The organism is Streptomyces sp. NPDC028305, assembly GCF_055569495.1.
Window position 1 is genome coordinate 222509 of sequence record NZ_JBVHTN010000007.1, and the last position, 57094, is coordinate 279602.

Genomic DNA, 57094 nt, shown 5'->3' on the forward strand with positions numbered 1-57094 from the left:
AGCGCGCGCTCGCGCAGCAGCCGCAGCTGTAGCGGTTCGCGGCCGTACCGGATGGCGTTGGTGACCAGCTCGCTGACGATCAGCTCGGTGGTGAACGCCGGCTCCTCCAGTCCCCACTCGGTCAGCCGGTCCAGGACCTCCTGGCGCGCCCGGGAGACCTCGGCCGGGTCCGCGGGCAGGTCCCAGACGGCGACCTGGTCGTCGGCCAGGGCCCGGGTGCGGGCCACGAGCAGCACCACATCATCCGCGGGACGGTCCGGCAGCAGGGACTCCAGGGCGTCGCAGGCCTGTTCCGGCGTACGGCCCGCGCGGGCGAGGACGGTCCGCAGCCGCTCGAAGCCGACCTCCGCGTCACGGCCGGTGGCGCCGGTGAGCAGGCCGTCGGTGTAGAGCACCAGCAGGCTGCCCTCGGGGACCGCGAAGTCGGCGGTCTCGAACGGCAGGCCGCCCACGCCGAGCGGCGGCCCCGGGGGCACGTCGGGGAACTCCACGGTGCCGTCGGGCAGGACGAGGGCGGGCGGCGGGTGTCCGGCCCGGGCGGCGGTGCAGCGGCGGGTCACCGGGTCGTAGACGGCGTACAGACACCCGGAGCCGACGATGCCCGGCTCATGCCCCGAGTCCGCTGTATCCGGCCCTGCTGCGGATGCGGTCCCTCCGGTGGACGGTGCGTCCGCGGCAGGCCCCTCCGCGCCCATGCCGTCCCAGCCCATCGCCTCCGGGTCCAACCGGCAGACCAGGTCGTCGAGTTGGGTGAGGACCTCGTCGACGGCCAGATCCAGCGCCGAGAAGTTGTGGACCGCGGTACGCAGCCGCCCCATGGTCGCCGTCGCGTGCAGACCGTGCCCGACCACATCGCCGACCGCCAGGGCCACCCGGGCCCCGGACAGCGGGATCACATCGAACCAGTCGCCCCCGACCCCTGTCGTCGCGGGCCGATAGCGGTGGGCGGCCTCCACCGCGTGCTGCGCGGGCAGGCCGCGGGGGAGCAGGCTGCGCTGGAGCGCCAGGGCGGTCGCGTGCTCGCGGGTGAAGCGCCTCGCGTTGTCGATGCACACGGCGGCGCGGCTGACCAGGTCCTCGGCCAAGGACAGATCGTCTTCCTCGAAGGGCTGCTTGAGCGCGGAGCGGTAGAACCCGGCCACACCCAGGACGACGCCCCGGGCCCGCATCGGCACCGCGATCAGCGAGTGGATCCCGGCCCGCAGCACCCGCCCGCCGCGGTTGGGGTCGTGGGCCAGCCAGCCGTGGGCCTCGTGCAGATAGGGCTCGAGCACGGGGTCGCCGGTGGCGAGCGCGCGGGCCTGCGGCGTCGACGGGGCGTAGCCGACCGCCTCGCCCACCGGATACAGATGGGACGCCACGCCCGCCCCCGCCATCGCCACCCGGCGCAGCGGGCCGTCGGTCCGTACCGGCTCCTCGCCGCGCAGCACACAGTCCGGCAGATCCACGACGACGTAGTCGGCGAACCGCGGCACGGCCACCTCGGTCAGCTCCTCGGCGGTGCGGGTGACGTCCAAGGTGGTGCCGACCGTGACCCCCGCCTCGCACAGCAGCCCCAGCCGCTCCCGGGCCAGCAGCGCCAGCCGGCTGACACCGGGCTCCCCGACGGCCAGCGGCTCGCCCCGGGGCTGCTCGCCGAACGGCGCGGGGGCGTCGGCGGAGCGGGCGGTGGGGACGAGCGTCTCCGGGACCAGAATCTCCGGGCCGGGCATTTCGCGGACGGGCGTGTCGGGGCCGGGGGTGTCGGGGGCGGGTGTTCCCGGGGCGAGCGGTGCGTGGGCGAGGGGGACCGCGCCCGGTCCGCCCGGCGGACCCATGGCGTCGGGGGAGCCCAGGCTGTCCTGCGGGGCGCATCGGTACAGCCCGCCGACGCCGGCAAGCACGGCCTCCACGAGGAAGCCCGTCGCCCCCGACCGGCTCCGCGCCTCGCGGCACCACAGGGTGACGCCCCGGCCCCCGGGGAGCCACGCCTCCGCCACCCCGGCGTGGCCCGCGGCGATCAGCTGCATGGCCAGCTCCTCCAGGACCAGCCGGTCCCGTCGGCCGAGGGCGTCGGCGGCCTCCCGGGGGCGGCCCCGGGGGAAGGCGGCGAGCAGGGCCCGCTCGCGGGCGGTGATCCGGTCGAGCAGCCGCTGCTCCACGTCGACCGCCGCCTGATGGACCAGGCCCAGCATGGACGCGTCGGCATGGCGGTGGTTGCAGGTCAGGTCCAGCGCGCCGAGGACCCGCCCGCTCAGGGGGTCGCGGATGGGGGCGGCGGCGCAGGCGAACTGCCGCATGATGTCGGCGAAGTGCTCCCGGCCGCAGACGAAGGCGGGCTGCCGGGCCGCGAGCGCGGTGCCCATGCCGTTGGTGCCGGTGAGCTCCTCGGAGAAGGCGAAGCCGGGGGCGAGGTTCAGGGAGTCCAGAAAGCGGTTGAGCGAGTGCTCGCCGACCCGGCGCTCCAGTACCCGGGCGTCCTGGTCGCACAGGACCGCGCTCACCCGGATGCCCGAGACCTGGGTCTCGAGCCGGTCCAGCACCGGCCGGGCGGCATCGGCGAGGCTGCCGCCGAGGTCCAGCTCCGTGTGGTACAGCACCTCGACGTGGTCGGCCGCGATGCCCAGCGACCGGCAGCGCTCCCAGGAGCTGAGGATCGGCGGACGCACGGCGCGCCTGACGAGCCTCCCCGCCAGAAAACGGTCATGGGCATCGGTGAGGGCGGCGGTGTCGTCCCAGCTGACGGGCACATCATCACTTCCCCGAGGAAAAACTCCCTCTTTCGAGGTTCAAGTTTCGCCCCAAAGCGTGCTATATGCCAGCATGACGGGCGATATGGCAAAGACCCGGCAAAACCATGCGACGGACCGCCCCCGGGGGCTTCGCCCCTGGGCCCCCGAGGGCTGGGGCGGAGCCCCGGTTCGCGGCTCAGGCCGCCCGGGCGGCGGTCCGGCGGGCGGTGGAGGGGGGTGCCATGGCGCCGCCGCGGCGCAGCACCGCGTAGCCGATGCCGATGCCCACGGCCACCGGCCATTCGAGCGCGTCCGCGGCGCCCAGCAGCCCCAGGCCCACATACAGCGGCAGACCGCCCTTGGCGGGCAGCCACCGGCGGGCCACCGCCACCGGCAGCAGCGCCGCGTCGGCCAGGCCGCCCGCCACGCGCCCCGCCGAGGGGACGGTGATGGTGATGGACCGCTGACCGTCGGCCGCGGCCTTGGTGACCTTCCCGGCCTTCGCCACGGCCTTGGTGCCTTTCGCCGCGGCCGTGGTCTTCGCGGCCGGTGCGGTCTTCCGCTGGGTCGTCGCCTTCCGCTCTGTTGTCGCCTTCCGCCGGGGCGCTGTCTTCGTCTTGTCCGAGGACCCGCGCTTGCGGGAAATGGTGGGAGTACTCACAGATCTCACGTCCACACATGGTTGACGTTTCGGTAATTACTCACTTTTCAGGGTAATCGGGATTCATCTTCCGCCGAATGGGGGCGGCTGCCGGGCGACGTCTAGGGAGGCCGCGTCGATGTCAGCGTCATCACGTTCGGGGCTGTCAGGACTGCCGGGGCTGCCAGGGTTGCGCATCCCGGTGGTCACCCCGCTGCTGACGCCGCTCACCAGCGGCGTGACCGCCGGCGTGCGCGGCGCGGCCGGGCTGGTCGGGCGGCTGGCCAGGCTGCCGCGGCGCGGGGTGTGGTCCCACCCCGGGCGCTGCTATATCGAGGTCCGGGGGGTGCACGGCATCGGGGGCGAGCGCGTGGGCCACCGCGTGGAGAGAGCGCTCGAGTCACACCCCCGCGTCCGGTGGGCGCGGGTCAACGCGCCCTCCGAACGCGTCGTGGTGTCGGTCTCCTCCCCGCCGCCGCGCGAGTCCGAGCTGGTCGCCCTGGTCGAGCAGGCCGAGGAACTGGCAGCCGCCGTCGCGGGGGAGTTCGACGAGTGGCTCCCGGAGCCGCAGCACCCGTCCGAGGGGCCCAACACGCCCGAGTCCGTGTCCGCGCTGACCGCGGACGCCGTGGGTCTGACGCTGGCCACCGCGCTGCGCCTGGCCCCCTGGCTCAAACTGCCCCACGAGGTGGGCGCGCTGGCCTCCCTGCTCCAGCACCACCCCCGGATCCGCCGGCTGGCCGCGGCGATCGGCGGCGCAGAACGGGCCGACTCGGTTCTGACCGCGATGAGCGCCCTGACCCAGGGCGTGGCCACCCGCGGCGGAGGGCTCGCGCTGGACGTGATCGAGCGCCTGGCGCAGTGGCGGGAGGCCGCCGCGGAGAGCGAGGCATGGGAGGCGGCGGAGCCGCGGCTGGTGCACGGGCCGCGGGACGTCGTGGCCGAGCCGATCGTCGTCGAGCGCCCCGGACCGCCCCCGAGGGACGCGACCACGCGTTACGCGGAGCGGTCCCTGCGGGCCGGGGCGGTCGCCGGCGCCCTCGCCGTGCCGTTCGCCGGCCCCCGCCGCGGCCTGGCCGTGGCGCTGGCCTCCATCCCCAAGGCGCCGGGGGCGGGCAGGGAGGGCTTCGCGACCAACCTCGGCCGCTTCCTCGCGCTGCGCGGCGTGGTGGCCATGGACCGCGGCGCGCTGCGGCGGCTCGGCCAGGTCGACACCGTGGTGCTGGACGAGGAGGCGCTGCGCGGCGACCGGTACGAGCCCATCGACATGGAAGTGCTCGGCGGGGCCGAGGCCCCGCAGGTCGCCGAGCGGCTGTTCGAACTCTTCGACTCCGACGGCCCTCTCGAAGTCCGCCGCAACGGCCAGGGCTGGGCGCTGGGGCCGCCGGACCGGCTCGACCTGACGGGCCGTACGGGCGGCCAGGCCGCCGCCAGGCTGCGCGGCAAGGGCAGCGAGCGCGTCCTCGGCCTGGCCAAGGGGAGCCGTCTGCGGGCCGTGGTGGGGCTGGCCGCGCAGACCGCCCCGGGCGCCGAGGCCGTGGCGGCCGCCGCCCGCCGGGCGGGCGCCCGCGTCGTCCTGGCCACCGATCGGCCGCACCCGGCGTTCGCCTTCGCCGACGCGGTGGTGCCCGCCGGAGGGCGCCTCGTGGCCTCGGTGCGCGCATTCCAGGCGGACGGTGCGGTGGTGCTGCTGCTGTCCGGCAACCGCCGGGCGCTGGGCGCCGCCGACTGCGGCATCGGCACCCACCGCGAGGGCGAGCCCCCGGCCTGGGGAGCGCATCTGCTGGTCGGCGCGGACCTGGAGTCGGCCGGGGTGATCGTGGACGCGGTCGGGGTGGCTGCCCGGGTCGACCGGGACAGCGCCATGCTCGCGGCGGGCGGCAGCGGCGTCGGCGCCGTCGCCGCCCTCAAGGCCCCCCGCCGGCAGTCCGCCGCGCGCGCCACTGGCGCCAGCAACGTCGCCGGGACCATCGCCTTCTGCATGGGCAACTGGCGCGCCCAGCAACTGATAGCGCGCCCCCTGGCGCCGCCGGTGACCTCCGTCCCCTGGCATCTGATGCCCGTCCGGCGCGTCCTGGAACGCCTGGGCACCCGGACCGAGGGGCTCACCACCGCCGAGGCCGCCACCCGTGCCCGCGGCGCCCCGAGCGCCGGTGAGCCGACCGGTACCAGCCTGCCCTCGGCGTTCATCGAGGAGCTGGCCAACCCCCTCACCCCGGTGCTCGCCGCCGGGGCCGCGCTCGCCGCGGCCGTGGGATCGCGCACCGACGCCGCGCTGGTGGCCGCGATCACCGGCACCTCCGCGCTGGTCGGCGGGGTCCAGCGGGTCAGGACCGAGCGTGCCCTGGCGGAGCTGTTCTCCCGCTCGGCCATCGGCGCGCGGGTACACCGCGGCGGCACCGAGCGGCTGGTCGCCGCCGGGGACCTGGTGCCCGGCGACATCATCGCGCTGCGCCCCGAGGACGTGGTGCCCGCCGACTGCCGGCTGCTGGAGGCCGAGGGCGTCGAGGTCGACGAGTCCTCGCTGACCGGCGAGTCCCTTCCCGTGCCCAAGGATCCGGCGCCGGTGACCGCCGCGCACATCACCGGGCGCCGCTCGATGCTCTATGAGGGCACCACCGTCTCCGCCGGGCGGGCGGTGGCCGTCGTGGTGGCCACCGGCACCTCCACCGAGGTCGGCCGCAGCCTCGCCACCGCGCGTCAGGCCGCGCCCGTCACCGGCGTGGAGGCCCGGCTGACCAAGCTCACCCGGGCCAGCCTGCCCATCGCCCTCGGCTCCGCGTCCGCGGTGTCCGTGGCCGGGCTGCTGCACGGCCGCAAGTTGACCGACACGCTCGCCCAGTCGGTGAACCTCGCCGTCGCCTCCGTACCCGAAGGGCTGCCGTTCCTGGTCAACGTGGCCCAGCTCGCCGCCGCCCGCCGCCTGGCCGACCTCGGCGCGCTGGTGCGCAACCCCCGCACCATCGAGGCGCTCGGCCGCGCCGATGTCCTGTGCTTCGACAAGACCGGCACCCTCACGGAGGGCAATCTGCAACTCGCGGCCGTCGGCGACGGGGAGGTCGAACTTCCCGCCGACCGGCTGGACAACCCGCGCAAGGCGGTGCTCGCCGCCGCGCTGCGCGCCACCCCGCCCGCCCGGCAGGCGGAACCCATGGCCCACCAGACCGACCGCGCGGTGATGGCCGGAGCCCGCCGCGCGCGCGTCGCCGTACGACACGGCGCCCCCCGCTGGCGGCGCACCGACGCCCTGCCCTTCGAGCCGTCCCGGGCCTATCACGCCACCGCCGGGCGCGACTCGCACGGCCTGGTCCTGAGCGTGAAGGGCGCACCGGAGAACGTGCTGCGCCGCTGCGCCCGCCGGCGGACCCGGGACGCGGAGGCCCCGCTGGACCCCGCCGCCGTCGAGCAGCTCACCGGCCGCGCCGAGGAGCTCGCCGGGGCCGGCCGCCGGGTGCTGGCCGTGGCCGAGCGCCCCATGGCGGACGACGAGGAGCTCACCGACGAGACCGTGCGGGACCTGGTGTTCCTCGGGTTCATCGCGCTGGCCGACCCGGTCCGCACCAGCGCCGCCCCCGCCACCAGGCGGCTCCACGAGGCGGGCGTGCACACGGTGATGCTCACCGGCGACCACCCGGCCACCGCGGACGCCATCGCGGCGACCGTCAGCGACGTCCCGGAGCCGAAGGTGTGCACGGGGCCCGAGCTGGACGAGCTCGACGACGCGGCCCTCGACGAACTGCTGCCCACCGTCGATGTGATCGCCCGGTGCAGCCCGCACCACAAGGTCCGCATCGTCCAGGCCTACCAGCGCCTGGGGCGGGTCGTGGCGATGACCGGCGACGGGGCCAACGACGCGCCCGCCATCCGCCTCGCGGACATCGGGATCGCCCTCGGCCGGCGCGGCACGCCCGCCGCCACCGCCGCGGCCGACCTGGTCGTCGGCGACGACCGCCTGGAGACCATCGTCTCGGCGCTGATGGAGGGGCGGGCCATGTGGGCCTCGGTGCGGGCCGCGCTCGCCATCCTCATCGGCGGCAACCTCGGGGAGGTCACCTTCAGCGTGGTCACCGCCGCGCTCACCGGCGGCACACCGCTGAGCGCCCGGCAGATCATGCTGGTCAACCTGCTCACCGACCTCGCGCCCGCGCTCGCCATCGCGGTGCGCGAGCCGACCGGCCACACCGGCGAGCGGCTGCTGCGCGAAGGGCCGCACCGCTCCCTCGGCACCGCCCTGACCCACGAGATGCTGCTGCGCGGCGTCATCACGGCCCTCGGTGCGGGCATGGCCTGGACCGGCGCGCGGCTCACCGGCCGGGGACGCCGCGCGAGCACGGTCGCGCTCGTCGCCCTGGTCGGCACCCAGCTCGCCCAGACCCTGGCCACCGGCGGCCTGGACCGGCACGTCCTGATCGCGGGGCTCGGCTCCGCCGCCGTCCTCGCGGGCATCGTCCAGACGCCGGGCGTCAGCCAGTTCTTCGGCTCCACCCCGCTGGGGCCCGTGGCATGGGGCATCACCCTCGGCTCGATCGCCACGGCCACCCTGGTCGGCGCGGCGCTGACCCCGCTGATGCGCACGCTGTCGGACTAGAGCGGGGCTGGGCCCGGGCCCAGGTACGAGTGGAAGGCGCCGTCGGGGTCGTACCGCGCCCGTACCTCCCGCAGCCGCCGCCAGTCGGCCGGGGTGTACGACCGCTCGGCGCGGTTGGGGGCGGCGGTGAGGTCGGCCTCGGCGATGTAGTGCCCGGCGCCCAGCGGCTCCACCCGGCGCATCGCCTCCCGCAGCCACCGCGCATTCGCCCCGTCCCGGCCCGGGTCGTCCCACACCGCGTACGGCACGACGTACGACCTGCCGAGGACCGAGAACGCCATGTCGCCCAGCAGCCGCTCGTCCCGGGAGGCGGGCCGGAACGGCGCCAGGACGGACGACTTGCCGGAAGGCGCGGCGGCGATGGCGTCGGCGAGCGGGGCCAGCAGTGCCCCCAGGTCGTCGTCGGACCACAGGGTGTCCGCCGCGAAGCGGTGCTTGGCGGGCCAGGCCGACGAGGCGCCGCCGGACAGCGTGGCGAAGGAGGCCGGCTCGCTCTCGCGGCGAAACAGCGCCCGTGCCACGACGGGGCAGCTCCGCAGGGGCTCGGTGAGGCGGACGGCCTCCTCCCACGAGTCCGCGAACGCCACGGCGGACACGGTGATCACCGGGGGTCTGGGGGCTGCGGGGCAGACGGCCGGGTCGGCCGTGGCGAGCTGGATCGTCAGCTCCACCTCGGCCGGGAGCTCCTCCGAAACCCCGGAGATGTGCCCCGCCACCTCCTCGGTGTCGGCGAGGGGGAAGGCGTAGGAAGTCGTCGCGACGGCCCCGGGCAGCGGGTGCAGGGCGAGGTCGAAGCCGGTGACGACGGCGAAGAAGCCGGGCCCCGCGCCCCGCGCCGCCCAGAACAGATCCGCGTTCTCCCCGGCGTCGCACCCGACCACCTCGCCGTCCGCGGTGACGGCCTCGACGCGCCGGACGCCCGCGCAGGCCGGGCCCCAGGCTCCGGAGTTCCAGCCGAGGCCGCCGCTGAGGAGATAGCCGCCCATCGCCACCGACTCGCAGTGCCCCGTGGCGTACGCGAGGCCGTAGCGGGCCAGCCGGGCGGCGAGTTCCCCGCCCGTGACCCCCGGCTGCACATGGGCCGTCCGGGCCGCCGGGTCGATCACGTACCGGCGCAGCCCGGAGAGGTCGATGAGCATTCCGCCCTCGCGCAGCGACGAGCCGCACCAGCTGTGCCCGCCCGCCCGTACGGCGATCCGCATGCCGCTCGCGCGGGCCAGCAGCACCGCTTCGGGAACGTCCCGCTCGGAGGCGGCGACCACGATGACGTCCGGGGACCGGGACGGTGTCAGCTCGTTCCACACCATGCTCGCGCGGAGCTTCTCGTAGCCGGGGTCGCCCCGCCGGACGACCGCCCCCTCGATGGCTCGAGCCCGGCCCCGGACCTGCGGGTATCTGCTCATACCGCCCTCCTGGGGAGCGGGGGGAGAGGCAGTGGCGTGAGCGCCGGAATGCTGTGTTCCAGCCTATCGGGTCACCAGCGGACGGCGGAGAAGTCGATCGGCTGGGGCCGCAGCGCCCGCACACGGTCCGTCAGCCCCGCCAGGCGGCGGGTCATTTCGTCGGCGGGCAGCCGCCTGCGGTCCCCGTGGCCGGGCAGCAGCCACTCGAAGCGCAGGTGCGGCGCCGAGCGGGCCAGGGACGCGGCGAGCTCCTCGATCGAGTACCAGGTCACGCTCTCCACGACCTCGATGTCCTCCGTGGTGCGCGACCAGTACAGGCTGTCGCCGCTGAAGCAGTACCGGTCGTCCGCGAGGTAGAGCACGCTGCCCTCGGTGTGCCCGGGCAGCGGATGGGCGACCAGGCCGTCGGCGACCTCGACCGGCTCGGTGCCGCGCAGCACCCGGTCGGCGTCCGGGGCGGCGGCGAGGTCGCCCTCGTGGATCCACAGCCGGGCGCCGAGGCGGTCGGCCCAGCGGCGGCCGTGCGCGGCGTGGTCGCGGTGGGTGAGCAGTACCTCGGTCACCGGGCCGAGCGCCGCGTACCGCTCCGCCAGCGCCTCGCTCCAGCGCGGCGTGTCCACCATGACGTTTCCCGACGGGCGGCGCAGTAGATAGGAATTGGCCGCGGCGGTCTGCGTGGAGTTGTGTCCGCACAGGTACACGGAGTCGTCCAGGGCCATCGGAAACGGGTCGAGCTCCGGGTCGAGCCGCCGGGACGGCGGGCGGATCGACCGGACGTGGCAGGCGTACGCGGCGGTGTGCAGCAGCCTGTTCTCGGCCTCGTCGCGCGGCTGGCGCAGCACCCGCGAGCGGCCGTCGGCAGCCTCGCCGATCAGCCCGGGGGCGAGCTGCCGGGCCACATCGCAGTTCGTGCAGCGGTCGTCCACGTACCAGCCGTTCTGTCCGCCGTCCGGCCGCGCTGTGTCGCTCATGGTCGAAGGTCCTCCCGACGTCGCCGATCACGGCCGGTGTCCGGCCGCTCACTTCATGGATATCCCGGTTCGGACGAAAACCGGAAGAGGGGCCGGACCTTGTTGTTTTCCGGGGAGGGGACTCTGAGCAGCCACGGCACGGGCAGGAGATCGGCTATATTTCGCCGCCTTTTGTCGCTCCCTTGTCGCCTGCTTCGCCGCTCAGCGGCTGTCGAGCGCCAGACGGACGGCGAGACCGCCGAAGACCACGGCCGACGCCCGCTCCAGCCGGCGGCGGAACGAGGGCCGGCTGAGGAGCTTGTCGGCCAGGCTCCCGGCGGCCAGCCCGACCGTGGCGTCCACCGGCAGCCCGATCATGATGAACAGCCCGCCCAGGGTCAGCAGCTGTAGCCACACCGGCCACGCCGCATCGCCCACGGTGAGGAACTGCGGCAGAAACGCCAGGTAGAAGAGGATGACCTTGGGATTGGCCACATTGGTCAGCGTCGCCATCAGGTAGAGCTTGCGCAGCGGCCGCCGGGGCGCGGTGGCGGTGGCGTCGGCAGTGTCCTGCTCCCCGCCCGGCGTACGGCGACCTGCCCGCCAGGAGGTGACGGCGAGGTAGATCAGAAACACCGCGCCCGCCAGCCGCACCACCTCCAGCGCCTCAGGGGCGGCCCGGAACAGCGCGCTCAGGCCGAGCGCCGCGGCGAGCGTGTGCACGGCCAGACCGGTCGACATGCCGAGGGCGGCCACCACCCCGGCGCGGCGGCCTCCGGACGTGGCGTTGGCCACGATGAAGAGCATGTCCGGGCCTGGGGCGACGCTGAGCAGGAACGCGGCCGCCACGAAGGCGGCGATCAGGGAGAGGTCCATGGCCGGAGTATCACCACGGCCGCGAGCCGGACGAAAATGATTTCGCGATGCGGGACGGTGCGGGTCGGTTGGTGACAATGGGCGGGTGAAATACCGCTACCGCGTCCTCGGCGCCACCCAGGCCCTCCGTCCGGACGGCACCGAGGTGCCGCTCGGCGGCGCCCGGCTGCGGGCGCTGCTGGGCGCGCTGGCCCTGGGCGGCGGCCGGCCGGCGTCCACGGCGCAGCTGGCCGCCGAGCTGTGGGGCGAGGACGAGGCGCCGCCCGCCGACGAAGTGGCAGCGGTGCAGGCACTGGTGGGACGGCTGCGGCGGGCGCTGGGCAAGGAGGCGGTGGCCTCGGTGCCCGGCGGCTACCGCCTGGTGGCGGACAAGGACGATATCGACCTGTTCCGCTTCGAGCGGCTGGCGGCGGAGGGCTCCGCCGCGTTCGGCGCGGGTGATGCGCGCCTGGCCGCCGCACTGCTCGACGAGGCGCTGGAGCTGTGGCGCGGGCCGCTGCTCGCGGACCTCCCGGGCGCGGGCGGAGGCGTGTCTTCCGCGTCACGCGGCGGACCCGTGGCCATACGGGCCGAACGGCGCCACGCCCAGGCCCGCCGTGACCGCCTGGCGGCGGAGGTGGCACTGGGCGGCGCGGAGGGCGCCCTGGCCGAACTGGCGGCGCTGGCGGGCCAGGAGCCGCTGGACGAGCCGCTTCAGGCCCTGTGGATACGTGCCCTGCGGGCCGCCGGCCGGCGTGCCGAGGCCTTGCAGGCGTACGAGGAGGTCCGGCTCCGCCTCGCCGATCGCCTCGGCGCGGATCCGGGCGGCGAGCTGCGCGCCCTGCACGCCGAACTGCTCGCCGAGGACGCGGCCCCGCTCGCCGCGGAGGGCCCGGCACGGTCCGGCGGGTGGGGCGGTGCGTGGCGACAGGACGCGCGGGACGGCTCGGGTCGGCGCGGGGGGAGCGGCGGGCCGGGAGGTGTGGGGCGGCATCCCGGGAACGGTGCGCAGGGGGGCGCCGGGCAGGACGGCCCGAAACGGCTCGGGGAGCACGACGGTTGGCCACGACCTGAGCAGAGCGGGCGCGGCGGACAGGGACAGGGATACGGCGGGCAGCGCGGCGGGCGCCGTGACAGCGCGCGGGGCGCTTTGGGACAGGGCGCCCGGCAGGGTGGCCTGGAGCGGGATGGCGCGTGCGGTGGGCGGGAGTTCGGCGGGGGCGGCGGCGCGCAGCGGCGCGGCGCGGGCGGCGAGCCGTGGCACGCCGAAGGCGATATGGCGTGGCATGCCGATGGCGGTGCCGGGGAGCGCGGTGGGTCCGACAGCACATGGCAGGACGACCAGCGTGCTGGGCCCGCCGCGGATGGCGGGCAACGCGGGCCGGGAAATCTGCGGCCCCGGCTCACCACCTTCGTGGGGCGCGAGGCAGAACTGGGTGAGCTGGCAAGCGAGTTGCGCACCCGGCGCCTGGTCACCCTGATGGGCACCGGCGGCGTCGGGAAGACCCGGCTGGCCCTGGAGGCCGCCGAGGCGGCGGCCGGGGCCTGGCCCGACGGGGTGTGGCTGGCCGAGCTGGCGCCCGTACGGGACGGGGAGACCGTGCCGGAGGCGGTCCTGACCGCCGTCGGGGCGCGCGACACGGCGCTGCGGGGGCCCGGCGCCCAGGAGCTGCGGGCGGCCGAGGGCGCCGCGCCGGGGCCGCTTGCCGAACTGGTGGAGCACTGCGGTCGGCGTCGGATGCTGCTCGTCCTGGACAACTGCGAGCATGTGATCGGCGCCGCCGCCGAGTTGGCCCGGTCGCTGCTCACCGGCTGCCCGGGCGTGACCGTGCTGGCCACCAGCCGGGAGCCGCTGGGCGTGCCGGGCGAGTGGGCGCGGCCCGTCGAGCCGCTGCCGGGCGAGTGGGCGCTGCGGCTGCTCGCGGAGCGCGGCGCCGCCGTGCGCCCCGGGTTCGGCGTGGCCGACGACCGGCCCGCCTGTGTGGAGATCTGCCGTCGGCTCGACGGCCTCCCGCTGGCCATCGAGCTGGCCGCGGCCCGGCTGCGGGCGCTGACCCCGCGCCAGATCGCCGACCGGCTGGACAGCCGCTTCCGGCTGCTGACCGGCGGCCACCGGACCGCGCTGCCCCGGCAGCGGACGCTGCGGGCGGTGGTGGACTGGTCCTGGGACCTGCTGGACGAGGACGAGCGGACCGTGCTGCGGCGGCTGGCCGTCTTCTCGGGCGGCTGTGCGCTGGAGGAGGCCGAGGCGGTCTGCGCCGGGGACGCCCCGGGCGACTGGGCCGACCCCGCCCCGAAGGACACCCTGGACACCCTGGACACCCTGGACACCCTGAACATCCTGAGCTCCCTCGTCGACAAGTCGCTCGTGCTCGCCGTCCCCGAGGGGCCGGGCGGGATGCGCTACCGGCTGCTGGAGACCGTCGCCGAGTACGCCGCGCGGCGGCTGGCCGAGGCCGGGGAGCGGGAGGCCGTCGAGCGGCGGCATCTGACCGTCTTCCGCGAACTGGTCCGCATCGGCGACCCGCTGCTGCGCGGCCCGGAACAGGCCCGGTGGCTGGGGCGGTTCGAGGCGGAGCACGACAACCTTCGGGCCGCGCTGCGCCGGGCCGTGGCGCTGCGGGAGGAGCAGGAGGGGCTGTGCCTGGCGCTGTCCATGAGCTGGTTCTGGCAGCAGCGCAACCACCTGGGCGACGTACGCTCCTGGGCGCCCGCCGTCGCCGCGCTCGGCCCCGACCCCTTCCTCCCGCCCGTGCGGCCCGCCGTGCCGCTGGCCGAGCCCTGCACCGACCGGCCGCCGCCCTGGTCCGAGGAGCAGCTGTGGGAGGCCCGGCGCGGGGTGCGGCTGCTGATCTTCGCGAGCAGCGGAGAGAGCGGTGGCGCCTCCGCCGACCGGGAGGGCGGCCAGGAGTATCTGCGCGGGATCGTCGACGCGTACCGGCCGGGCCTGCCGCAGACCTTCCGCCAGCCGGGCTTCGTGTGGTTCTCCGCCAAGCTGCTCACCGGCCGGGCCGCGAGCCTCGGCGAGACGCTGGACGACATGGTGCGGGGTTGCCGGGAGCTGGGGCACCCCTGGGAGCTCGGCTTCGCCCTGCTGATGCGCGCCAGGACGCGGTACGGCCGCCCCGGCGGGACCGAGCGGTCGGTGGACGACGCCGACCAGTCGCTGCGGCAGTTCGAACGGGCCGGTGATCCCTGGGGGATCGCGGAGTCGCTGTCCGCGCGCGGCGAGGCGTACGAGTGGCGGGGCCGGTACGAGGAGGCCGCCGCCGACTTCGCCCGCGCCATCGAGGTCTCCGCGCGGGGCGGCGCGCAGCCCCAGGTCCCGGCGCTCGAGGCCAGGCTGGCGTCCGTACGGCTGGAGACCGCCCGGGACGAGGAGGAGCGGGCCGAGGCCGAACGGCTGCTGCGCCAAGCGGTGGTGGAGTCGGGCCGGTATGCCGGGGAGACCCTGGACACGGCGCGGCTGATGCTGGTCCAGCACCTCGGCCGCACCGGCCGCACCGGCGCCGCCCGCGACCAGCTGGAACTGCTGGAGCAGGCGTTTCCGGCCACCACCCCCGCGATTCTCACCGGCATGGTGGCGGGCCTGCACGGCTGGCTGGACTGCGTGGACGGCGCGTACGAGCGCGCCCGGAGCCGGCTGAGGCGGGCCGTGAGCTCGCTGGAGCCCCTGGCGTATCTGGTCGCCCCGCATCTGGTCGCCGAGCAGTTCATCAGCGCCGCCTGGGCCAAGGCGCACCTGGGCGCGGCGGAGGACGGGGCGCGGCTGCTCGGCGCCTACGACCACGGGCCCGTGATGGAGGGCTTCTGCTTCCGTACGCTCTCGGCCGCCGCCGAGGTGCGGCAGCGGGCCGAGGCGGAGCTGCGCCGGGTGCTGGACGCGCGGGCGTACGAGCGCGCCTACGCCGAGGGCGGCGGCCTCGCGGTGCGGGACGCCGCCGCCCTCGTGTGACGCCGGGCCGGGCGGGCCCGGCTCAGCCGTTCTGCTCGGCCTGCGCGTCCGCCACCCGCTCCCGCGCCTCGGCCAGGTCCTCCTCGGTCGGGGCGTCGTCCTGGGTGAGCTTCAGCCGCCAGTAGCCGGTGAAGTCGATCGACCGCCGGTCGATGCCGCGCTCGCCCACCAGATGACGGCGCAGGCTCCGTACCGCCCCCGCCTCACCGGCCAGCCACGCGAACACCGAGCCGGGCGGGAAGGCGGCCGAACGCACCGCGTCGAGCAGCGACCCACCGCCCCCGGTGGGGCGCCCGTTCCGGTGCAGCCAGTGCACCTCCACCTCGCCGGCGGTCGTGAAGCGCTGCTCCTCGGCCGCGTCGGCGACCTCGATGTACGCCACCGCGCGGGCGCCCTCGGGCAGCGCCTCGATCAGCGTGCCGATCGCGGGCAGCGCGGACTCGTCCCCGGCCAGCAGCGTCCAGTCGGCCTCGCCGAGCGGCACGGGGCGGGCGAAGGCCGCCGACGGGCCGAACATGCCGAGCGTGTCGCCGGGCCCGGCCGTCAGCGCCCAGCTGGTCGCAGGGCCCACGCCGCTGTGCCCGCCCCCGACGCCATGCCCGCCCCCGTCGCCGTGCCCGTCCCCGGCTCCGTGCAGCACGAAGTCGATGTCGAGCGTCCGGCTGTGCGCGTGATGCGCCCGGATGGTGTAGCTCCGCATCCACGGCCGCTCGTCCTCGGGGATCGCCTGGTACGCCTCGTACCACCGCATCACGTCGCCGTCCGGGCCGGGCTCCGGAAGGCGGGGCTCCGACTGGCCCGGCCTGGGGAAGTACAACTTGACCTGCTGGTCGGGCGCGTCGCAGACGAAGTCGGCGAGGGCGTCCCCGCCGAAGGTCACGCGCACCATGCGCGGGGTGATCCGCCGCACCTCGGTGACCTGGATGAACCGGACCGGCAACGACTGCTGCACCGAACCTCCTGAAGGCAGTGGGGTGTGAACGGCGGCCACGACATCCGGGCGTGTCCGCCTGTGTCCACGACGCTCCCAGCCGCCCCCTACAGCCGGTCGACAGCTCGCCTACAGCCCGCCGACCACCACACGGCCCGCCCCAGGGGTATCCGTCAAGATCCGCCGGGCGCCTGAGCCCCCGCGTCCGGGAGGCCGTATCCGTCCACCATGGCGCGGGCCGCCCGCGTGGCGCGGGCGGCGACCTCCGCCGCCACCGCATCGGGTTCGCCGAATACTCCGTCGAGCAGGAGGGCGACATAGCCGCGCGCCAGCGCGGAGAGCGCTTCGAGCAGCTCGACGGCGGCCTTCGCCGCCCGGTCCGGCGGCACCACGTCGAACGCGCTCGGCAGCAGCAGGTCGATGAACTCCCTGGTGCTGTCGCGCAGCTCCAGGTGGTGGACGCGCAGGCCGGGGGCGAAGAGCAGGTCGAACGCGCCCCGGTGGACGGCCGCCGCGCGCACATAGCTGCCCGCGACCATGGCGAGGCGCTCCTGGGGCGAGGTGGCCGTGGCCATGCCCTGGAGATGGATCGTCCGCAGCCTGCGCGAGACCTCCAGGGCGGCGGCCGCCAACAGCGTGTCGCGGTCGGCGAAGTGGCGGTACGGCGCCCCGGGGCTCACCCGGGTGCGGCGCGCGGCCTCAGCGACGGAGAAGCCGCGCACCCCCACCTCGTCGACTATGTCGAGTGTCGCCCTGACCAGCGCGGCGGCGAGGTCGCCGTGGTGGTAGGCGCCGCGTTCCCTGCCCCCGCTGTGTGCCATCCGGCTGACCTTATCGGATATCCGTTCGGTTTTCTCCGGCCCCGTCGCGCATGACCCGCAGGGCCTCGCGCGACCGCTCGATGCGGATCGGCAGATCCCGCGCCCGCACGCCGGTGGCGTGGTGGAAGGCGTTCGCGATGGCGGCCGCCGCGCCCACGATGCCCAGCTCGCCGATGCCCTTGCCGCCGACCGGGTTGAGCCGGTCGTCGCGCTCGTCCAGCCAGTGCACCTCCAGCTTCGGGACGTCGGCGTGGGCGGCGATGTGGTAGCCCGCGAAGTCGTGGTTGGCGAAGTCGCCGAACGCCGGGTCCACCTCGCCGACCTCCAGCAGCGCCATCGAGAGCCCCATCGTCATCGCCCCGAGGAACTGCGAGCGGGCCGTGGTGGGGCTGAGGATCCGCCCGGCCGCGAACACCCCCAGCATCCGGTCGACGCGGATCTCGCCGGTGTCGGCGTCCACCCGCACCTGGGCGAACTGCGCGCCGAAGGTGTGGCGTGAGAGGTCCGCCCGTTCCTGGAGGTCCTCGGTGGTGTCGGCCACCACCTCCAGGCCCCCGTCCGGGACGACACCCGCGTAGCCGCGCATCTCCTCCACCAGCGCGCGGCACGCCTTGTGGACGGCCCAGCCCCACGAGGACGTGCCCATCGAACCGCCCGCGAACGTCGCCACGCCCAGCGACGCCCGGCCGATCTCCAGCCGCAGCCGCGTCGGGGACACCCCGAGCGCGTCCGCCGCCACCTGCGTCAGCGCGGTGCGCGCCCCCGTACCGATGTCGACCGCGCCGATCCGGACCAGGAAGGTCCCGTCCGGCTCGGCGCGCGCGGTGGCCGTGGAGGGCGCGGTGTAGTCGGGGTGGTGCGAGGCGGCCATGCCGGTGCCGACCAGCCACCGCCCCTCCCGGCGGACCCCCGGCGCCGGATCGCGCCGCTCCCAGCCGAATCGTTCGGCGCCCTCGCGCAGACACTCGACCAGGCTGCGGCTGCTGAACGGCTTGCCGGTGCCCGGGTCCAGCTCCGGCTCGTTACGGATGCGCAGCTCGATCGGGTCCATGCCCAGCTCGACGGCCAGCTCGTCGATGGCCGACTCCAGCGCGAACATGCCCGGGGTGTGGCCGGGCGCCCGGAACCAGGCGGGCGTCATGATGTCCAGCGGCGCCACCTTCACGGTGGTGCGGACATCCGGCGCCGCGTACATCATCCGCGTCGAGGACACCGTCTGGTCGGCGAACTCCAGCATCCTCGACCGCGGCTGCACCGACTCGTGGTCGATCGCGGTCAGCCGGCCGTCCCGCTCGGCCCCGAGCCGGATCCGCTGGATCGTCGGCGCCCGGTGGGGGACCAGCGCGAACATCTGCTGCCGGGTCAGCGCGATCTTCACCGGCCGCCGTACGACCTGGGCGGCCAGCACCGCCAGAACGGCCGGTGAGCGCGGAATGCCCTTGGACCCGAAGCCGCCGCCGACGTGTTCGGTGACCACCTCCACCGCGTCCAGGTCGAGCCCGAACAGCCCGGCCATCAACTGCGCGGCGAAGCGCGGGCCCTGGTTGGAGTCGTGCAGGGTCAGCCGGCCCTCCTGCCAGGAGGCGATGGTGGCGTGCGGCTCCATCGGGCTCGGATGCTCCACCGGAGTGGAATACGTGGCGTCGGTGCGCACCGGGGCGGCCGCCAGGGCGCGCTCCACATCGCCGCGCTCCTGGAACCCGGGTTCGCCGTCGGTCACGCGCTCGGGGACATACGCCGCCTCGTCGTCCGCGCGCAGCACCACATCGTGCGGCTCGGGCGCGTAGCTCAGCCGCACCGCCGCCGCGGCCTCGCGCGCGGACTCCAGGGAGGTGGCCACCACCGCCGCCACGATCTGCCCGTGGTAGGCCACCTCGGGGGACTGAAGCACGAACAGGTCGGCGCTGACCTCGGCGTCCGCGTTCAGCCGCGGGGCGTTGCCGGAGTCGAGGACCGCGAGCACGCCCGGCAGGGCGAGGGCCGCGGCCGCGTCCACCTCCGTCACCCGGCCGCGGGCGATCGTCGACTGCACCGGCCAGACATAGGTGATGTGGGGGGTCGGGAACTCATAGGAGTACAGCGCCTCCCCGGTGACCTTCTGGGGGCCGTCCACCCGGGTCAGCGGGGCGCCGATCGTCTGCTCGACGGTGGTCATGCGCGGTCCTTCCTCGCGACCAGGTCGCGGATGGCGGCGACGATCAGATCAATGGTCAGGTCGACCTTGAACGCGTTGTCAGGCAGCGGGCGGGCGGCGGCCAGCTCCGCCCGCGCGGCCTCGCGCAGCGTCGCCTCGTCCGGGCGCCGCCCCCGCAGCAGCTCCTCCGCCGTCCTGGCCCGCCAGGGGCGCGGCGCCACGCCGCCGAGCGCGATCCGTACGTCCGCCACCCGGCCCGACTCGTCCACGCTCACCGCCGCGCCCACGCTGACCAGCGCGAAGGCGTACGAGCGGCGGTCGCGCACCTTGCGGTAGGCCATCGCCGCGCCCGGCGGTGGCGCCGGCAGCTCCACGGCGGTGATCAGATCGCCGTGTTCCAGCACGGTCTCGCGCTCCGGCGTGTCGCCGGGCAGCACATACAGCTCCTCCACCGGGACGGTGCGCGCGCCGCCGTCCGCCGACCGCAGCCGCGCCACCGCGTCCAGCGCGACCAGCGCCACCGCCATGTCGGACGGGTGGCCCGCCACGCAGTGTTCGGAGGTGCCGAGGATCGCGAGCTCGCGGTGCGCGCCCTCGATCGCGGGACAGCCCGAGCCCGGCCGGCGCTTGTTGCAGGGCTTGGTCACGTCCTGGAAGTAGCCGCAGCGGGTGCGCTGCATCAGATTGCCCGCCACCGTGGCCACCGTGCGCAGCTGCCCGGACGCGCCCGCCAGCAGCGCCTGCGACAGCAGCGGGAAACGCCGCCGGACCCCCGGGTCGCCGGCCAGCTCGCCATTGCGCACCGCGGCGCCGATCAGCGCCGAGCCGTCGTCGCGGTGCTCGACGCGGTCGTGGTCGAGCCGCGAGACGTCCACGACCAGGCCCGGCCCCGCGACACCCAGCTTCATCAGGTCCACCAGGTTGGTGCCGCCGCCCAGGTACACGGCGTCGGGCCGGTCCGCCACCAGCGCGGCCGCCTCGTCGGCGTCGGCCGCCCGTACGTACGCGAACTCCCTCATCGCGCGCCGCCCCCGTCCGTGCCCGCCGCCTCCAGGACGGCCTCCACGATGCCGCCGTACGCGCCGCAGCGGCACAGATTGCCGCTCATCCGCTCGCGGACCTCCTCGTGGTCCAGCGCGCCGACCCCCGCGGCGGAGGCGATGTCTTCGGTCACCTGGCTCGGCCAGCCGCGCCGGGCCTCGCCGAGCGCCCCGATCGCCGAGCAGATCTGGCCCGGTGTGCAGTAGCCGCACTGGAGCCCGTCATGGTCGAGGAACGCCCGCTGCACCGGGTGCAGCCCGTCGCCGCTTGCCAGATCTGCTACTCCCTCGATCGAGACGATGTCCCGCCCCTCGGCCGCCACCGCGAACATCAGACAGCTGTTCACCCGGTCCCCGTCCATCAGGACGGTGCACGCGCCGCACTGCCCGTGGTCGCACCCCTTCTTCGTGCCGGTCAGGCCCAGCCGCTCGCGGAGCACATCGAGCAGGGTGGTGCGGTTGTCCACGGTCAGAGCGTGTTTCTCGCCGTTGATCCGCAAGGTGATGTCGCTACTCGGAGACGAATGTGAGAGGCTCATACATCCAATGTATCAATCTCTTACATGAGTTGAGGGAACATCAGCGATGCCAGAGCCCGAACTGCCGAGGGCGGGGATGTCGGGGGCGCAGATGACGGGGGGCGACCCGCCGCGCGTGGTCGAGGAGGCGCACCGCTGGTGGCGCGCGGGTGAGCCCTTCGCGCGCGCCACGGTCGTGGACACCTGGCGCTCCTCACCCCTGCCGCCGGGCACGAGCATGCTGGTCGGGCCGGACGGCTCCGCCGTCGGCAGCGTCTCCGGCGGCTGCGTCGAGGGCGCGGTCTACGAACTGGCCCAGGAGGCCATCGCCTCCGGGACACCAGTGCTCCAGCGCTACGGGGTGAGCGACGACGACGCGTTCGCGGTCGGACTGACCTGCGGCGGGATCATCGACGTCTACGTGGAGCGGATCGACCCCACGGGCTTTCCCGAGTTCGGCGAGGTGGCCACGGCGGTCCGGTCCGGGGCGCCGGTGGCCGAAGTCACCTGCGTGGCCGTGGCCGGCCCCGACCCCGCGGCCAGGCTCGGCCGCCGCATGGTCGTCGGCCCCGACACCACCACCGGCACGCTCGGCTCCCGGCGGCTGGACGCGGCCGCCGCCGAGGCCGCGCGCGGCATGCTGGCCGGCGGGCGCACCGGCACCCTGCGCCACGGCTACGACGGCCGGCCCCTCGGCGACGAGCTCACCCTGTTCGTCTCCGCCCACGCCGCGCCGCCCAGGCTGCTGGTCTTCGGCGCCGTCGACTTCGCGGCGGCACTCGCCCGGATCGGCTGCTTCCTCGGCTATCGCGTCACCGTCTGCGACGCCCGCCCCGTCTTCGCCACCCGGCGCCGCTTCCCCGAGGCACACGAGGTCGTGACCGACTGGCCACACCGCTATCTGCGGGCCGAGGCCGAGGCGGGCCGCCTCGACGAACGGACCGCGGTCTGCGTCCTCACCCACGACCCCAAGTTCGACGTGCCCCTGCTGGACTGCGCCCTGCGCCTCCCGCTCGGCTACATCGGCGCCATGGGCTCCCGCCGCACCCACGAGGACCGGCTGCGCCGCCTGCGCGAGCGCGGCCTCGGCGCGGACCGGCTGGCCCGGCTGTCCTCGCCCATCGGCCTCGACCTCGGCGCCCGCACCCCCGAGGAGACCGCGGTCAGCATCGCCGCCGAGATCGTCGCCGACCGCTGGGGCGGCAGCGGCGCCCGGCTGACCTCGCGCACGGGCAGGATCCACCACGTGTAATGCACGTCTACAGAGAGAGCCCGTTACGGGGGCCGTGGAAGACTGGGATCGTGCGCGCCTGGGCCGAGGGCTGGGTCGTCTCGCGCGAGGCGGCCCCTCCCGTGGAAGAGCAGAGCCTTGGGGCCTCACCGCCGACGTCGGACTGACCGGCCGGGTGATCCGGCACGTCCTACCCGAGGCCGACGAACCGCTCGTAACCGCTCGTCCGCAAGCTCGCCGAGACGCTCAAAGCGCTTCGCCCACAGCACCCGGCTCACGACGGACGAGGCAGCCGCCCTGACTCTTGAACCGCATGGCGAACGCTTCCCATCGGTCACCGAATCCCTGCGCGTCCAGACCCAGCACCGCTTCACCTGGACCCGCATCGACCCGTGGGCCCTGTCGACCTTCACGCGCTACTGCCCCAAGTGCCTCGCCGGGGACGGGTCCGTGATCCAGCAGCGGCACGGCGGCCCCTGGAACGCGGCGGAATGGCGTCTGGCGGTCAGCTTCATCTGCCGCGATCACCGCACCTTCCTGCGGCACCTCTGCCCCATCTGCCGACGTCCCGCCCACAAGTTCGACGCCCAGGCGGGCTCCAAGCTCCCGCCGCTCATGCAGTTCAAGGGGTTTCACCGACATAATGGCCAACCAGGAATCGACACAGCCGCCTGACCACTAGACGATCAAGTCTGATGTGTCCGGTCGCATGTGGTGGCCGACTGGATGGCGGGCGTCCCGGTTTCTCAGCGCTGCTGGCGGCTGCGCGCCACGGCAGTGGCATGCTCCTCGCTATGCATGAAGATCCGCAGGACAAGACAACGCCTCGGTGGTGGGGGCGTATCGCGTGTACGTGGGCGGTCACTTTCGCTGTGCTTCATTTCTACTGGGCGCTCGGCGGCAGCTGGGGCCTGAGTGTCTCGGCGGGGCCCTTGGCCGAGGAACGCCCCGGGTGGTTCGTGGTGGTGGGCTTGTGGGGTGTGGGAATGCTGTGCCTTGTCGGCGGCATGCTGGGATGGCTTCTCGCCCGGCCACGGCCTCATGGCCTGGCCGGACGGGCGGTCAAGACCCTGGGCTGGTGCGCCTGCGCTGTGCTGGTGGTGCGCAGCATCGCCGTCGAGGTGCTGGTGCTGAGTGACGCAGTGGGCCGGGAGATAGACGTGAGCCCGGAACAGCGGCTGTGGACGCTGGCGCTCTGGAATCCCTGGTTCCTGGTCGGCGGTCTCGTCTTCGGCCTGGCTGCACGGCAGTTCGGAAGAGCGAGTGGCCCGAGTAGCGGTGGCGCCTGACGGCGCGCCGCGGAACACGAACAGGGTGTCCAAGATCGTGGCGTGAACGACGACCTGGACACCCTTCTGCCGCGGCAATCCGGGTACAGCAAGCGCCTCAAAGCGGCGCTGCCCCTGGTGAGAAGGGCGATACGGATGCTGGCGGCGGACACGGACTTCTGGTTCGACACCCACCGGATCGCCGACTCCGCGCCGGTACCGTGCGGGATGTCCCGCCCGACGGTGAAGCGGTCGGACCTGGCCGGCTGATGGGTGACGCGATCAACGCGGCCACGCAAGGCCGCTTCCTCTTTCCGGCCGGGCCCTTGGCGCTGTTGCTCGCGGACAGATGGGCGTCCTCGTGGCCGGAGGGTGAGATGGATCCGCACCGGAGCTGGGGCGGGGACACAATGGTCCCATTTCCGGAATGGATGTAGGAGGAATCAACCCAGCCGTGGACACTGCGAGGAGCACCGACGACGAAGTCGGCCCGGCGAGCGAAAGCGAGCCCGCCGGGCCGGGCGGGAAGGGGTGGCGGGGGTGGGTCATGGATGTGCGGCCGCTGCGGCACCGGCCGTTCCGACGGCTGTGGGCGTCGACATCCGTCACCACCGTCGGCAGTCAGCTGACCGCGGTGGCCGTGCCCAAGCAGGTCTACGACCTCACCGGCTCCTCGGCCTGGGTCGGCTATGCGAGCTTCGCGGGGCTGCTGCCGCTGGTGGTCTTCGCGCTGTGGGGCGGCGCGGTCGCCGACCGGGTGGACCGGCGGAAGCTGATGCTGTTCACGAATGTGGGCATCGCCGTCATCTCGCTGCTGTTCTGGGCGCAGTCCGCCGCCGGGATCCACTCGGTGGCGCTGCTCATGGTGCTGCTCGCCGCCCAGCAGGGCCTGTTCGGCATCAACTTCCCGGCCCGCAGCGCCTCGATAGCCAGGCTCGTGCCCGCCGAGGAACTGCCCGCCGCGGGCGCCCTTCAGTCCACCGTGGCGCAGACCGGCATGGTCCTCGGGCCGCTGCTGGCGGGGGCGCTGATCCCGCTCATCGGGCTGTCCACGCTGTATGTGATCGACGCCGTCGCGCTGTGCGCCACCCTGTGGGCCGTATGGCGGCTGCCTCCGCTGCCTCCGCTGCCTCCGCTGGACGAGGGCGAGGGGAGCGGGCCCGGCCGGCGGCGGGCCGGCGCGCGGGAGGTAGCCGACGGGTTCCGCTACATCGTGGCCCAACGGGTGCTGCTGCTGTCCTTCCTCGCGGACATCGTGGCGATGGTCTTCGGCATGCCGCGGGCGCTGTTCCCGCAGCTGGCGTCGAGCACGTACGCGCCCTGGGGTGAAGGGTTCGCGCTCGGGCTGCTGTTCGCGGCGATCCCCATCGGGGCGGTGGCCGGCGGGCTGATGTCGGGCACCTTCTCGCGGGCGCGCCGGCACGGGCTGATGGTCAGCGCCGCGGTGGTGGTCTGGGGGCTGGCCATCACCGGGTTCGGGCTGAGCGCCGGACTGTGGTGGGCGGCGGGCTTCCTGGCGGTGGCGGGCGTCGCCGACATGGTCTCCATGGTCTTCCGCGGGGCGATCCTCCAGTCGGCCGCCACCGATGACATGCGCGGCCGGATGCAGGGCGTCTTCACGGTGGTGGTGGCCGGCGGCCCGCGCCTGGCCGATTTGCTGCACGGCACGGCCGGCTCGCTGTTCGGCCCCCGGGTGGCGGTGGCCGCGGGCGGACTGCTGGTGGTCGCCACGATGCTCGCCCTGACCGCCGCGGCGCCCTCCTTCCGGCGCTACACCGGCTGAGGCGGGCGCCCGCGCAGGCTGTTCCCCTACCGCCCCTGCCCGAATGGGCTATCGTGCGCCACTGGGCGCCGGGTTATGGTCCGGCGCATGCTCTGGACGCAGCGAGGCGCCCCGACAGCCGTCAAAGTCAGGCTGTCGGGGGCGCGGCCCGTACCGGCCGGGGGTGCCGGTTCGGGCGCCTATTCCTCCCGCGTCACCCGCGCATGGTCCGTCACCACTCGGCGGAAGAGATCATGACCGGTCCGGCCGGTATGGCGTAGACACCACTGCTGCGCCGCCTCCTGCTCCTCCTGCGGGCCGGATTCCTCACCACAGCCGGACGTGATGCAGAACGCTTCGAATGTGGCTCCGCCGTCTGGCACGTGCCGGATGGTGTGCGGCACGAAACGCATCACTGAGCGGACCATGAAAACACCTTCACGGCGCTCTGGCAGTCCGTCATGGGCAATCGGGCGCCCCTGCTCTCAGCGACCCGTAGAGCGTCGCCCAGGCATTCGGACAGCCGCGCGCCGGCGTAACGCAATTCGGTCGCGGAAGCCTTGGGGTCGCTGAGGATCTTCCGTGCGTGGTTCAGCACCTCGGCTCCCATGGTGAGCTGAACGGCTTCCATCTCGTCAGCGAGCCGCCAGAGAAACCCGCCCTCACTACCTGGAGCGAGGAAACACGGTTTCCCACCTTCGGATGGCCATGGCAGTAGCCGTGCCGGTTCCCGGTCATTCATCGGGGCACCTCCGGCAGAAAGTCGGCGCCCACAGTCGCCAGCACGAGAGCACGCATGCGCTGCGGGTGTCGCTGCCGTTCCTGCCGCCTCTCATGCGCCACCAGGTAGGGGCGCACCATGGCAAGCGCGTGCGCGGCACGCACAGGGGGTGCCACGTGGGCGCGGTTGTGCTTGCCGGGGGTGTGTCGCCCGAACAGGGCCTCTCTCACCCGTTCGGGTAGTCGTGATAGGCATTGCATGTCGGTCTGCTCCATTCAGATCGGCCACGCCCCGGGGCCGTTCGCGCGGTCGCCGGGGGCCTTGCGTCCAGGCAGCCTGCCAACCCCTTAAAGACGTATCCGCCCACGTCTGGGGGACAGTTGGGAGGTTCGGGCGGTAGCGTTGAAGAACGCCCAAACGTCCGAGGGAGAGACCTTGAACACTGCCTTACGATCAGCTATGGCAGACGCCAAACTGTCGGCGCGGCAACTTGCCTCACGCGTCGGGGTCTCCGGAAAGACGGTCGAACGTTGGATCGCGGACGCGGCCCTGATTCCACATGCGCAGAACCGTGAGGACGCCTGCATGGCGTTGGGAGTGAGTGAAGAAATGATCTGGCCGAAGGCAATCAAAGACCGTGTGAAAACGGGTGCCGACCGGGAAATTATCCGCTCTTACCCGTATCGCTCGGCGTGCCCATCGACGGTGTGGGGAGAACTCATTGCGTCATCTTCGGATGAACTCTTTTTCGCCGGTTACACAAACTATTTCCTCTGGCTGGAACAACCAATGTTCGCAAGCACACTGCGACGTAAAGCAGAAAGCGGATGCCGTGTCAGATTCCTGCTGGGCAACCCCGACTGCGAAGTAACGCGTCAGCGCGAACAGATCGAGGATGTCTCACTTACCGTTTCCACGCGCGTTCGCGTCACGCTGGAAAACCTCGCGAAGCTGGGCACTGTTCAGGGGATAGAGGCGCGGTTCTCGGCAACGGCCGATGCCGCTAATCACGTCTCGCTATCAGTTTTTCGGTTCGACAATCAGGCGTTGGTCACTCCGCATCTCGCACGCCTGGTCGGCCACGACTCTCCGCTTCTGCATTTGCGCAAGCATGGCGACGGCGGCATGTTTGACCGGTTCGCCGAGCACGCAGAGGAATTGTGGTCCAGGGGCGCACCGGTAGAACACGCACCCGCTATGCAGTAGTCACAACGCAAAAAGGGCCCCGGTGCCATCCTGCAGACGCGAGAAGTGCTGGGGCCCTTTCTGCTGCCTGTCGCGTAGCCGAGTCGGCAAACCGCTTAATGGCGCCTGCGCGTAACGCGACCAGTCACCGAACGGCACAGACTTTGCGCCCGCGCCCGTGGCGTGCACGAATGGATCGATGAAAGCTGGCTTTCCAATCATTGATCCGGAGGCGCCGGGTGGACCGTCGGTGACGAATTCAGTTCCGGCTGTTTCGCCCGTGGTGGCCTTTGACCCACGTGATCCTTGACGGCACGCTCATCGAGTCGGACCGTCTCACCGGCGTCCGTGAGAACGGCAACGACCTGTGGTTCAGCAAGAAGCACAGGGCGTTCGGCGGCAGCGTGCAGTTCGGGGGTTGAGGAACATCGGAACGAAAACCGGCGCTAAGCCCGTGGAGTGCCTGAGAGTGCTTTGACCTGGGGTTCGGCGGGGGCGGAGCCTTCGGCAGTCGTGTTGATCACTGACTGTGTGGAGGTCCGGGGTGCCGGTCGAGTTTCTGACGGATGCACAAGCCGCCGCGTACGCGGCCTACGGCGGGGCGCCGTCCCGTACGGAGTTGGAGCGTTTCTTCTTCCTGGACGACGCGGACCGGGAGCTGATCGAGGGCAAGCGGCGGTCCCACAACCGGCTGGGCTTCGCGGCCCAGCTCACGACCGCGCGCTACCTCGGGGTGTTCCTGGACGACCCGACCGACGTTCCGCCGGAGGTCGTCGACTACCTCGCCGAGCAGCTCGGCATAGCGGACGCGTCGGCACTGAAGGCGTACGGGGACCGGGAGAACACCCGGCTGGCCCACGTCCGTGAACTGCGGAAGCTCCTGGAGTACACGGAGTTCGCCGAGGCGGAAGCCGAGTTGAGGGTGTGGGTGGACGCGCGGGCGTGGACGACCGGGGAGGGCCCAAAGGCGTTGTTCGACGCGGCGGTGGGGTGGTTGCGTGAGCGGCGGGTGCTGCTGCCCGGCGTGACGACGCTCGCCCGGCTGGTCGCGTCGGTGCGGGAGGCGGCGAACCAGCGACTGTGGGACAGCCTCTACGGGCTGCTGAGCACCGGGCAGCGGGCGGTGCTCGACTCCCTGCTGACCGTGCCGCCCGGCGCGCGGGTGTCGGAGCTGGACCGGCTGCGGCGCGGTCCGGTGCGGATCTCCGGGCCGCAGATGAAGTGGGCGCTTGAGCGGGCGGCGGAGATCGACGCGTTCGGTATGGGTGAGCCGAGAATCTCGCGGTCGCCGGGCCGGGCGCCTTCCTTCTCCAGGGCGGCGCGGACGACGACGGCGTGCGCGTCGTTGAAGATCTCCTCCAGGCGGGTGTCGCTCTGCGGGCCCACGGCGATGCGCAGCTCCGCGTCCACCACGGCGAGCGCCATGGGGAGCAGTGGCCCAGCGGCCGGACTCGAGGGCTCCGGACGGGTCAGTTGGCGGGCACGAGGGCGGTGTCGTACTGCCCGATGGCCCAGGGCAGGACGACGCAGGCCAGCAGGAACCACGGGCTGTACCGGTGCAGGTCCCAGGTGTCGACGGGGAAGCGGAAGTTCTCGTCGATGGCGTAGTGGGGGAACCGCTCGTCGAAGCGGGCCACGGCCTCTCGAAGGCCGTTCTCCGTGCTCAGGTCCGCATCGCCGAAGAACACCTCCTCGACGTCATGGGACAGGCCCGGACGCTCGGCCCCGGCCACGGTCTGGAGGACGTGGGCGGCGGCCCGCTCGGCGGCGTACGCCTTCGCGCTGTCGCGGCCTCCGGGCACCAGCTTCTCCGCCCAGTACGCCGGGTCCATCCGGGCGAGCGTCCTCGGGCTCACGGAAGAAGTCGAACATGTCCTCGACGCGGGAGAAGGACCAGCAGCCCAGGTCACCGCGCAGGACGAGCATGTGCGGCCAGGTGACGACCTCGCTCCAGCTCCAGGACGCCTTGGGGAAGCTGAAGGTCAGGTGCCGGTAGACCCCGTCGTCCTTGAGGACGGTCATCGTCGCGCCCTCGCGGTCGGAGGCGAACCGCTCCCTGGCCTCCCGAAGGTGCTGCATCAGCTCGTCGTACGGGTCGTTCACGCTCATCCCGGCGCCTTCCTCACGGCTTCACCGGCCCTCCAGGACGTCGGGCCTTCCGGAGTACAACGACCCCGCGGACCACCGGTAGCGCGGGAAGCTCAGCAGGTCGGCCGACTCCCGCTGAGCTCCGCCGACGACGAGTGTGGTTTCGTAAGCGGGAGTGAGCAACGTTTGTCGATGGTTCTTGGCAGCACTTCGCGATCAAACAGCTCGGAATTGTCGATGAGAACTGACAACGCTGGAACAGCCGAGTGACTGGCCGCAGGACGTGAAGTGACCCCCCACCCGTTGGGCCTAGCGCCTCGGGTCTTGACCTTGCCCGAAGGTGAAGGCCGACAGTGTGCAGGGCAACCAGACCAGCGATCTCCGTGCCCTTCGCTCGGCCGGAGACGGGATGAGGGGACCATCTATACCCTCGACGGCTCCTCCCCGCCGCCGCCCGAGTCGGGCGCGACGACGGGCGGCGTCCGGATGAAGGCGGCGGACGGGGACGCGGTGTGGAAGTTCGGCACGGCGGGGACGACGGTCGCGGTCGTGAAGTAGCCCCGGGAGAGGTTCCGGAAGGGGTTCCGGGAGAGGTTTTCAGCCCGGTTCGGCGTCGGTCCACGCGTGCAGCTTGTCCGGGTTGACCACGAGCCACAGATCACGGACCCGGCCCGCGTGGATGCCACGCCGACCACGGCGACGGTCGTCCTGGCGATCGGCACCGCGACGCCCTGGGAGCCGTGGAGCCGTTGACGTCGTCTTCCACGACGTCGAGGCCCGGCTCCTTGCGGAGCAGCCCGAGCAGGAACCGGCTTCGGCGTCCTTGGCGAGGTGTTCGTTGCCGGCGCCTGCTCCGGTCCATGAGGACGTGTGATCCGGTTCACGGGAACGCCTCCTGCCCGGCGGACAGTCCAGGACGTGAAGCACACATCCGTGACCCCCCGTACCGATCGGGGCAAGAAGCCGGACGGACAGAATCCGGACCGACGGCAGGCGGGGCCGCCACCGGCCGGCTCGCACAGGGGGCACCCCCCTGATCCCGGCGACCGGCCGGACCCACCTCTCCGGCATGACATCCAGGGACTGCGCGCTCTGGCCGTCGGCCTGGTGGTCGCGGCGCACGTCGGGGTCCCCCACGCCGCCGGGGGATACGCCGGAGTCGACGTCTTCTTCGTCATCTCCGGGTACCTCATCACCTCCGGGCTGTTGCGGGAGGCCGCGCGCACCGGAACGCTGTCCCTTCGCCGCTTCTTCGGCAGACGGGCGATGCGCATCCTCCCGCTCGCGACCCTGGTCTGCCTGGTCACCATCCTGGGCTGCCGGCTGTTCGCCTCGAAGATCCGTTACACCGAGTTCCTGCACGACGCGCTGGCCGCCGCGGCACACTTCATGAACGTCGAGCTGGCGTTCTCCGGGACCGACTACCTCCAGCAGAACGCCACGCCGTCACCGTTCCAGCACTACTGGTCGCTGTCGGCCGAGGAGCAGTTCTACCTGCTGTGGCCCGTGCTCCTCCTGCTGAGCTGGAAGGTGCTGCGGCGCCCGTGGCCGAGCGCGCTGCTGCTCGGCGCGCTGTGCCTGTTCTCCTACATCCTGAGCGCGGAGACGACCGGGACCTCCCCTTCCTGGGCCTACTTCGGCCTTCACACACGATGGTGGGAACTGGGAGCCGGCGGCCTGCTGGCCTTCTGCCCCGGAGCGCTGACCCGGATACCGCGTGTCGTGTCCGGCGCGGGCGCCTGGCTGGGGCTGGCCGCGATCCTCGCGGCGGCGGTGCTGTACGACGACGACACCCCGTTCCCCGGCCATCACGCGCTCCTGCCCGTGCTCGGAGCGGTCCTGGTGATCGCGGGCGGAGGCCGCCCGTCCTCCTCCGGTGCCTCACGGCTGCTCGCCGTCCGCCCCGCGACCTGGGTGGGCGGCCTCTCGTACGGCTGGTACCTGTGGCACTGGCCGGTGCTGATGCTCGGCCCCGCCGCCCTGGACCGTACGGCCACCCCCCGGCTGCTCCTTGCCCTGAGCGCGGTCGCCCTGCTGCTGGCCTGGGCGACCTTGCACCTGGTGGAGAACCCGATCCGGTTCCACGGCGGGCTGCGCCGCCAGCCCGCCACGGCGATCGCCTTCGGCCTCGGCCTGTCGGCGAGCGCCGTGTGCGTCACCCTGGTCGCGGCGTCCTTCCCTCCCGCGCTCAGCTCCGGCGCCCGCGCCCCGGAGCTGAGCGCGACCCTGGCCGCGGCTCGGGACCCGCAGGCCCGGCTGACCGCGCTCCTCGGCACACCCGCGACCGGACTGCCGGCCAACCTGGCCCCGGCCCTGCCGCACGTGAAGGAACAGCGGTCCGCCGTCTACCGCGACCGCTGCCACGTCGACCAGACCGCCACGCGGTCGCCGGCCTGCGTCTACGGGGACCGGTCCTCCGACAAGGTCGTCGTCCTCTTCGGCGACTCCCACGCCGCGCAGTGGTTCCCCGCGCTGGACCGGCTGAGCCGGGAACGGGGATGGAGACTGGTGTCGTTGACCAAGGCCTCCTGCAAGACCGCCGACCTCACCATCGTCGCCGACGGCGCACCGTACACGGCGTGCGACACCTGGCGAAAGAACGCCCTGGAACGGATCGCGCAGCTCCGCCCGATGCTCGTCGTCGCCTCCTCGTCCGAGGCGGGCACACCGGTGGACCGCGTGCACGATCCGCTGCGGGAGTGGACGGGGGGATACGAGCGCGTCGACAGGCGGCTGGTCCGGGACGCCGGCATGCTGATCGTGCTGCTGGACAATCCCTGGCCCCGCGGTGACGCCGTCGAGTGCGCGGCGCGTCATCCCCTGGAGCTGCGGGAGTGCGAGACGGACGCACGCGCCGCGGTCAGTTCCCCGACCGTTCGCACGGCCGCCCGGACGGCGGCCCGCCGCACCGGCGCCGCGGTCATCGACCCCAAGGGCTGGCTGTGCCCGCCCACCGGCAGGTGCCCAGTCACCGTGGGGGACACATTCGTCTACCGCGACGAGAGCCACCTCGCTGAGTCCTACGTCGCGGCCCTGACGCCGGTCCTGCGACAGGAGCTGAGGCGACACATCTGAAAGACCCTCGCCCCACGCCGGGACCGGCACGGCACGGCATGGGGCGAGGGTACGGACAGGCCCTACGGGCGTCGGCCGGGCTCGTCCACGACGGCTCGTTCGAGGATCGCGCTGGACCCGGTGACCTCGCCTTTCTTCTGTCCGCCGGGGAGGTCCTCGACGGCGACGAGACGTTCGCCCAGGAGCTGTTTCGTATCCTTGTCGAAGATCAGTTCCTGCCGTTCCCCGTCGTCCACCCGCGCGACCGCCACACCGGGGCGCCCCGCCGCGTCGACCGCGTCCGAGATGACGACGACCCCGGGAATCCTGGCCGCGGCACGGTAGAGAGCCGCACTCTGCGCGGGCGGCACCACATTCTCCTGCATCATTTCGCCGACCTGCACGAAGACGTTCTGGTCATGGCTCTCGCCTCCCCGGCTGACGCGGTTGAGCCATCGCAGCATCTGCTCGGGATCGGTCGGCAGGGCCTGCAGGGTCCGATAGTTCATGGAGGACTCCGTGAGGGGGAGATCGGGCTCCAGGGGGATTTCGCCGAGGCGGTTGTCCTCACGGAGCAGGCCCGTGTGCAGGCCGTCCACCGAGAGCCAGACCTCCCTCCGGTGCACGGGGTCGAGCCGCGCCTTGCGGCCCTTCTCGTGCAGGGTGTAGGCCAGTTCGCTCTCGACGTACAGAAACTGGTCGTCGCGGATGCCGCCGAGCGTCCTGTCGCGCTCAGCGGCCAGCGCGATGTCCTCCAGCAACGTCGCGGCGGTCTGTACCGGCGGCCGGGCGCCCGTCTCCTGGCCGGACGGCGTGAGCAGTACGAAGGTGACGGCGGCCGTGGCGGCGACGGCCCCGAACGCGCGACGCAGCCGGTTCCTCCGTACCGAAGCCCGTGCGGGTGTCGGTGCCGGGTTCCCGCTCCGCCGGATCTCGGACATCAGATGATCTCTGAGGACTCGGTGACGGCCCGGCGCGAAGTCCTTCTCGGGAAGCTCAGCCACGGTTCTCCTCCTTGACGGGCTCGACCGAAGTGGTGCGTTCCCCTCTCGTCCATCCATTCGTCTGCCCGTGTTTGGACGGAGGTTCCATATGTTTCGCGAGTTTTGCCCTCGCCCGGGACAGTCGTGATCGCACGGTGCCGACGGGTACTTCGAGCGCTTCGGCCGCCGCCGCGTAGCCGAGCCCCGACCAGACGCAGAGAGCCAGGACTTCACGCTCGGTCCTCTTCAGTTCCGACAGCGCCGCCTGTACGAGGCCCAGTTGGGCCTCGTCGTCGAGGCGGCCGACGAGCTCCTCGGCGAAGTCGCGCTCGACCCCGCCCCGGGGGAGTCGCGCCACGGCGGCCGCGTGTCTTCGGGCCGACCTGCGTGTGTTGCGCGCGATGTTGGTGGCGATCCCGAGCAGCCAGGGCCGTAACGAGTCGCCCTCCTCGGCCACCCTTCCGCGCAGGCGCCAGGCGTCGAGGAAGGTCAGGGACACGATGTCCTCCGCCAGTGCCCAGTCACCCGTGAGCCGGAAGGCGTGGTTGTAGACGGAACGCGCGTAGGCGTCGAAGATCTCACCGAAAGCACCGTGGTCCCCCGCACCGATGCGTTTCCGCAGAGTCGTATCCACACCCTGCATCTGTCCGCACACCACCACCCGGTTCCAGTGACGTACGCCACACCGGGTGCCCGGGTTGCCCGGAGCAGATCTTGTCGAAGGCGATCCGGGACCGGTCCACGAAGGAGAGCCGACCGCCCTGGACGTCCTTGGCGTCGCGTACGTGGACGGTGGCATCGGCGTGCAGTTTCCTCTTCTTGCGGTTGGCCGCCTGGTCGGTCTTCTCCGGGATCACCGCGCGGATCCTGCGTCTTCGCAGGTAGGCGCGGTTGGCGCGGGAGGAGTACGCCTTGTCCGCGGCCACGGCGGCGGGGCGGGTGCGGGGCCGGCCGACCGGGCCCCGTACCTTGATGCGCTCCAGGACGGCGGTGAAGCGGGGGCTGTCGGCGGCCTGGCCGGGGGTGAGCACGAAGGACAGCGGGCGGCAGCGGCGGTCGGCCGACAGGTGCACCTTGCTGCTCAGCCCGCCGCGTGAGCGCCCCCAGTTCGGCGGCGCGAAGCCGCGCTTTACGGCGCCGATGCAGGCGTCGTCGCTCGTTGCGGACGGGATCCGCCTGCTCGTCCGGCTCGGCTACCGGGGCGTTCTGTCCCTTTGGGGAAGCCCCTTTTTCTCCGCGACGGCCTTCTCCAGAGCTTCGAGCAGCTCCGCATCGACCGTCATCCCGGCGGCGTGATGGTGGGCCCGGGCCACGGTGGAGTGCACGCACACCAGGCCGAGGTCCGCCTGACCGCGCACGGCGGCCTCGGCGATCACCGCTTCCATCAGCCTCTGGAAGACCCCGGACCTGGCCCAGAGGTGGAACCGCCCGTAGACGGTGGACCACGGCCCGTACCGCTCGGGCATGTCCCGCCACGGACCGCCCGTACGGAACCGCCACATCACGCCGTTGACCAGTCTGCGCAGGTCAGGAATGGGACCGCGTTCGCCCAGCGGCAGCAGCGGTTCGAACACAGCCCACTCGTCGTTCGTGAGATCACCCCGGGTCATCCCGCCTGTCTACCGTCCCAGCCCGGCCGGGACGACGAAACAAGAAACCCGTGATCTCAACTCGACACGGTCCCTGGGCCCCACAGATTGATCAAAGCCCGATACAGCCCTGGCCCAAGATCAAGCGCCTGCAGTCATCCGCCACTGTTGGCGACGCGCGCAAACCCTACGATCATCGGCCATGACGCAAGACGAACCCGCCGAACATCGGCAGTTTCTCGACGCCGTTGCCCGAGCGTTGACCGAAGAGGACGACATCTGGCAGTTCCACACGCCGCCGGGCGGGTCCACGCTGGTGGCCCGCGCAGACGACGAGGCGGTGGCGCTCATCGCCGCGGGGTCGCTGGATGCAACGGTCACCGTCGACGACATCGCGCGCGTGGCGGACCTTGCCACCCGGGTGGGAACGACCCCCGCTCGCGAAGGGCGGCCCGCAGTGTTCGTGTGCTCGCGCCGCACACCGTCCGGGGACGCTGTTCAGGCCGCCTACCTGCGTAACCTGCGGATCCTGAGTGTTCACCCTACGGGTGAGGGCTCCTGGGGCTACGACGTGGCCATCCTGTCCAGCCACGGCTTCACGCAGCCGCAGAACACTGCCACGCTCAGCAAGCAACAGTGGGGAGACGTACATGCCGACATCTACGACGCGGTCTTCCACGACGCCCAGCAGACGCCGATCGCCTCATTCGCGGGCATGCGCGCCGAGTTGGCCTGGCAGGAGGAGTCGCATGTCTCCTCCTGGGGGAACCCCTGGGGCTCCCGGCATTTCAAGCTGCCCGCCGGGACCTCGATGACCATCCCCGGCCGCCCCTCACTGCCCGTCACCGGCGTGACCCTGCAGTTCCACAAGGAGACCCGTCCGCTACGAGCCACACGAGAGGAAAGTGCCTTCGCCGAGCTCGCATCCGACTGGCTGTGGGGCTGACGAGCTTCCACCCACCACATGATCACAACTGGAAACACGGCCTAACGCGCCACGCGGTAGCGGAGGTAGACGACTCTCGGGCTGAAGTTGCGGGTCTCGACGAGTTCGAGATCCACCTGGCGCTCGCGGTGGGGAAAGAACGGAATGCCACCGCCAACCAGCACCGGGTAGGCCATGGCCCGGTACTCGTCGATCAGACCCGACGCGGCCGCCTCGGCGGCGAGAGTCGCGCCGCCGATCGCGATGTCGCACTCCCCGGCTCGGCTACCGCCTGACCTGCGAAGATGCCAACATCTTCCGACCACCCCAGAACTACCCGACTGGAGCTTCGGGAAGGGGCGGGCAGGGGGCAGCATCGATGTGCGGCTCCGCCGCGTGCCAGCCCCTGGCGCCGACCGCCGGTAACCGTGATGATCAACGGGCGGCCGCGCCACCCCGCGCGTCCGGCCGGAACCGCCGAGCGGCCCAGGAGACTCTACCGAGCATGCCCACCCTGCCCCAGCAGCCGTCGGCGGAGCCGCCCGGCCCGCACATGGTCGTGTGCGGCGACGACGCGCTCGCCCACCGCCTCGCCGCCGAACTCAAGGACGTCTACGTCCAGCGGGTGACCGTCGTCATCCCCGCCACGCCCTCCGCCTGGGAGCCACGCCCGGCGCGGACCGCCGTGCCGGGGGCCGGGCGCGGCCGGGCGCGGGCTGCCGCGCTGTTCGGGCGGATGACGGCGGCCGTCGGCCGCCCGTCGCTGTCCCCGCCGGGGCCCGCCAACGCGCCGTCCGGCACCGGCATCCGCGTCCTGGAGGCCGTCGAGCCGGACGACGAGGTGCTCACCGAGGCGGGGGTGGACCGGGCCGCCGCCCTCGCCCTGGTCTACGACGACGACGAGACCAACATCCACGCCGCGCTGCGCGCCCGCCGCCTCAACCCCCGGCTGCGGCTGGTGATCCGGCTCTACAACCGCAAGCTCGGCGAGCATCTGCGGGAACTGCTCGACCAGGCCGCGGCGGTCGCCGACCCCGGCCTCGACGCGGCGGACCTGGACGCCTCGACCACCGTCCTGTCGGACGCGGACACCGCCGCGCCCGCGCTCGCCGCCACCGCCGTGGCGGGCACCAGCAAGGTGATCCAGGCCGACGGGCTGTTGCTGCGGGCCGCCATCCACACCCCGCCCGGCCGTGACGAGATCGCCGACCCGGGGCTGTGCACCCTCGCCCTGCTCTCCTCGACCACCAACGACCCGGCGGGCCAGGAGGGTTCGGACAGCAGCGGGGCCGAGGGGCCGCGCATGCTGCCCGACGACCAGGACGTGGCCGCCGCGACCGGGCGTCGTACGGTGGTGCTGGAGGCCGTCTCGCACAGCGGCTCCGCGCTGCCCCCGCGCCGGCTCGGCGGCCGGGGCGTGCCGCTCGGCTCGCTGTTCTCGCGCCGGCTGCGGCGGACCATCGCGGGGTTCGCCGCCGCGCTGGTGGCCCTCGCCATCGCGTCCTGGCAGATCACCGGGGAACATCCGCTGCGCGCCGCGTATGTGACGCTGCTGGATATCCTCGGCACCGGCGACCCCGCGCTCGGCGAGCCGCTCGCCCGGCAGATCCTGCAACTGCTGTCCGGGCTGGTCGGACTGATGCTGCTGCCCGTCCTGGTGGCCGCCACGCTGGAGGGGCTCGGCACCTTCCGGACCGCGTCCGCCCTGCGCCGGCCGCCCCGCGGGCTGTCCGGCCATGTCGTGCTGCTCGGCCTCGGGAAGGTCGGCACCCGCGTGCTGGCCCGGCTCCGGGAGCTGGACATCCCGGTGGTGTGCGTGGAGGAGGACCCCCAGGCGCGTGGCATTCCGCTGGCCCGGCGGCTGAGGGTGCCCACGGTCCTCGGCGATGTCACGGAGGAGGGCGTGCTGGAGGCCGCCAAGATCGACCGGGCGCACGCGCTGCTCGCGGTCACCAGCTCCGACACCACCAACCTGGAGGCCACGCTGTACGCCCGCTCGCTCCAGCCCGGCCTGCGGGTGGCCATGCGGCTGTACGACGACCGCTTCGCCAAGGCCGTCTACCGCACCCTGCGGGCCGCGCACCCGCAGGCGCTGACCCGCAGCCGCAGCGTGTCCACCCTGGCGGCCCCGGCCTTCGCGGGCGCCATGATGGGGCGTCAGATCCTGGGCGCGGTGCCGGTCGAGCGGCGGGTGCTGCTCTTCGCCGCGCTGCCGGTCGCGGGCCACCCGCAGCTGGCGGGCCGCACGGTCGCCGAGGCGTTCCGGCCGGGCGCGTGGCGGGTGGTCGCCCTGGACACCGCGGACGCCGACGGCGGCTTCCGCGATCTGGCCGCGGCGCCCCCGGACGACGGCAGCGGGCAGCAGCGGGGCCTGGTGTGGGACCTGCCGCCGGACTACGTGCTGCGGCCCCGGGACCGCGTGGTGCTGGCCGCCACCCGCCAGGGCCTGGGCGAACTCCTGGGGAACGGGCCCGCCGCAGGCCGTACGGAACCCGCCGCGCGCCCCGCCTCGCCGGGCCCGGCCTGAACCGGGCCGATGGGGTCAGGCCGGGTCCGCCCAGTCCAGCGTGGGGGCCAGCGAACCCTCCAGGGTCAGCAGCCACCGCTTGACCGCGAGCCCCGCCGCGCCGCCCCCGAACCCGCCGATGCCGTCGGCGGCCACCACGCGGTGGCAGGGCACCAGCAGACAGATCGGGTTGGAGCCCATGATCGAACCCACCGTGCGCGCCGCGAGCGCCCGCTGTTCCGGCTCCGCCGCCTCGAACGCCCCGCTGCGCTCGGCCAGTTCGCCGTACGTGATGGTGCGTCCGAATCCGACGGTCCGCTGGAGCACGCGCAGCACGGCCTGCTGGGCCCCGGAGGTCAGCCGCCAGTCCAGCGGCAGCTCCAACTCCCGCCGCCGCCCGGCGAAGTAGTCCGCGAAGCGGCCGGCCACCGCGGCCGCCCGGCGGTCGCCGGACTCCTCGGATATCAGCGGCCCCGCCGGCAACCCGGCCGCGCCCTGCGGGGTGTACGCGGCGGCCACCACACCGCGGTCGGTCACCCCCACCCGCATCCGCCCGGTGGGCAGCGGCGTCTCCACGGTCAGCCACAACACGCTCATCCGGCGACCCTACTGGGGGCCGCCGACATCGGGCCCGGGCAGGATGTGGTCAGGCGCCCCTCAACTGGCCGTGCTCGCCGGCGCCGTTGACGGAGGACGGCGGGCGGGTGGGACGCTCCAGAATGCCCCGGGCGTCGCTCGGGATCGCCTCGGGAGCCGGGCCCGGGGGTGCCGAGCCCGGGGATTCGGCGCCGCCCTGATACGGCTGGACCGAGCTGTTGATCTTCTCGATCGCCTGCCGGGCCTGCTCGCCGGGGGAGCGGGCGGTGAGCGGCGCGGCCGGAGCCGAGGCGGCGGCGAGCGGCTGACTGCGGTCGGGGGCCGGGGCGTGGGCGGGCTTGGCGTGGGCGGCCGGCGGTCGGCTGCGCAGCCGGTGGCTGACGGCCTCGTCGAGGCTCACCGGGCGCTGTAGCTGGGCGGCCAGCCGGCCGGCCTCCTGGCCCAGCCTGGCGATGTCCTCCCAGGACAGATGGAGCACAAGGCGGAGTTCGGCCTCTCCGCCCGGGAGCGCTTGGACGGGAGGGGTGACCGGCTGGTTCATGATCGGGCCTCCAGGTTTCGGGCAGCTGTCGTCGGGTCGGCGTCGCGCGCCGCGCACCGGCGCACGGAGGGTGGTACGTGCCGCGGTCTTGTTCCGTTCACCACCTCGTGGTGTTTCTGGGCCGTCCCCATGGGCGCCGTCCTGTACTGATCGAATGATCGCTACTATGGCCGGGTTCTGGAAAATCCGATCACGCCGGGCGTGACCGACGGAGACGAGCGGTGGGGTATGCGGGAACCGGCGCGGAACAGGCAGTCGCGGATCGTGGGGATCGTGGAGGCCCGCGGGTTGGCGCGGATCACCGATCTCGCCGACGAGCTGGGGGTCTCCATCGTCACGGTGCGCCGGGACATCGAGGAGCTGGCGCGCCGCGGGGAGGTGCGACGCGGCCACGGGGTGGCGCGCTCGCTGCGGCCGTTGCCCGAGCCCGGCGCCGGCACCGGGGACGCGGTGGGCATGGTCGTCCCCGAGCGCAACACGTATCTGACGGAGGCCGTGCAGGGCGCGCGGGAGGCCGCCGAGCGGGCCGGTCTGCGGCTTGCGCTGCACATCGCCGCCGACGAGCCGGGTGCCGACCGCCGGGCGGTCCGCCAGGCGCTGGACGCCGGGGTGCGCGGCCTGCTGATCGCGCCGCGCTGGCGCACGGCGGAGGAGGCGGCGCAGGACCACTCCTGGCTGTCGGCCCTGGAGGTGCCCGTGGTGCTGGTGGAGCGGCGCCCGGAGCGGGGCAGCGCCCTCTACGGGGTCGACTCGGTCCGCGGCGACCACGCGTACGGGGTGCACCTGACCCTCGGCCATCTGCTCTCCCTGGGCCATGAGCGGATCGTGCTGGCGGCGCGCGACGACAGCCCCACCGCGCGGGTGATCCGCGCCGAGTTCGCCGCGCAGACCGCGGCCCGCGGGATCGCCGGGGGGTGCCGCACCATCCTCAGCTCGCGCACCGCGGGCCCCGATCCGAGCGTCGCCGACGCGCGCGCGGTCGACCTGGTCCAGACGCTGCGCGAGACCGGGGCGACGGCCGCGCTGATCCACAGCGACATGGACGCGCTGGTGCTGGTCCAGCGGCTCCAGGAGGCCGGCCTCGAGGTGCCGCGTGACTGCTCGGTGGTCGCGTACAACGACGTGGTCGCGGATATGGGGCATATCGCGCTGACCGCGGTGGCCCCGCCGAAGGCGGAGATCGGGCGCGCCGCGCTGGATGTGCTGAGCCGTCAGTTCGACGCGGCGCGTGAGGGCCGGCGGCCCGGCGCCACCCGCCATCTGGAGCTGCTGCCGGATCTCGTGGTCCGGGATTCCACGGCCCCCGCGGCGGCCCATCAGTTCTGATCGTTTGACCGCTTTAGTTTCTTCTGTTCGATGTATTGACGTCTTTTTAGTCAAGCGATCAGGATTCCCCGTGACTCCACCGTTGAATCAGGGGAGGGTCCATGCCTGGCCACAGACGCCCAGGACGCCTGGCAACCCGACGCCGGGCCACAGCCGGAACCACGGCACTACTCACTCTGCTCGCCCTCGTACTGGCGGGCTGCTCCACAGGTCGCGGGTCCGACACCGCCGGCAACGGCCCCGTGCGCCTCACCTTCTGGTCGGCGCTGCGCGGCAGTCAGGAGGTCGTCGACGAGTTCAACCGCACCCACACCAAGATCAAGGTCGATTTCCAGCAGGTTCCCTCGGGAGAGCAGGGCGGCTGGGCCAAGCTCAGCAACGCCGCGCGCGCCGGCAACTCCCCCGATGTGGCCACCGTCGAATACCCGCAGCTGCCCAGCTTCACCATCGACGGCGTGCCCCGGGACATCACCGGGCTGTTGCCCGACTCGGTGCGCCGCAAGATCCTGCCGCAGGCGCTGGATCTCACCACCTTCGACGGGCGCACCTACGCCGTACCGGTGGACATCGAGCCGATGGTCTTCCTGTACCGCAAGGACATCTTCACCAAGAACCACATCCCGGTGCCCAAGACCTGGGCGGAGTTCGAGAGCTCGGCCCGCAAGCTCAAGAAGGCGGAGCCGCGGTCCCGTATCGCCAGCCTCTTCACCACCGGCGGCACGCTCTACATGGCCGCGTACGCCTGGCAGGCCGGGGCCCAGTGGTACGACACCGCCGACGACACCTGGCGCATCTCCATGGACGACGCCCCCACCCGCAAGGTCGCGGCGTACTGGCAGCGGCTGATGGACGAGGACCTGGTACGCGTGGAGCCCGGGTCCAGCCAGCAGTGGCGGGCCCATCTGCGCAGCGGGGAGACGGTCGGCTATCTGGCGGGCGCCTGGGCCGCGGGGTCCATGATGGCGTCCACCCCCGACGGCAAGGGCAAATGGGCCATCGCTCCGGTTCCGCAGTGGGACCCGGCCAAGCCGAAGGTGTCCACCCAGGGCGGCTCGACCTTCATGGTCACCAAGGACAGTGACCACCCCAAGGAGGCCATGGAGTTCATCTCCTGGATGGTCACCAGCCCCGACGCCCTGCGCGCCAAGCTCGCCAGCGGTGTCAGCAGCGCCTTCCCGGTCGTCCCCGATCTGGTCCCGGTCGCCCGCAAGGAGATGGACACCAGCTACTACTCCGGTCAGGACATCTTCGGCCTCTTCCAGCAGCAGGCCGAGCTGATCTCCCCGACCTGGAAGTGGGGGCCGCGGATGGTCTCGACCACCACCTCCGGCGACGACGGGCTCGCGAAGGCCGGTGTCGGCAGCGGCGACATCCTGAAGGCCCTGCGCGAGGCCCAGAGCAAAACGATGCCCGATCTGAAGAGCCTCGGCCTGTCGGTCACCACCCGCTGAGCCGCCGTCTCCCCGTCTCACCCCTGAGCCGCACCTCACCCGTTGGATCCGAGGTAACCCGTGAGCACAGCCATGTCCTCGAAACGGACGGCGCCGCCATCGGCGGCCGCCGTCGACCCGCCCCGCAGAACCGGACGACGTCAGCAGCGGATCGCCGCCACCGTTCTGCTGACCCCCTTCACGGCACTGCTCATCGCCGTGTTCCTGATCCCCGTCGGCTACGCCATCTACCTCAGCCTCTTCTCCGAGGACCACGAAGGCCTCGGCTTCGGCGGCGGGCGCACCGTCTTCACCGGGCTGCGCAGCTATCTCTCGGTGCTGCAGGACCCGAGTTTCCTCTCGGGGTTCGGTACCATCGCACTCTACTGCGTGATCTTCGTACCCCTCGTGGTCATCAGCGCGCTCGCGCTCGCCCTGCTGCTCGACTCGGGCCTCATCCGGCTGCGGCGGACCGCGCAGATGCTGGTCTATCTGCCGCACGCCGTCCCCGGCATCATCGCGGCCGTCATCTGGCTGTACCTCTACACCCCGGGGCTCAGCCCGGTCATCAAACTCTTCGCCCAGGCCGACATCACCATCGACTTCCTCGGCCTGCACACCGTGCTGCCGTCGATCGTCAACATCGCCCTGTGGAGCGGGCTCGGCTACAACATGATCATCTTCTATGCCGCGCTCCAGGCGCTGCCGCGTGAGGTGATCGAGGCGGCGACCATCGACGGCGCCGGGGGTATCCGCACCGCGCTCCAGGTCAAGGTGCCCATCGTCAGGGGCTCCGTCGTCATGGTGTGCATGTTCTCCCTGATCGGTGCGCTCCAGCTGTTCACCGAACCCATGCTGATGAACCAGGCCACCCCCATGGTCAACTCCCGCTTCACCCCCAACATGTACATCTATGACGCGGCCTTCCGCCGCAACAACTACGGACTCGCCTCCGCGGCCTCCGTGATCCTCCTGATCGTCACCTGTGTGCTCTCGTACGCCGTGACGCGCTGGTCGGGCCGCCGGGAACGGAGAGAGGGATGACCACGACGACACCCACCACCCCCGTGAACGCCTCCGGCGGACCGCCGGCCAGAACGCTCGGCAAGCCCTTCGGGCGTTCCAGGCTGACCAGCCGCGGCGTCGCCAACGCGGTGGTCCTGATCGCCGCCCTCTACACCATGCTGCCCGCGCTGTGGCTGGTGCTGGCGTCCACCAAGAACGCCGACGCCCTCTTCGGCAGCGACATCTTCTCCCTCGGCGACTTCTCCTTCGCGCGCAACCTCTCCGACCTGTTCTCCATGGACGGCGGGCTCTACGGCGAGTGGTACGTCAACAGCCTGCTGTACGCGGTCGTCGGCGCCTTGGTCGGCTCGCTCATCAGCGTCGCCGCGGGCTACGCCTTCGACAAGTACGAGTTCCGGCACAAGGAGAAGCTGTTCGGCCTCGTCCTCACCGGTGTCATGGTGCCGCCGACCGTGCTGGCCCTCCCGCTCTATCTGGTGGCCTCCAACGTCGGCATGGTCAACACCTTCTGGGCGGTGTTCGTCCCGGTCCTCTTCAACCCCTTCGGCGTCTACCTCGCCCGCCTGCTCAGCAGCGGCTATGTGCCGAACGAGGTCCTGGAGGCGTCCCGGATGGACGGCGCGGGCGAGCTCCAGACCTACTTCCGGGTCAGCCTCAGGATGCTCGGCCCCGGCTTCGTCACCGTGTTCCTCTTCCAGCTCACCGCCATTTGGAACAACTTCTTCCTCCCCATGGTGATGCTCTCCGACCAGCACCTGTATCCGCTGAGCCTCGGCCTCTACACGTGGAACAGCGCCGCCACCGTCTCTCCCGAGTACTACCCCCTGGTCGTCATCGGCTCGCTGCTCGCCGTCGTCCCGCTGATCGCGGCCTTCGTACTGCTCCAGCGCTACTGGAAGTCCGGCCTCACCGCAGGGAGCGTCAAGTGACCGAACCCCGTCCCCGTCCGCGCGCCGTCCTCGCCATGGCGTCCAGAACCGCCCGGCAGGTGCTCGACGACCGGGCGCTGGCCCGCCTGACCCGGCTGACCGACCTGGACGCGGGACTCGTCCTCGACGACTTCACCACCCCGGCCGCCCAGCACGCCCTGGCCGACGCCGAACTGCTGATCACCGGCTGGGGCTGCGCGCCCGTCGACCGCCCGGCGCTGGACGCCGCCCCCCGGCTGCGCGCCATCGTGCACACCGCCGGGACCGTGCGCAACCACATCACCGACGCCTGCTGGGAGCGCGGCCTCGCCATCTCCTCGGCCGCCGCGGCCAACGCGGTGCCCGTCGCCGAGTACACCCTCGCGATGATCCTGCTCGCCAACAAGCGCGTCCTGGACATCGCCCGTGACTACCGCGCCGAGCGCCGCCGCGTCGACTGGAACGAGCGGTACCCCGGAGCGGGCAACTACCGCAGAACGGTGGGGATCCTCAGCGCCTCCGTCATCGGCCGGCGCGTCATCGAACTGCTGCGCCCGCACGACCTCGACATCCTGCTGTACGACCCGTTCGTCACCGCCGACGAGGCCAGCGAGCTGGGCGCCCGCCTCGTCCCGCCGGCCGAGCTGTTCGCCACCAGCGACGTGGTCAGCGTGCACACCCCGCTGCTGCCCGAGACCCGCGGCCTGGTCAGCCGCGAGCTGCTGGCCACCATGCCCACCGGCGCCACGCTGATCAACACCGCCCGCGGGGCCATCGTGGACCAGCCCGCGCTGACCGACGAGGTGGTGGCCGGACGGCTGTACGCGGTGCTGGACGTCACCGAACCGGAGGTGCTGCCCGCCGACTCGCCGCTGTACGACAGCGACCACGCGCTGATCACCCCGCATATCGCCGGGTCCAAGAGCGGCGAGCTCGGGCGCCTCGCCGACCTGGCGATCGGCGAGGTCGAACGCTACGTCCACGGCCGCCCGTTCGCCCATCCGGTACGCCCGGAGATCCTCGACCGCTCGGCCTGACGCCGGGCACCGGAGACCCGGGGCACCGGAAACCCGGGCCTTCCAGCACAGGGACAGACGCGACAGGAGACCCACCCCGCCATGCCCACCCCCGCCACCGCCACCGCCACGCCCCTCACCCCCACCGCGCCGCTCCCCTTCCCGTTCCCCGCCGACGACCGCGAGCTCAGCCCGCACACCGGGCTGACCCGCGCCCACTGGGAGGCCGCCGCCGACGGCATGCTGCGCGCCGCCCTGCGGTACGCCACCCCCGGCCACGGCCTGATCGACCTCCCCGGACCGCCGTCGAGATCCGGCGTGCGCTCCGACGGCCTCGAAGGCTTCGCCCGCACCTTCCTGCTGGCCGCCCTGCGCGTCGCGGGCGCCGGCGGGGCCGACCCGCACAGCTTTCTGTCCCGCTACACCGCGGGCATCGAGCGCGGCACCCTCACCCCCGGGCGGGACGACGCCGAGTCCTGGCCGCTGATCGGCCATCACGGCATCCAGGGCCAGCCGATGGTGGAGTCCGCGTCCGTGGCGCTGGCCCTGCGCCTGACCACGCCCTGGACCTGGAAGAAGATGCCCGCCGCCGCCCGGGACCGCACCGAGGAATGGCTGCGCGGCGCCCTGCGGCACACCCCCGCGCCCAACAACTGGTACCTCTTCCCGCTGACCGTCGCCGGCTTCCTGGAGTCCGTCGGGCGCGGCGACGCCGAGACCGCCCGGGCCATCGAGCGCGCCCTCGACCTGCTCGAGGGCTGGTACCGCGGCCAGGGCTGGTACACCGACGGCGACGGACGGGCCTTCGACCACTACAACGGCTGGGCCCTCCACCTGTATCCGCTGCTGCACGCCCACCTCGCCGCCGACCGCGCGCTGCTCGACCACCTCGGCCCGCGGTTGCGCGAGTTCCTCGAGGGGTTCTCGCTGCTCTTCGACGCCGACGGCGCCCCCATCCACCACGGCCGCTCCCTCACCTACCGCTTCGCCGCCGGGGCCGCCGTCGCGCTCGGCGCCCTCACCGGACACACCCCGCTGGCCCCGGGCGCCACCCGGCGGGTGCTCAGCGGGTCGCTGCGGCACTTCCTCGACCGCGGCGCTTTCACCGGGCACGGGGTGCTGAGCCTGGGCTGGTACGGGCCCCATGAGGCCACCCTTCAGCGCTACTCCGGACCGGGCTCCCCCTACTGGGCGTCCAAGGGGTTCCTCGCCCTGCTGCTCCCGCCCGACCACCCGGTGTGGACCGCCACCGAGAAGCCGGCCCCGTCCCAGGGACCCGACCGGGTGCTGGCGCTGCCCGCCCCCGGCTTCCTGGTGCAGACCACCGGCCGCGACGGGCTGGTGCGGCTGCACAACCACGGCAGCGCCAAGATCCGCCCCTGGGAGGGGGAGCGGGCGCCCGGCGACCCGCTGTACGCCCGCCTCGCCTACTCCACCCGTACCGGCCCGACGAGCGCCGCCAACACCCCCGACAACCACATCTGCCTCGAACTGCGCGGGCTGCGCAGCTCCCGGCTCCGGATCACCCCGCTGGCCGCCGGCCCCAACTGGCTGGCCTCTTCGCACATCCCCGTGTTCCCCGACGGCGGCCCCGTGCTGCCCGCCGCGCGTATCGACAGCCTGACCCTGGCCCGCGGTTCGATGGAGCTGCGCCTCCACCACATGGTGAACGTCCCCGTCGGCACCGCCGTCCACCACAGCGGCTGGGCCATCGCCGTGGCGCCGGGCAGCGCCGCCGAGCAGGAGGACGGCGCCGGCCCGGCGGGGGAGCTGTGCCTGGCGGGGGCGGAGGTGACCGGCCGGCTGCTGCCGCTGCACGGCTGGAAGAGCTCCGCGGTCCGCCGGGCCCCGCAGGGCACCGCGTACGGTCCCTGGGCCCTGGTCCCCGAGCTCACCGGCGCCGTCGGCGAGGGCGAGTCCGGCGCCGTCTTCGCCTCGCTCGCCTCGCTCACCGGCGACCCGGACGCCCCGCCCTTGGCCGGGCTCGCCACCGCCGAGGTGAGCGGACCGGTCGTCACCATCCGCTGGCCGGACGGGGGCAGCACCGTGGTGGCCTTCGGCGGCGGCCCGGACGGCCGCACGCCCCGGGTGACCGGGGAGACCGCGTGACCGGCACCCGGCTGGGCATCTGCTCCGTCACCTTCCGCCGGCTGGACCCGGACCAGGTGATCGCCGCCGTCGCCGGGGCGGGCCTGGAGTGCGTGGAGTGGGGCGGGGACCGGCATGTGCCCGCCGGGGACGAGCGGGTCGCCCGCCGGGTGCGCGCGGCCACCGAGGGCGCGGGCCTCGCCGTCGCGTCGTACGGCTCGTACTACCGCGCCGGGGTGAGCGAACCGGAGGAGTTCGACGCGGTCCTGCGCTCGGCCGAACTGCTCGGCGCCCCGCGGATACGGATCTGGGCGGGCGCCACCGGCACCCATGAGACCCCGCCCGAGCAGCGCCGGCGGATCGTCGAGGACACCCGGCGCGCCGCCGCGCTCGCGGCCCGCGCCGGGGTGGAACTCGGGTACGAATTCCACCGGAACACCCTCACCGACGGCGCGGACCACACCCTCGGGCTGCTCGACGAGGTCGGCCGCCAGGATGTGCGGAGCTACTGGCAGCCACCTGTTGAACCTGCTACGCCCGACGCCGAGGCGCTGTCCGGCCTCGACGCGCTGATCGACCGGGTGGCCGCGGTACACGCCTTCTCCTGGTGGCCCGGCACCACCCGGCTGCCGCTGTCGGCCCGCGAGGCGATGTGGCGCGGCGCCTTCGAGCGGCTGCGCGCCCACCGCGCCGCGCGGGGCGGCGTGCGGGAGCCGCTGGATGTGCTGCTGGAGTTCGTGCCGGGGGACGACGAAGCCATCCTGCCGAGGGAGGCGACGACCCTGAGGGCGCTCGTGGGCCGGTGACGGGTGCCGGGCGCGGCACCCGCGCCCGGCACCCGCGGCCCGCTTCGCGCGGTGTGCCGGGCCGGCTCCGACCCGACCGTTGCGTACTCTGACCTGGCCGCCTGCCGAAGCGGCCGGTTCGATCCAACGGTTCGACAGGAGTACGTGATGGCCAGCTCCGACCGTGCGGGCAACGACGCCGGGGGCCGGACACGCCATCATCGCCTGCGCATCTGGATGCTCGAGGGCCTGGCCGACATGGCCAAGCAGCAGCCGGGCCCGCACGCCGAGCTTCCCGCCGAACACCCCGGGCGGCCCTGGTGGAAGGTCATGTGCCTGACCGGTGTGGACTACTTCTCCACCCTGGGCTACCAGCCGGGCATCGCCGCCCTGGCGGCGGGCGCGCTCTCCCCGGTGGCCACGCTCGTGCTGGTGCTCGTCACCGTCGCCGGCGCGCTGCCGGTGTACCGGCGGGTGGCCGAGGAGAGCCCGCGCGGCCAGGGCTCGATCGCGATGCTGGAGCGGCTGTTGTCGTTCTGGAAGGGCAAGCTGTTCGTCCTGATCCTGCTGGGGTTCGCGGCCACCGACTTCCTGATCACCATCACCCTCTCGGCGGCCGACGCCACCGCCCACCTGGTCGAGAACCCGAACGTCGGCGGCGCCCTGCACGGCCACGAGGTGGCCGTCACCTGGGTGCTGATCGCCCTGCTCGGCGGCGTGTTCCTCAAGGGCTTCACGGAGGCCATCGGGCTGGCGGTGGTGCTGGTCGGCATCTATCTGACGCTGAACGTCGTCGTCGTGGTGGTGGGGATGGAACATGTGCTCACCGAGCCGGGCGTGGTCTCGGACTGGACGACGAAGCTGACCACCGAACACGGCAATCCGCTGGTGATGATCGGCCTGGCGCTGCTCGTCTTCCCCAAACTCGCGCTGGGCCTGTCCGGCTTCGAGACCGGCGTGGCCGTCATGCCGCATGTCGAAGGTGACCCCCAGGACACCGAGGAGCACCCGGCGGGTCGGATCCGGGGGACCAGGAAACTGCTGACCACGGCCGCGCTGATCATGAGCGTCTTCCTCATCGTCACCAGCTTCATCACCACCCTGCTGATCCCGCACCACGAGTTCGAGCCCGGCGGACAGGCCAACGGCCGCGCCCTCGCCTACCTGGCCCACGAGTACCTGGGCTCCGGCTTCGGCAGCGTCTACGACATCTCCACCATCGTCATCCTGTGGTTCGCCGGCGCCTCGGCCATGGCCGGGCTGCTCAACCTGATGCCCCGCTATCTGCCCCGCTACGGCATGGCGCCGCACTGGGCCCGCGCGGTGCGGCCCATGGTGCTGGTCTTCACGCTCATCGCCTTCCTGGTGACCTGGATCTTCCGCGCCAGCGTGGACGCCCAGGGCGGTGCGTACGCCACCGGGGTGCTGGTGCTCATCTCCTCCGCCGCGATCGCCGTCACCATCGCCGCGCGCAAGGCCCGGCAGCGCCGCTGGACGGCCGCCTTCGCCACCATCGCGGCGGTCTTCGTCTACACCACGGCGGCGAACGTCGTGGAGCGGCCGGACGGCGTGAAGATCGGCGCCTGCTTCATCGCCGGCATCATCGGGCTCTCGCTGATGTCCCGGGCCGCCCGCGCCTTCGAGCTGCGGGTCACCCGGGTGGACCTCGACCCCATGGCCGACCGCTTCGTCCGCGACATGGCCCACCGCACCATCCGCTTCATCGCGAACGAGCCGGACAGCCGCGACGTGGCCGAATACCGCGACAAGCTCCGCCAGATCCGGGAGGACAACGACCTCCCGGCCGAGGAGGACTTCATTTTCGTCGAGGTCACCGTCTCGGACCCGTCGGAGTTCGAGACGGAGCTGTATGTGTGCGGGGAGGTGCTGCACGGCCGCTACCGCGTGCTGACGCTGGTCAGCTCCTCCGTCGCCAACGCGCTGGCCGGGATGCTGCTGCACGTACGGGATGTGACGGGCCAGCGGCCGCACATCTACTTCGAGTGGACCGAGGGCAACCCCATCGCCAACTTCCTGCGGTTCTTCCTCTTCGGACACGGGGAGGTCGCGCCCGTCACCCGCGAGGTGCTCCGCGAGGCAGAGCCGGACCGCGCCCGGCGCCCTCACGTCCACGTCGGCTGAGCGGCGGCGGGTCCGGACGTCATGGGTGGGCCGGCAGCCGATGGAGCTCCACACCGGTCAGCCGCCCCGCCGACACCTCGGCCGTCATATAGGTGCAGTGGGGCTGCCGGCGCCGGTCGGTGGGGGAGCCGGGGTTGAGCAGCCGCAGCCGGTCCTCGGCCACCGAGTCCCACGGGATGTGGCTGTGGCCGAACACCAGCACGTCGACGTCGGGGAAGCGCGCGGCGCAACGGGCTGCCCGTCCCCGCGCCGGCCCGGTCTCGTGCACGACCCCGATCCGCACCCCGCCCAGCTCCGCGTACGCCACCTCCGGCAGCCGCGCCCGCAGCGGCGGGCCGTCGTTGTTGCCGTACACCCCGATCAGCCGCCTGGAGCGCGCCTGGAGCAGGTCGAGGGTGGCGGTGTCGACCCAGTCCCCGGCGTGGATCACGACGTCGGCCCGCGCCACCTGGGCCAGCAGCTCCTCCGGGAGCCGCTTGGCGCGCCGGGGGACATGGGTGTCGGACATCAGCAGCAACCGCACCCGGCGACCGTACCGCGCTGCCGCGCCGGACGCGGCGCGTCGTGGCGCATATCCGCTGTCCCTGGTGGGAAGTACGGTGTAAGAAATAGTGTGCCAAGCGGCCCTGGCCGGGTCTGGAGAGGCGGGCATGGATGGCGGGGGAAACGGCGAGCGACCGGTATCCGCGGCCGGTGGTGTCGGCCGCAGAGGCGGAGTGGGTGTGGCGGCTGCTGTCGGTGCAGGCGCTGGAGCAGGGCACGCGGCCGGAGACGGTGCGGCTGGCCGTGGTGGTCGGGCTGGCCCGGGCCACCGGCGCCCGGTACGGGGACCTGCTGCGCTGCACCACCGACGCGCTGGACCTGGACGCGGGCTGGGTGACCATCGAACACGGCAAGCACCGCGTCCCGCGCCGGCACGGGCTGGATCCGGGCACGGTCATCGTGGTGCGGCGATGGCTGCGGGTGCGTCAGGAACTGTGCGCCGAGCTGGAGGGGACGGTGCCGAGAGCGCTGCTGCTGACGGTGCACCACACCCACGACAACGGGGTCACCGTCGCCGCCGGGCTGCCCATCACCCGCCAGGGCCTGGTGCTCTCCTGGCGCCGCTTCGTCCACCGCACCAACGCCACCTACGCCGCCCGCCGCCCCCCGCTGCCCACCCGCTTCGAACAGCTGCGCCGCGTCTGGTCGACGGGCTGAGCCGCGAGCGTCACTCGCCGCGGGAAGGACGCGGATGCTCCATGCGGGAGAGCCAGGTCGTGAGCAGCGTTTCGAGTGACTCGGCCTCGGTGGGCGTCAGTAGATCCAGCAGGTGGCGTTCGTTGCGCATGTGGTCGGTGAACGCTCGGTCGATCAGTTCACGTCCGGGTTTGGTGAGGGCGACGATCCGGCCGCGCTGGTCGTCGTCGGAACGGCGGCGGGTGACGAGTCCGGCTCGCTCCAGGCGGTCGATTCTCTTCGTCATCGCGCCGGTGGTCACCATGGTGTGCGCGGCGAGCTCACCGGGTGCCCGCTCGTAGGGGTCCCCGGCGCGGCGCAGCGCGCACAGGACGTCGAACTCTCCCTCGCTGAGGCCGTAGCGGCCGTAGACGAGGCAGAGTTCCTCGGTGAGCCGGTCGGCCAGGCGGTGCAGCCGTCCGATCACTCCTTGCGGGGTGATGTCGACGTCGGGGCGCTCGCGGCGCCAGTCCGCCTGGATGCGGGCCACGCGGTCCATCGGTTCACCGTGTTCCATGCACCTCATGGTAGCTTCCCGGGAAGTTATATTAGCTTCCATGGAAGCTAATATGCGCTGGGTGGCGCTGACCGCAGTCGCGCCGGTGGCCTGGGGAACCAACTACTTCGTCACACACGAGTTCCTGCCGGCCGACCGCCCGCTCTACGGGGCCGCCCTGCGGGCGCTGCCCGCCGGCCTGGTCCTGCTCGCCCTGCGCAGACAGCGGCCGCGTGGCGCGTGGTGGTGGCGGTCCGCGGTGCTCGGGCTGCTCAACATGAGCGTGTTCTTCGTCCTCGTCTACGCCGCCTCCCAACTGCTTCCGACAAGCGTCGCCTCGACCGTCATGGCGGTGTCCCCGCTGACGATGATGCTCATAGCCTGGCCCCTGGTGTCCGAACGGCCCCGGACCGCCCACCTGGCCTGCGCCGCGATCGGACTCGCCGGGGTCTGCCTCATGCTGCTCACGGGGACGGAAGGGGTGAGCCTGCCGGGGGTCCTCGCCTCGACCGCGGCCATGCTGGTGTCGTCCTTCGGGCACATCCTGGCCAAACGGTGGAGCGCCGATACCGATGTGCTCGCCTCGACCGCCTGGCAGCTCACCGCCGGAGGTCTGTTTCTGCTCCCGGTCGCCGCCGCCGTGGAAGGCCCTCCGCCCGCGCTCTCGACGCCGACGCTCCTCGCGTTCGGCTACGTCACCCTGGTCGCCACCGCGCTGGCCTTCGCCGCCTGGTTCACCGGACTGCGGCATCTGCCGGCTGGGACCGTCGGACTGATCGGACTGCTCAACCCCGTCACCGGCGTCCTGCTCGGCACATGTGTCGCCGGAGACGCACTGACCGTTCAGCAACTGTGCGGACTGGTCCTGGTCCTGGCCGGAGTCGTCCTGGGCCAACCCAGGCGCGCGGGCCGCCGCGACAGCGTTCAGGTACCTCTCCGTCCGGCAGCCGACGAGCGTCCGGCGCAAGCACCCTCCCCGCGCAATCCCCCGTGACGATCAGGGCTGTTCAGGTCCGGCACTCGGCGGGGAGGGGCCGCGGACGGCTGCCCGTTCGGGCAGCCGTCCGCGGCCCCTCGGCCCGCCGGCCGGTCATGCCGCCGTGGCGGATCCTCCGGTGGCGCGGGCCGTGATGCCGAGGCTCGCCTTCGCCGTCACGCCGTTCACCGTCACCGCGAGGGTGACGGACCCCGGGCGCAGCGCGGTGAGCCGGCCCGTGGCCGGGTCGTACGCGGCGACGTAGCGCGGGCGGTGGCGGGCGTCGTCCGGGTCGCCGATGAAGAGGTTCGGCGAGCCGGTCCAGTCCGCGCTCATCGGGAAGCGGACCGGCACCCGGCGGAGGGTGGCGCCCTCGCCCTGGAGCACGGTCGCGGTGACCTCGGCGCCCTGCCCGGCGGGCAGTTCGGCCGGGGCGGTCACCGTCAGCCCGTCATTGCCTTCGACGTGTGGCCGGGTCTGGACCGACACCCAGTCGGGCCCGCCGGCCCACGGCGCCTGCCGGGCCTCGGCCTGCTCGTGCTTGGAGACCCGGTCGACGCCGACCATCGACCAGCCGGTGAAGCCGCCCTGGTCGGGCGGGGTGGCCGGGTTCTTGCCCGAGTTGCCGTTGATCAGGTACGGCACGCCGTCGACCCGCGAGGCGTGGAAGGTGCCCACGTGGCCGCCGATGAACGCCGCGCCCTTGCCGCTCGTACGGCGGAACCGGGCGAGCCAGCCCTCCAGCAGCGCGGCCTCCTTGCGGTCGCCGAGCTGGCTGCCCTGCTGCGGGGTGGGGTCGCGCGGGGGCACATGCTCGATCACCATCACCGAGCCGACCGCCGGGTCCTTCGCGGCCGCGTCGAGCTGGGCGCGCAACTCCCGGATCTGGTCGAAGCCGCCGCCGCGCAGGTTGAGGCTGGAGGTGTCCAGGGTGATGAAGCGGGTGCCGCGGTGGTCGAAGACGCGGTGCGCGGGGCCGAATTCGGCCTCGAAGTTGTCGATCTTCCCACCCATCACCTCGTGGTTGCCCGGCACGTAAGTCCAGGGCACGGCGTCGCCGAGCTCCTCGGTGAGGACCTTGCGGGCGAAGGCGAGGTCGGCGGGGGAGCCCTCGTCGACCAGGTCGCCGTCGATGACCAGGAAGTCGGGGCGCGCCGCCTTGATCTCCCGCAGGGTACGGCGGGCCTGGGTGACGATCGCGCTGTCCGGGTCGCGGGCCACGAACTGGGCGTCCGACATCACCGCGAACCGCCAGTCCCGGCCCTCGGCGCGCGCGGCGGTGGTGATCAGCGGGTCCGGATAGGCCGTCTGGGTCGGCAGGTCCACGGCGGGCGGGACCTGCGCGGTGAGGTCGTCGATGGTGATGCGGCCGGTGTACTGGCGGGTGGCGCCGGTCTCGGCGAGGTAGAAGCGGTTGACCTTCAGCGGATACGAGACCCCGGCCGGGACAGCGAAGTCGACATGTCGCCAGCCGGTCCAGGTGACGTACGGGCCGCGCAGCAACTGGTCGGAGCCCGCCGCGTCCTTGAGGTGGAGCGTGGGCCACGCGCCCTTGCCGTCACCCTTGATCCACAGGCCGAACGACTGCGGCTGGCCCGCCACGTCGATCTGCTGCGGCGGGCTGACGTATGCGGCGCGGGTGGCGGTGGACTGGCTGAAGTCGTAGGTCAGCTCAAGCCCGGTGCCGGTGTGGCCGTCGGGCGTGGCCGCGAGCGAGCCGGAGGCGCGGGCCTGGCTGAACTTCCAGTCGCCCGCGTCGTCGAAGGCGGCCTCCTGCTGCTCGGTCAGCCCCACGGTGACCGCGAGCCGGGTGGTGGTGCCCGCCACGGTGACCTTGATCTGTCCCGAGCCCTGTCCGCCGTGGGCCTTGACGGTGAAGTCGCCCGAGCGCTGGTCCGGGGTGATGTCGAAGAGGTCGTGGTCGTAGTCGAGCCGGACGTCGGACGGTTCGACGGGCGCGCTCGTGCCGTGCGCGTCCAGGCCCACCACCCCGAAGCGGCCGGTGGCCTCGGTGTCCTTGAGACCGATCAGCCGGGCGGTGGGCTGGATCCGGTCCAGGTCGTCGAGCACGCTCAGTTGGATGTCGCCCCGCGCGGCTCCATGGCGGGCCGAGACCTTTGCATCGCCGCTGTGCCGGGCGGTGAAGGTGCCGTCGGCGCTCACCCGCCCGATGCGGGGGTCGGCCGAGTGCCAGGTCGCGGCGCCCTCGGCGGGGCCGTACGTCTCGTCGTATCCGGCGGCGGTCAGCCGCCTGGTCAGCCCCGGGAAGACGCGCTCGGGGTGGCCGCCCTTGACGGGGTCGACGGTGGGGGCGGCTCCGGCGGCGGCCGCGGTCTCCACCCAGAAGCCCTTGAGCCGGCCGCTGCCGTCGGGGGCGGTGAAGGCCAGGCCGTTGGGGACGGTGCGCTCGCTGCCGTCGGACGGGCTGTTCTCCACCCGCGCCGTATCGCTGCCGGGCGCGCGGGCGACCAGCGTGGAGGAGCCGCCGCCGTCGAGGTTGAGGGCGCTGTAGGAGCCCGCGTCCTTCATCATCACGCCGAGTTCGGTGAGCGTGACGCCGCCGCTGTCGGCCTGCCGCCCGTCCACGGTGAGGACCTGCATCGTACGGCCGTCACGGGAGAAGCCGACCGCGGTGCGCGGGGCGGCGGTGTTGTTGCCCTCGCCGTCGTGGCCGACCGCCTCGCCGTCCACGACGAGCAACTCCCGGCCGCTGACGGCCGTGTCCGGGACCTCGCCGCTGTCGGGGCGCGGGCGGTACTCCCAGGAGACCGGGTCGCCGACGGCGAGGCCGGTCAGCGCGTCGGCCCCGGCGTCGCGGCCGATCAGCAGGGTGGTGCCGGCGGGTATGGCGCCCTTGCCGGGCGCGGTGGTCACGGAGGCGACCTTGCCGTCCACGACGGCGACTTCGGCGGTGCGCTTGGTGCCGGCCCCGTCGACCGTTTGGGCGCGGTCAGCCTCGCCCCACTGGGCGGTGTACGCGCCGATGCCCTGGGCCGGCACATTGGCGGAGTTGAGCGCGGCGAGCGGGTGCGGGCCGTCGGGGAGGGTGAGCGTGCCGTCGAAGTACAGCTGAAGGACCCGGCCCGCGTCACCGGGCCCGACGCCGACCGCGCGGCTCCCGGCCGCACCGGAGGAGGCCGAGCTGACCACCCGGCCGCCGCTGATGCCGTTGCCCTCGGGCGCGCCGGTCTGGTTGATGTCGAAGAAGTCGCCGTTGATGGCGGCGACCGTGCGGCGCCCCGGCCCCGGGTCGTGTTCGGCGGCGAGCTCGGAGACGGGCTCGCGGGCGGCGACCTTGTCCGGGTGGAGATAGTCGACCTTTGCGCTGCCTCCCAGGTCGACCGACAGCGAGTCGACCCGCAGCCACTTGTCGGACTCCAGCCGGTCGTACGAGGTCAGCTTCACCCCGGGGGCGACCGGCCGCGAGCTGCGGGCGGTCTCGATCCCGTCGCCGTCGACGACGGACCGCTCCGAAGCGTCGCCGTGCCCGCTGGCGGCCGGCGGCGCGACGGGCCGCAGCATCTCGGCGGAGGAGCGGGGCAGCGGCTCGGGGGCGGGGGAGGGGGTGCTGTCGGCGGCGGCCTGACCGGCGGCGCCGAGCAACAGGGCGGACACCGCGGCCAGGGCCGCCACGGGTCTGGCGAGAGTGAGAGGTGGCACGGCAACTCCAGGGAACCCTCGGCTTCGCGTGGTTCACACGCACAGCGCCCCAGCATCCCGGGGGGAGTTGACCTTGCGCCAGAAGTCCTCGGCAACATCCTGGGAAACTTCGCAGCCTGGAGCGGGATTTATCCCCCGGGAGAGGCAGCACCCGCTGCGGGCGTTCGAGGTTCGCGGGCGCCGAGGGTTCGCGGGGGCCGCTCAGGCGTCGACGTCGCCGTCGACGTAGACCCACTCGCCGTCGTGGCGCACGAAGCGGCTGTTCTCGTGGAGTTCACCGGCGTGCCCGCGCTCGGTGTAGCGGGCGCGGAACTCGACGGTGCCGGTGGTGTGGAAGGCGCTGCCCTCGGTGGTGGCGAGGACGTCGAGGCCGCGCCAGCGCAGCGCGGGGTCGAAGTCGACGCGCGGCGGCCTGGTGTCGGGGTGCCAGCTGCGCAGCAGATACGCCTCGTCCTGGCGGACGAATGCGCTGTAGCGGGAGCGCATCAGCTGTTCGGGGGTGGCCGCCCGGGCCTGGCCGCGGTGCAGTCTGCCGCAGCAGTCGTCGTAGGCGGCGGGCAGCCCGCAGGGGCAGGGCGCCGGGCGGGGCGGCTGCGGGCGTCGTGCGCGTCGGGACATGGCCCCATTGTGACGGGGCGCGCTCCCGGGCCCGCCCCGGGGCCCGGGCCGTGGATCGGCGCGCTCAGTGACGGCGAGGGGCGACCGGGGTGGTGGGGGAGCGCAGTTCCCGGTCCACCGCCTTGACCAGGGCGGTGTCCTCCGCGAGATCCTCGGCGCCCAGCAGGAGCAGCAGGGTGCGCACGGCGTCCGGGCCCGGCCGCTCCCAGGCGCGGCGCAGCTCGTCGGCGGCCGGGTCCTCGGCGGGGGTGTCCCGGGTGGCGCGGGCCCAGGCGGCGAGCGCGGCGGTGAGGTGGGGGGTGTCGTGGCCGGTGGCGCGCAGTTCGCGCAGCGGGGCCAGCCAGCGCTCGGGGATCTTCAGCGATCCGTCGGCGGCGATCTGCCGGATCCGGTGGTGCATCGCGGGGTT

The 57094-nt window shown here is 73.0% G+C and carries 43 protein-coding genes and 5 pseudogenes (2 of these 48 cut by a window edge); 24 read left to right on the forward strand and 24 right to left on the reverse strand.

Annotated features, from left to right (window positions below):
- Both ACZ4WQ_RS30780 and ACZ4WQ_RS30785 read right to left on the reverse strand, forming a co-directional pair.
- Positions 1–2729, reverse strand: the 5' portion of a protein-coding gene (locus ACZ4WQ_RS30780) for a SpoIIE family protein phosphatase (RefSeq protein WP_468022594.1). Its footprint begins 184 nt before the window's first position; only the first 2729 of its 2913 coding nucleotides appear in the window; its start codon is at positions 2727–2729; the stop codon falls past the left edge of the window.
- Between the two features lie 178 nt (positions 2730–2907).
- Positions 2908–3381: a hypothetical protein gene (locus tag ACZ4WQ_RS30785; protein ID WP_361188158.1), complete on the reverse strand. Its 474-nt coding sequence runs from the start codon at positions 3379–3381 to the stop codon at positions 2908–2910.
- Between the two features lie 109 nt (positions 3382–3490).
- Between ACZ4WQ_RS30785 and ACZ4WQ_RS30790 the strand changes: the two genes are divergently transcribed.
- Positions 3491–7939 (forward strand): HAD-IC family P-type ATPase, encoded by a 4449-nt coding sequence (locus tag ACZ4WQ_RS30790; RefSeq protein ID WP_398373272.1) that lies wholly within the window; start codon positions 3491–3493, stop codon positions 7937–7939.
- Here ACZ4WQ_RS30790 and ACZ4WQ_RS30795 read toward each other — a convergent pair.
- The 3 genes from ACZ4WQ_RS30795 to ACZ4WQ_RS30805 all read right to left on the reverse strand — a co-directional run bounded on the left by ACZ4WQ_RS30795 (position 7936) and on the right by ACZ4WQ_RS30805 (position 11168).
- Positions 7936–9342 carry an FAD-binding oxidoreductase gene (locus ACZ4WQ_RS30795; protein WP_385336689.1) on the reverse strand — a complete coding sequence of 469 codons (1407 nt, stop codon included), beginning with the start codon at positions 9340–9342 and terminating at the stop codon, positions 7936–7938. The genes ACZ4WQ_RS30790 and ACZ4WQ_RS30795 overlap by 4 nt on opposite strands.
- 71 nt (positions 9343–9413) lie before the next feature.
- Positions 9414–10313 carry an MBL fold metallo-hydrolase gene (locus tag ACZ4WQ_RS30800; protein ID WP_398373274.1) on the reverse strand — a complete coding sequence of 300 codons (900 nt, stop codon included), beginning with the start codon at positions 10311–10313 and terminating at the stop codon, positions 9414–9416.
- Positions 10314–10514: 201 nt separating this feature from the next.
- Positions 10515–11168 (reverse strand): LysE family translocator, encoded by a 654-nt coding sequence (locus ACZ4WQ_RS30805; protein ID WP_398373276.1) that lies wholly within the window; start codon positions 11166–11168, stop codon positions 10515–10517.
- A gap of 85 nt (positions 11169–11253) precedes the next feature.
- On the opposite strand from ACZ4WQ_RS30805, the gene ACZ4WQ_RS30810 reads away from it, so the two are divergent.
- A complete protein-coding gene (locus ACZ4WQ_RS30810) occupies positions 11254–15102 on the forward strand; it encodes an AfsR/SARP family transcriptional regulator (protein ID WP_398373278.1) in 3849 nt (1282 codons plus the stop codon).
- 22 nt (positions 15103–15124) lie between these two features.
- Here the strand turns inward: ACZ4WQ_RS30810 and ACZ4WQ_RS30815 are convergent, their stop codons facing one another.
- The 5 genes from ACZ4WQ_RS30815 to ACZ4WQ_RS30835 all read right to left on the reverse strand — a co-directional run bounded on the left by ACZ4WQ_RS30815 (position 15125) and on the right by ACZ4WQ_RS30835 (position 20567).
- Entirely contained in the window at positions 15125–16054 is a 930-nt protein-coding gene (locus ACZ4WQ_RS30815) for a siderophore-interacting protein (RefSeq protein ID WP_398373280.1), read from the reverse strand.
- 152 nt (positions 16055–16206) lie between these two features.
- Positions 16207–16854, reverse strand: a complete 648-nt coding sequence (locus ACZ4WQ_RS30820; protein ID WP_311725360.1) for a TetR/AcrR family transcriptional regulator — start codon at positions 16852–16854, stop codon at positions 16207–16209.
- A 10-nt stretch (positions 16855–16864) separates the two neighbouring features.
- A complete protein-coding gene (locus ACZ4WQ_RS30825) occupies positions 16865–19009 on the reverse strand; it encodes a xanthine dehydrogenase family protein molybdopterin-binding subunit (protein ID WP_398373283.1) in 2145 nt (714 codons plus the stop codon).
- The gene (locus tag ACZ4WQ_RS30830; RefSeq protein WP_311725362.1) at positions 19006–20007 is read right to left on the reverse strand and encodes an FAD binding domain-containing protein; all 1002 of its coding nucleotides are present in this window, start codon (positions 20005–20007) and stop codon (positions 19006–19008) included. The genes ACZ4WQ_RS30825 and ACZ4WQ_RS30830 overlap by 4 nt, the downstream gene beginning before the upstream one ends.
- Positions 20004–20567 (reverse strand): (2Fe-2S)-binding protein, encoded by a 564-nt coding sequence (locus ACZ4WQ_RS30835; protein ID WP_385336708.1) that lies wholly within the window; start codon positions 20565–20567, stop codon positions 20004–20006. Before ACZ4WQ_RS30835 ends, ACZ4WQ_RS30830 begins: the two co-directional genes overlap by 4 nt.
- A gap of 91 nt (positions 20568–20658) precedes the next feature.
- Between ACZ4WQ_RS30835 and ACZ4WQ_RS30840 the strand changes: the two genes are divergently transcribed.
- The 5 genes and pseudogenes from ACZ4WQ_RS30840 to ACZ4WQ_RS30860 all read left to right on the forward strand — a co-directional run bounded on the left by ACZ4WQ_RS30840 (position 20659) and on the right by ACZ4WQ_RS30860 (position 24828).
- A complete protein-coding gene (locus tag ACZ4WQ_RS30840; RefSeq protein ID WP_398373647.1) occupies positions 20659–21798 on the forward strand; it encodes an XdhC family protein in 1140 nt (379 codons plus the stop codon).
- Between the two features lie 117 nt (positions 21799–21915).
- Positions 21916–22452 carry a TniQ family protein gene (locus ACZ4WQ_RS30845; RefSeq protein WP_398373286.1) on the forward strand — a complete coding sequence of 179 codons (537 nt, stop codon included), beginning with the start codon at positions 21916–21918 and terminating at the stop codon, positions 22450–22452.
- A 197-nt stretch (positions 22453–22649) separates the two neighbouring features.
- The gene (locus ACZ4WQ_RS30850; RefSeq protein WP_385336711.1) at positions 22650–23066 is read left to right on the forward strand and encodes a DUF3995 domain-containing protein; all 417 of its coding nucleotides are present in this window, start codon (positions 22650–22652) and stop codon (positions 23064–23066) included.
- A gap of 66 nt (positions 23067–23132) precedes the next feature.
- Positions 23133–23312: pseudogene (locus ACZ4WQ_RS30855) on the forward strand (IS982 family transposase); the annotation flags it as partial.
- Positions 23313–23499: 187 nt separating this feature from the next.
- Positions 23500–24828, forward strand: a complete 1329-nt coding sequence (locus tag ACZ4WQ_RS30860; RefSeq protein ID WP_398373288.1) for an MFS transporter — start codon at positions 23500–23502, stop codon at positions 24826–24828.
- A 179-nt stretch (positions 24829–25007) separates the two neighbouring features.
- On the opposite strand, the gene ACZ4WQ_RS30865 is transcribed toward ACZ4WQ_RS30860, so the two are convergent.
- Positions 25008–25235, reverse strand: coding sequence for a DUF7848 domain-containing protein (locus ACZ4WQ_RS30865; protein ID WP_398373290.1), 228 nt, complete (start codon positions 25233–25235; stop codon positions 25008–25010).
- Between the two features lie 752 nt (positions 25236–25987).
- Between ACZ4WQ_RS30865 and ACZ4WQ_RS30870 the strand changes: the two genes are divergently transcribed.
- From ACZ4WQ_RS30870 to ACZ4WQ_RS30880, 3 genes and pseudogenes are all read left to right on the forward strand, one after another.
- Positions 25988–26734, forward strand: a complete 747-nt coding sequence (locus ACZ4WQ_RS30870) for a DUF5919 domain-containing protein (protein ID WP_311725369.1) — start codon at positions 25988–25990, stop codon at positions 26732–26734.
- Between the two features lie 272 nt (positions 26735–27006).
- A pseudogene (locus tag ACZ4WQ_RS30875) lies at positions 27007–27123 on the forward strand (IS5/IS1182 family transposase); the annotation flags it as partial.
- 134 nt (positions 27124–27257) lie between these two features.
- A pseudogene (locus tag ACZ4WQ_RS30880) lies at positions 27258–28010 on the forward strand (DUF4158 domain-containing protein); the annotation flags it as partial.
- Positions 28011–28182: 172 nt separating this feature from the next.
- Here ACZ4WQ_RS30880 and ACZ4WQ_RS30885 read toward each other — a convergent pair.
- Positions 28183–28569, reverse strand: a complete 387-nt coding sequence (locus ACZ4WQ_RS30885; RefSeq protein WP_398373660.1) for a hypothetical protein — start codon at positions 28567–28569, stop codon at positions 28183–28185.
- A gap of 14 nt (positions 28570–28583) precedes the next feature.
- Between ACZ4WQ_RS30885 and ACZ4WQ_RS30890 the strand changes: the two genes are divergently transcribed.
- A complete protein-coding gene (locus tag ACZ4WQ_RS30890; RefSeq protein WP_398373661.1) occupies positions 28584–28709 on the forward strand; it encodes a hypothetical protein in 126 nt (41 codons plus the stop codon).
- A 1010-nt stretch (positions 28710–29719) separates the two neighbouring features.
- Positions 29720–31876 carry an acyltransferase family protein gene (locus tag ACZ4WQ_RS30895; protein ID WP_385336723.1) on the forward strand — a complete coding sequence of 719 codons (2157 nt, stop codon included), beginning with the start codon at positions 29720–29722 and terminating at the stop codon, positions 31874–31876.
- Positions 31877–31938: 62 nt separating this feature from the next.
- Here the strand turns inward: ACZ4WQ_RS30895 and ACZ4WQ_RS30900 are convergent, their stop codons facing one another.
- From ACZ4WQ_RS30900 to ACZ4WQ_RS30915, 4 genes and pseudogenes are all read right to left on the reverse strand, one after another.
- Positions 31939–32859 (reverse strand): CU044_5270 family protein, encoded by a 921-nt coding sequence (locus tag ACZ4WQ_RS30900; RefSeq protein ID WP_311725378.1) that lies wholly within the window; start codon positions 32857–32859, stop codon positions 31939–31941.
- Entirely contained in the window at positions 32852–33472 is a 621-nt protein-coding gene (locus ACZ4WQ_RS30905) for an RNA polymerase sigma factor (RefSeq protein WP_394816776.1), read from the reverse strand. Before ACZ4WQ_RS30905 ends, ACZ4WQ_RS30900 begins: the two co-directional genes overlap by 8 nt.
- A pseudogene (locus tag ACZ4WQ_RS30910) lies at positions 33417–33941 on the reverse strand (transposase); the annotation flags it as partial. The pseudogene ACZ4WQ_RS30910 and the gene ACZ4WQ_RS30905, both read right to left, overlap by 56 nt.
- Before the next feature lie 90 nt (positions 33942–34031).
- A complete protein-coding gene (locus ACZ4WQ_RS30915; RefSeq protein ID WP_398373294.1) occupies positions 34032–34448 on the reverse strand; it encodes a transposase in 417 nt (138 codons plus the stop codon).
- Between the two features lie 181 nt (positions 34449–34629).
- Here ACZ4WQ_RS30915 and ACZ4WQ_RS30920 point away from each other — a divergent pair, with 181 nt between their 5' ends.
- The gene (locus ACZ4WQ_RS30920) at positions 34630–35373 is read left to right on the forward strand and encodes a hypothetical protein (protein WP_398373296.1); all 744 of its coding nucleotides are present in this window, start codon (positions 34630–34632) and stop codon (positions 35371–35373) included.
- A 41-nt stretch (positions 35374–35414) separates the two neighbouring features.
- On the opposite strand, the pseudogene ACZ4WQ_RS30925 reads toward ACZ4WQ_RS30920, so the two are convergent.
- Positions 35415–35630 (reverse strand): annotated as a pseudogene (locus ACZ4WQ_RS30925) (dihydrofolate reductase family protein); the annotation flags it as partial.
- A gap of 227 nt (positions 35631–35857) precedes the next feature.
- On the opposite strand from ACZ4WQ_RS30925, the gene ACZ4WQ_RS30930 reads away from it, so the two are divergent.
- Entirely contained in the window at positions 35858–37879 is a 2022-nt protein-coding gene (locus ACZ4WQ_RS30930) for an NAD-binding protein (protein ID WP_311725384.1), read from the forward strand.
- A gap of 15 nt (positions 37880–37894) precedes the next feature.
- Here ACZ4WQ_RS30930 and ACZ4WQ_RS30935 read toward each other — a convergent pair whose 3' ends face one another.
- The gene (locus ACZ4WQ_RS30935; RefSeq protein ID WP_398373299.1) at positions 37895–38455 is read right to left on the reverse strand and encodes a methylated-DNA--[protein]-cysteine S-methyltransferase; all 561 of its coding nucleotides are present in this window, start codon (positions 38453–38455) and stop codon (positions 37895–37897) included.
- Between the two features lie 49 nt (positions 38456–38504).
- The gene (locus ACZ4WQ_RS30940; protein WP_311725386.1) at positions 38505–38996 is read right to left on the reverse strand and encodes a hypothetical protein; all 492 of its coding nucleotides are present in this window, start codon (positions 38994–38996) and stop codon (positions 38505–38507) included.
- Between the two features lie 228 nt (positions 38997–39224).
- Here ACZ4WQ_RS30940 and ACZ4WQ_RS30945 point away from each other — a divergent pair, with 228 nt between their 5' ends.
- The 8 genes from ACZ4WQ_RS30945 (at position 39225) to ACZ4WQ_RS30980 (ending at position 49717) form a co-directional block, all read left to right on the forward strand.
- A complete protein-coding gene (locus tag ACZ4WQ_RS30945; RefSeq protein ID WP_311725598.1) occupies positions 39225–40322 on the forward strand; it encodes a LacI family DNA-binding transcriptional regulator in 1098 nt (365 codons plus the stop codon).
- 101 nt (positions 40323–40423) lie between these two features.
- Positions 40424–41773, forward strand: coding sequence for an ABC transporter substrate-binding protein (locus ACZ4WQ_RS30950; protein WP_398373301.1), 1350 nt, complete (start codon positions 40424–40426; stop codon positions 41771–41773).
- Positions 41774–41845: 72 nt separating this feature from the next.
- Positions 41846–42796 (forward strand): carbohydrate ABC transporter permease, encoded by a 951-nt coding sequence (locus ACZ4WQ_RS30955; protein WP_468022595.1) that lies wholly within the window; start codon positions 41846–41848, stop codon positions 42794–42796.
- Entirely contained in the window at positions 42793–43707 is a 915-nt protein-coding gene (locus tag ACZ4WQ_RS30960) for a carbohydrate ABC transporter permease (RefSeq protein WP_311725390.1), read from the forward strand. The genes ACZ4WQ_RS30955 and ACZ4WQ_RS30960 overlap by 4 nt, the downstream gene beginning before the upstream one ends.
- 35 nt (positions 43708–43742) lie before the next feature.
- Positions 43743–44723 carry a hydroxyacid dehydrogenase gene (locus ACZ4WQ_RS30965; protein WP_398373649.1) on the forward strand — a complete coding sequence of 327 codons (981 nt, stop codon included), beginning with the start codon at positions 43743–43745 and terminating at the stop codon, positions 44721–44723.
- Positions 44724–44804: 81 nt separating this feature from the next.
- Positions 44805–46811, forward strand: a complete 2007-nt coding sequence (locus tag ACZ4WQ_RS30970; RefSeq protein ID WP_398373306.1) for a DUF2264 domain-containing protein — start codon at positions 44805–44807, stop codon at positions 46809–46811.
- Positions 46808–47596: a sugar phosphate isomerase/epimerase family protein gene (locus tag ACZ4WQ_RS30975; RefSeq protein ID WP_311725393.1), complete on the forward strand. Its 789-nt coding sequence runs from the start codon at positions 46808–46810 to the stop codon at positions 47594–47596. The genes ACZ4WQ_RS30970 and ACZ4WQ_RS30975 overlap by 4 nt, the downstream gene beginning before the upstream one ends.
- A gap of 147 nt (positions 47597–47743) precedes the next feature.
- Positions 47744–49717 (forward strand): amino acid transporter, encoded by a 1974-nt coding sequence (locus ACZ4WQ_RS30980; RefSeq protein WP_398373308.1) that lies wholly within the window; start codon positions 47744–47746, stop codon positions 49715–49717.
- 19 nt (positions 49718–49736) lie between these two features.
- Here the strand turns inward: ACZ4WQ_RS30980 and ACZ4WQ_RS30985 are convergent, their stop codons facing one another.
- Entirely contained in the window at positions 49737–50240 is a 504-nt protein-coding gene (locus tag ACZ4WQ_RS30985) for a metallophosphoesterase family protein (RefSeq protein WP_398373310.1), read from the reverse strand.
- A gap of 131 nt (positions 50241–50371) precedes the next feature.
- Here ACZ4WQ_RS30985 and ACZ4WQ_RS30990 point away from each other — a divergent pair, with 131 nt between their 5' ends.
- The gene (locus ACZ4WQ_RS30990; protein ID WP_361188120.1) at positions 50372–50917 is read left to right on the forward strand and encodes a tyrosine-type recombinase/integrase; all 546 of its coding nucleotides are present in this window, start codon (positions 50372–50374) and stop codon (positions 50915–50917) included.
- Between the two features lie 10 nt (positions 50918–50927).
- On the opposite strand, the gene ACZ4WQ_RS30995 is transcribed toward ACZ4WQ_RS30990, so the two are convergent.
- A complete protein-coding gene (locus ACZ4WQ_RS30995) occupies positions 50928–51452 on the reverse strand; it encodes a MarR family winged helix-turn-helix transcriptional regulator (protein ID WP_311725397.1) in 525 nt (174 codons plus the stop codon).
- 52 nt (positions 51453–51504) lie between these two features.
- Here ACZ4WQ_RS30995 and ACZ4WQ_RS31000 point away from each other — a divergent pair, with 52 nt between their 5' ends.
- Positions 51505–52425, forward strand: coding sequence for an EamA family transporter (locus ACZ4WQ_RS31000; protein ID WP_398373650.1), 921 nt, complete (start codon positions 51505–51507; stop codon positions 52423–52425).
- A 96-nt stretch (positions 52426–52521) separates the two neighbouring features.
- Here the strand turns inward: ACZ4WQ_RS31000 and ACZ4WQ_RS31005 are convergent, their stop codons facing one another.
- The 3 genes from ACZ4WQ_RS31005 to ACZ4WQ_RS31015 all read right to left on the reverse strand — a co-directional run.
- On the reverse strand, positions 52522–56067 hold the full coding sequence (locus tag ACZ4WQ_RS31005) for a phosphodiester glycosidase family protein (RefSeq protein WP_398373314.1): 3546 nt from the start codon (positions 56065–56067) through the stop codon (positions 52522–52524).
- Positions 56068–56268: 201 nt separating this feature from the next.
- Entirely contained in the window at positions 56269–56685 is a 417-nt protein-coding gene (locus tag ACZ4WQ_RS31010) for a YchJ family protein (RefSeq protein ID WP_398373316.1), read from the reverse strand.
- A 64-nt stretch (positions 56686–56749) separates the two neighbouring features.
- Positions 56750–57094: the 3' portion of a mannitol dehydrogenase family protein gene (locus ACZ4WQ_RS31015; RefSeq protein WP_398373318.1), read on the reverse strand. The gene runs 1128 nt beyond the window's last position; 345 of the gene's 1473 nt are visible here — the last part of the coding sequence; its start codon lies beyond the right edge, outside the window; the stop codon is at positions 56750–56752.

What these genes read in the sequence shown, in the direction of transcription:
- ACZ4WQ_RS30790 (WP_398373272.1), top strand. Translation starts at nt 3,491, where the DNA reads ATGTCAGCGTCATCACGTTCGGGGCTGTCAGGACTGCCGGGGCTGCCA.
- ACZ4WQ_RS30795 (WP_385336689.1), bottom strand. Translation starts at nt 9,342, where the DNA reads ATGAGCAGATACCCGCAGGTCCGGGGCCGGGCTCGAGCCATCGAGGGG.
- ACZ4WQ_RS30800 (WP_398373274.1), bottom strand. Translation starts at nt 10,313, where the DNA reads ATGAGCGACACAGCGCGGCCGGACGGCGGACAGAACGGCTGGTACGTG.
- ACZ4WQ_RS30805 (WP_398373276.1), bottom strand. Translation starts at nt 11,168, where the DNA reads ATGGACCTCTCCCTGATCGCCGCCTTCGTGGCGGCCGCGTTCCTGCTC.
- ACZ4WQ_RS30820 (WP_311725360.1), bottom strand. Translation starts at nt 16,854, where the DNA reads ATGGCACACAGCGGGGGCAGGGAACGCGGCGCCTACCACCACGGCGAC.
- ACZ4WQ_RS30825 (WP_398373283.1), bottom strand. Translation starts at nt 19,009, where the DNA reads ATGACCACCGTCGAGCAGACGATCGGCGCCCCGCTGACCCGGGTGGAC.
- ACZ4WQ_RS30830 (WP_311725362.1), bottom strand. Translation starts at nt 20,007, where the DNA reads ATGAGGGAGTTCGCGTACGTACGGGCGGCCGACGCCGACGAGGCGGCC.
- ACZ4WQ_RS30835 (WP_385336708.1), bottom strand. Translation starts at nt 20,567, where the DNA reads ATGAGCCTCTCACATTCGTCTCCGAGTAGCGACATCACCTTGCGGATC.
- ACZ4WQ_RS30840 (WP_398373647.1), top strand. Translation starts at nt 20,659, where the DNA reads ATGACGGGGGGCGACCCGCCGCGCGTGGTCGAGGAGGCGCACCGCTGG.
- ACZ4WQ_RS30865 (WP_398373290.1), bottom strand. Translation starts at nt 25,235, where the DNA reads ATGGTCCGCTCAGTGATGCGTTTCGTGCCGCACACCATCCGGCACGTG.
- ACZ4WQ_RS30870 (WP_311725369.1), top strand. Translation starts at nt 25,988, where the DNA reads ATGGCAGACGCCAAACTGTCGGCGCGGCAACTTGCCTCACGCGTCGGG.
- ACZ4WQ_RS30890 (WP_398373661.1), top strand. Translation starts at nt 28,584, where the DNA reads ATGTCCTCGACGCGGGAGAAGGACCAGCAGCCCAGGTCACCGCGCAGG.
- ACZ4WQ_RS30915 (WP_398373294.1), bottom strand. Translation starts at nt 34,448, where the DNA reads ATGACCCGGGGTGATCTCACGAACGACGAGTGGGCTGTGTTCGAACCG.
- ACZ4WQ_RS30920 (WP_398373296.1), top strand. Translation starts at nt 34,630, where the DNA reads ATGACGCAAGACGAACCCGCCGAACATCGGCAGTTTCTCGACGCCGTT.
- ACZ4WQ_RS30930 (WP_311725384.1), top strand. Translation starts at nt 35,858, where the DNA reads ATGCCCACCCTGCCCCAGCAGCCGTCGGCGGAGCCGCCCGGCCCGCAC.
- ACZ4WQ_RS30935 (WP_398373299.1), bottom strand. Translation starts at nt 38,455, where the DNA reads ATGAGCGTGTTGTGGCTGACCGTGGAGACGCCGCTGCCCACCGGGCGG.
- ACZ4WQ_RS30940 (WP_311725386.1), bottom strand. Translation starts at nt 38,996, where the DNA reads ATGAACCAGCCGGTCACCCCTCCCGTCCAAGCGCTCCCGGGCGGAGAG.
- ACZ4WQ_RS30945 (WP_311725598.1), top strand. Translation starts at nt 39,225, where the DNA reads ATGCGGGAACCGGCGCGGAACAGGCAGTCGCGGATCGTGGGGATCGTG.
- ACZ4WQ_RS30950 (WP_398373301.1), top strand. Translation starts at nt 40,424, where the DNA reads ATGCCTGGCCACAGACGCCCAGGACGCCTGGCAACCCGACGCCGGGCC.
- ACZ4WQ_RS30955 (WP_468022595.1), top strand. Translation starts at nt 41,846, where the DNA reads ATGTCCTCGAAACGGACGGCGCCGCCATCGGCGGCCGCCGTCGACCCG.
- ACZ4WQ_RS30960 (WP_311725390.1), top strand. Translation starts at nt 42,793, where the DNA reads ATGACCACGACGACACCCACCACCCCCGTGAACGCCTCCGGCGGACCG.
- ACZ4WQ_RS30965 (WP_398373649.1), top strand. Translation starts at nt 43,743, where the DNA reads ATGGCGTCCAGAACCGCCCGGCAGGTGCTCGACGACCGGGCGCTGGCC.
- ACZ4WQ_RS30970 (WP_398373306.1), top strand. Translation starts at nt 44,805, where the DNA reads ATGCCCACCCCCGCCACCGCCACCGCCACGCCCCTCACCCCCACCGCG.
- ACZ4WQ_RS30980 (WP_398373308.1), top strand. Translation starts at nt 47,744, where the DNA reads ATGGCCAGCTCCGACCGTGCGGGCAACGACGCCGGGGGCCGGACACGC.
- ACZ4WQ_RS30990 (WP_361188120.1), top strand. Translation starts at nt 50,372, where the DNA reads ATGGCGGGGGAAACGGCGAGCGACCGGTATCCGCGGCCGGTGGTGTCG.
- ACZ4WQ_RS30995 (WP_311725397.1), bottom strand. Translation starts at nt 51,452, where the DNA reads ATGGAACACGGTGAACCGATGGACCGCGTGGCCCGCATCCAGGCGGAC.
- ACZ4WQ_RS31000 (WP_398373650.1), top strand. Translation starts at nt 51,505, where the DNA reads ATGCGCTGGGTGGCGCTGACCGCAGTCGCGCCGGTGGCCTGGGGAACC.
- ACZ4WQ_RS31010 (WP_398373316.1), bottom strand. Translation starts at nt 56,685, where the DNA reads ATGTCCCGACGCGCACGACGCCCGCAGCCGCCCCGCCCGGCGCCCTGC.